A 53,763-nucleotide genomic window follows, 5' to 3' on the forward strand; every position below is an offset into this window, starting at 1 on the left:
GCAATGGTGATTTTAGTGTTGAACTTGAAGAACCGTTAACCAATGGTGAAACCATTGAAGCGACAGTAACGGATCCAGCTGGTAATGAATCTGAACCAACAGAAGCAACTGCGCCAGATACAACAGCCCCTGTTGTAAGTGATGTTGTCGCGACGCCAAATCAAGATGGCACAGCGATTGTAACAGGTAAAACTGAACCAGGTGCAACAGTAGTCATTAAAGATCCAGCGGGTAATCCAGTTCCAGTGACGGTTAATCCAGACGGCACCTTCACAGCGACTGTCCCAGCACCAGCCCCAGAGGGTGCATATACCGTAGAAGCAACGGACCCTGCTGGAAACACAGGCACAGGCACAGCTACGCTTGATGACAATATTGCACCAGAAGCACCAGAAGCAACAGTCAGCGAAGATGGCACAAGCGTGATCGGTCGAACTGAACCTGGAGCAACAGTCGAAGTAAAAGATGCAGATGGTAATGTGATTGGTACTGGTACTGCAGATTCGAATGGTGATTTTAATGTTCTAGTCAGTCCGTCAATTGATAATGGCGAAATTGCAGAAGTCACAGCAAAAGATGCAGCAGGAAACACATCTCAGCCAACAGAAGTAACAGGTGGATTAGATACACTTGCACCAGAAGCACCAACAGATGTAGCGGTATCAGAAGACGGTACAACAGTTACAGGTAAAGGTGAGCCAGGCTCCACAGTAGAAATCAAAGACCAAGACGGCAACGTGATTGGTACAGGCTCAGTGGATAGCATTGGTGATTTCAGTGTTGAGCTTGAAGAACCGTTAACCAATGGTGAAACCATTGAAGCGACAGTAACGGATCCTGCTGGCAACGAATCTGAACCAACAGAAGCAACTGCGCCAGATACAACAGCACCAGAAGCACCAACCGATCTAGCATTCAACGATACAGGTAGTCAAATTACGGGTAAAGGTGAGCCCGGCTCCACGGTAGAAATCAAAGACCAAGGCGGTAACGTGATTGGTACAGGAACTGTGGATAGCAATGGTGATTTTAGTGTTGAACTTGAAGAACCGTTAACCAATGGTGAAACCATTGAAGCGGCAGTAACGGATCCAGCTGGCAACGAATCTGAACCAACAGAAGCAACTGCGCCAGATACAACAGCACCAGAAGCACCAACCGATCTAGCATTCAACGATACAGGTAGTCAAATTACGGGTAAAGGTGAAGCTGGAACAATTGTAGAAGTAAAAGATGCAGATGGTAATGTGATTGGTACTGGTACTGTAGATTCTACGGGTCATTTTGTTGTTGAACTTGAAGAGCCATTGGTTGATGGAGAAACAGTTTCTGTAACACTGACAGATAGTTCAAATAACACATCGCCATCAAGTAATGTTGTTGCTCCAGATTTAATAGAAGCCGATGCGGATGCGGATACTGATGCGGATGCGGATGCCGATGCTGACGCCGATGCCGATGCCGACGCTGACGCCGATGCTGATGCCGATGCGGATGCGGATGCTGATGCTGATGCGGATGCCGATGCTGATGCTGATGCCGATGCGGATGCAGATGCCGATGCCGATGCGGATGCTGATGCGGATGCCGACGCAGATGCTGATGCCGACGCTGATGCCGATGCTGACGCCGATGCCGATGCCGATGCGGATGCCGATGCCGATGCGGATGCGGATGCCGACGCAGATGCTGATGCCGACGCAGATGCTGATGCCGACGCGGATGCTGATGCGGATGCCGACGCTGATGCCGATGCGGATGCGGATGCCGACGCGGATGCCGATGCGGATGCCGATGCCGATGCGGATGCAGATGCGGATGCAGATGCCGATGCGGATGCCGATGCAGATGCCGACGCGGATGCCGATGCAGATGCCGATGCGGATGCCGATGCCGATGCGGATGCTGACGCCGATGCCGATGCCGATGCAGATGCGGATGCCGATGCAGATGCAGATGCAGATGCTGATGCCGATGCGGATGCGGATGCAGATGCCGATGCGGATGCGGATGCTGATGCGGATGCGGATGCCGATGCTGACGCGGATGCAGATGCCGATGCCGACGCAGATGCGGATGCGGATGCAGATGCCGATGCGGATGCAGATGCCGACGCGGATGCCGACGCTGACGCGGATGCAGATGCCGATGCCGACGCAGATGCGGATGCGGATGCGGATGCAGATGCTGATGCGGATGCGGATGCCGACGCAGATGCTGATGCCGACGCAGATGCTGATGCCGACGCGGATGCTGATGCGGATGCCGACGCAGATGCTGATGCCGACGCAGATGCTGATGCCGACGCGGATGCTGATGCTGATGCCGACGCGGATGCTGATGCGGATGCCGACGCTGATGCCGATGCTGATGCCGACGCGGATGCGGATGCAGATGCCGATGCAGATGCCGATGCTGATGCTGATGCTGATGCTGATGCCGATGCCGATGCCGATGCCGATGCGGATGCCGATGCCGATGCCGATGCGGATGCCGATGCTGATGCTGATGCCGATGCCGATGCGGATGCTGATGCCGACGCGGATGCCGACGCGGATGCCGATGCAGATGCCGATGCAGATGCCGATGCTGATGCGGATGCGGATGCTGATGCTGATGCTGATGCTGACGCGGATGCAGATGCCGATGCCGACGCAGATGCGGATGCGGATGCTGATGCTGATGCGGATGCCGATGCCGATGCCGATGCCGATGCCGATGCCGATGCGGATGCCGACGCAGATGCGGATGCCGACGCAGATGCTGATGCTGATGCCGATGCGGATGCCGACGCGGATGCGGATGCCGATGCGGATGCCGATGCGGATGCCGACGCGGATGCGGATGCCGATGCGGATGCCGATGCGGATGCCGACGCTGATGCGGATGCCGATGCCGATGCAGATGCAGATGCTGACGCCGATGCTGATGCTGATGCCGATGCCGATGCAGATGCCGATGCTGATGCCGATGCCGATGCGGATGCCGATGCTGACGCCGATGCCGATGCCGATGCCGATGCGGATGCGGATGCCGATGCGGATGCAGATGCAGATGCCGATGCCGATGCGGATGCCGATGCGGATGCCGATGCGGATGCGGATGCCGATGCAGATGCAGATGCTGACGCCGATGCTGATGCTGATGCTGATGCCGATGCCGATGCGGATGCAGATGCCGATGCTGATGCCGATGCCGATGCCGATGCGGATGCGGATGCGGATGCGGATGCGGATGCCGATGCGGATGCGGATGCCGATGCGGATGCAGATGCAGATGCCGATGCGGATGCCGATGCGGATGCGGATGCGGATGCGGATGCCGATGCGGATGCGGATGCCGACGCGGATGCTGATGCCGATGCGGATGCCGATGCCGATGCTGATGCCGACGCGGATGCGGATGCTGATGCGGATGCTGATGCCGATGCTGATGCGGATGCCGATGCTGATGCGGATGTATCAGCGGTGGATGATGTTCGAGATGCTGATATTAATGTCAACCCAGTTACAACAACGGGAATTGCACAGGGAAGTGGAACTTCGGTTTTAACAGTTGGATTGCTTAATTTGGATCTTAATCTTTTAGGTACACCACTCTTTACATTTAATATTCAAGAGGGACATGAGCAGGATGTAACTTTCAATGTTGGGCAGTTAGTTGGTGTGGGTGTAATTAGCCAGCCAACAATTATTCTGCAAAAATTTGAAAATGGAGCTTGGACGGATGTTAATTCGGGCACAGAAGGCGCGACGTTGCTTAATCTGCAAATTCTAGGCAGTGGTTTCCAAACTACAGCTGAAGGGCTTGAAGCTGGTCAATACCGTGTTTACTTTGCTACAGAAAGCGCATTATCTGTCGGCCTAGGAACAACAGTCACTGCAACAGCTGTTGATTATGATTACACTCAAGTTGGTACAGTTGAGGGTCAAGAAATTACTGGAAATGTACTAACTGATGCAGATCATCCTGCGGGTAACGATACGGTAACTACAGATACGGTAGTTTCTAAAGTCTCGGTGGATGGGCAATCTGTAGAAACAAATGTTGACTCTGCAGGTGTAACAATAGTTGGTAAATATGGAACATTGGTAATTGATTCAACAGGTGAATACACTTACACGCCAAATAACGATATATCGAATATTGGTAAGCAAGAAGTATTTAACTATACGATCACTGATCCTAATGATACAAATGCGGCTAACAATTCGGCGCAATTGATTATCAATATAGGTAGTCCAGATGTGACTGGTGTTGTAGATGCAAATGATGATGCTGAAACTGTAGTGATTAATACAGCTAAAGCGATTACACATATCGATCATGCCGATACACAAACAGCACAAGCTACTAGTGGTACGGGTGTGACAACACAAAGTGGCAGTTTGGATTTTGATATTGGTCATTTGAACAATGGTCAAATTACCATTTCAACAGGGGCGGTATTAACACGTGGTGCAGATACCACCGTGACTTATACGTTGTATAAAGATGGTCAAGCAGTTGCTGGCTATACAAATATTAGTGCAACGGCAGCTGATACGGCAGGTGTGATGCTAGCAGAAACGCTACACACCATTAACTTGAGTGCGTTAAATGACCAACCTGGTGAATACCGACTAGAATATACAGTTACTAAAGACGCGCAGAACTGGGGTACAAATATAATCCCAGTGTCCTCTGTTGCACCTCTGGTTACTGTGGCGATAGATGGTTCATCTTTTGTGATTGCAGATACCAATACAAGTTCTTCACAAAACATCGTGCAGGGCAACTTGTATGCTGACAATGGTGCAGGAGTTGATACAGTTGATGGCTATGCAACCAAAATTGTGATTGGTACGACTGAAATTATGTTCGGTGAAACCAAAACTATTGCTACTACTCATGGTGTACTGACAATTTCAGGAAATGGTGATTATATTTATCAAGCAGATGCTGTGGGTAATGTAGTAAATGCGGCAACGGATACGATTCAGTATACATTGGTTGGTCCGACGGGCGCATCTGATACGGCAACATTAACTGTTACGCCTCAGATCAATAGCAGTGGTATCGTTGAAATGAGTACAGCGGGGAATGATACATTCAACACAGGAACTGGTGCAGATACAGTCATCTTTGACTTGTTAAATGCAGCTGGAACTGCGGGTGGAAATACAACCCTGACTGGAAATGATGTATGGACTGACTATAATGTAAATGAAGGCGATACGCTGGATCTACAAGGTTTGTTCAAAGACATTACTACGCCGTTAACAGCACAGAATATTGGTCAATATATCAAACTTGAACAAGATGGTGAAAATGTTAAAGTCAGTGTAGATGTCGATGGACCTACACTTGGTATAAGCAACTATACAGGTCTTGTGATCTTGAACAATACTGATGTAACTCTTCAGGAATTGATCAATAAAAATCAAATCATTTGGTAATTATTAAATGAATAAAAAAGAGCCTCCTCGGAGGCTCTTTTTTATGGCTCCCAGAAACCCTCTATATCCAAATAAAATGTGAAACTCATCAAATTAAAATGAACAACATATGTATACATCTCAAACGTATGCGATTTTAGTGATTAAATTTATAAAAATAATAAATAAAATCAAGATTATAAAATTGTGAAAGGCATTAAATTACGCTATTTTTTAGAAGTGAAATTTTTGAGATTTTTGCTGTGAATTTAAAGGCAATTTTATGGGTGGGGAGTATTGGATTTGCATTACATGGTTGTACAACCATGCAGAGTTTAAACCCAAATTCATTTAATCATTATGCATCACCACAAGAAGTGATCAATCAAAAAGGGCTAAATAGCTCAAATGGTAAGGCGAAAGAATACGTCTATGATTGGGGACCACAAAACAAAAATATGGAAGCAGAATCGCTCATACCCAAGCAAAATATGAGCAGTTACTGCCAAGCCAAAAATGGCAAATTTATTCAACTGAATAAAAGCAATTTGAACCAAGTCAAAAATGCATGGAGTCGTAAATTATTAGCGACCTATAGCAGTATAAAACAGAGCACAGGTGTGTTTCAGTGTAGTCAGGCAGATGGACAGCGCTGGATGGTTGCTATTGAACCCGTTTCAGAGCGTAAATCGAATGACCGTTCTGAAACCCGCTTAGTGAGTTTGTATACAGCAATTATTGGACCCGAAGAACGTCGCAAAAACTATAATAAACAAGAAGAAACTGTAGCTAAAAAAGCCACACCAAGCAAAGCAAAAGCAACGACAACAAAAAGCAATGCGAAAGAGGAAGCAAAAAAAGAAGTAGAGACTAAAAAAGAAACCAAAGCCAAAGAGCCTGAAAAAAAACCTGTAGTGAAACCAGTTGCAGAAACATCGCAGCAGATACAAATGCGCTTATATGTGAATGCACGACGTGACCTGAATGCCGGAAAAAATCAAGTCACCGCTTGTAATAATGCACAGCGCGCTTATAGCTATGGCAAATTAAATGGTGCAAATGCCAATAGAGCCTATGCTGAATCAGGTATGCTCGTTGCAAAATGCTTAACGTCAGTGCCTGCATATAGCAAAAGTTATCCAAACGCCAATGCAAGAGCAAAAGGCATCCTACAAAACTTAGCGACCAACTATAACCACGCAGGGGCAAAAAATATGTTGAATCGTATGAAATAAACTTCAACAGGATAAAAGCCATTTGGGGAAATAAGCTTTTATCCTGATCCAATGATGTACTCAGATAAAATTTTAAAAAATAATAAGGAAAAACCATGAGTTCAGTAAATGAAACTTATTTTAATGCACCATTATTTGACCGAGAATTAACAGAAATTACAATCAATATCGAGCAAACACCCTTCTTTTTGAATGATCGTGGGCATCCAACATATTTAGCATCACTTGGGGCAGGAATTCATTTAATTACCGAGTCACCAACCAATGCGAAAATGACGATGGGAAATCCCTACGATGTACCTTCCGAAATTTCGACGATAACTACCGATTGGGGCGAGCAAACTGAGCTTGATTTTGAAGAGCAACACTTCGAGTTTATGCCATTGGTGGCAACCAAAGAAACCGCGGCAGCTTTTGGTATCACCCTAATCCATGCAGGTGAAGCGATTCAGATTCATTCAAATCAAAAACTACTGTCAGAAATTCATTATGAATACGGCATGATGGCAGGGCATTACTTGCCTTATGAAAATGCAAAATCAAAATTAAATGGCGGTAAAACTTTAACGCCATTTGTCATTACTGATTTAGAACATCATGACTTTCCGCATATTTTTAGCGCGACCGATCAGGATCATTTGCCTCTGGTCATCTCAGTGGGACGCTATTTTCCAAATCTAGGCAAGATTTACTTGGCAGATTTATGGGTCAATCCGGGAGATGCTTTATACATTCCTGCGAAACCCAAATATTCGAATCCCGAGTTTATTGACCTACATAACAACCGTAATGCAGCACTTGCCTGTTGGCGAGGTGACAGCAATAAATCGACATTGACTACCCATAGTTTGCTCGATACCCATGGACATTTTTACTGGTATTGGAATAGAAGACCGACGATTCATCCTCTCATCTATGCACCGACTAGCAAAAATGAATAGTTGAGTTACATAGACCAAACAGCAAACACAGCACTTCATGATACAAAGGTGACTCAAGTTTTGGGAGTTTGGTCTATGGCTTACGGTTTATCTAAAAAATTACATCTACGTTTTTCACGACCTGCAGGTTTGGCTTTATTGACGCTCATCATGTTCGGGTCGACTCAGGTGAGTTTAGCGAGTCCGACGGTCGATCAGCTCAGTCAATGTTTAGTGAAATCGACCACTGCTGCGGATAAAACAGCGGTGCTGCAATGGACCTTTTCTGCCTTGGCAGCGCATCCAGATTTAAAACAATACAGTAATGTCAGTGATGCGCAAAAAACGCAACTCGATAAAAATCTGGCTCAAGTGATGCAGCGAATTTTGGTGGAGCAATGTTCTACGCAAACGCAGGCTGTAATTAAAGCCGACGGTCTACAGGCTGTAGGCGAAAGTTTTCAAGAGCTTGGTAGTATCACGGGGGATGAAATATTAAAGACGCCTGAAATTAAACAACAATTACAAGGCGTACTGCGTTATGTCGATTTGAATAAATTGGTGACCAAATTTTTAACCCCAGAAATTTGGAATAAGTTAGGTGTGGTTCGTTAATTTTATTTTGAGTAAATAAAAAATGCTCCTTTTATACAAGGAGCATTTTTTATGGATTCACCCTAAATGGATGATGATCCAATGCGTTTTAGTTTCGTGACTCAAGCATTAAATGGTAATCGTCGCGCCTAATGCTTTAACAAATTGCGCCATCCACGCAGGGTGAGCAGGCCAAGCAGGAGCAGTAACTAAATGACCGTCGGTCACTGCATCCGTGACTGCAATATCTGCATACTGACCGCCAGCCAGTTTAACTTCGGCGGCACATGCAGGATAAGCGGAACATGTACGGCCTTTCAGTACATTGGCTGCTGCCAAAATTTGCGCACCATGACAAACCGCTGCAATCGGTTTTTTCGCTGCGTCAAATTCGTGTACGATTTCAATCACACGTGCATTCATACGTAAATATTCAGGTGCACGACCACCCGGAATCACTAAGCCGACATAGTTATCTGAGTTAACTGCATCAAAGTCATAGTTAATGGCAAAGTTATGACCGCGTTTTTCGCTATAGGTTTGTTCACCTTCAAAATCATGAATCGCTGTGGCAATGTTGTCACCGGCTTTTTTGTCAGGGCAAACGGCATGAACGGTATAACCAAGACCAACTAAAAACTGAAAAGGTACCATGGTTTCGTAGTCTTCAGCATAGTCACCTACAAGCATAAGAATTTGTTTTGACATAATGTAACCCTCTGTTGAAATATGATTTATATCAATTTTTCATTTACCTTAGCATATTGAAATGACAGTTTTAAGCAGGCTGTAAATTCTTTAGTTGTATATTTTTATTTAGATTTATAAAAAGTTATGGATGGTTATAGTTCAAATTATGATGAGTCTAGTAGGCTAGCTGTTATCAATTATTAATGACTTTAGTGTTTTTCACAAAGTTTTAAAAAGTTAAATATTTACCTCTCCCTTGCGCAGCACTGCCGCTTATCTCCTAAAAGGAGAGGGGGGATATCCAAAAAATCGTTTAAGTATTTATTCACTTTGAAAGCTCCCTCTCCCATTGGGAGAGAGATAAATCACAGCAAATCAGGATAAAATTTTTCATAGTCTAGATTTGGTTCATGCGTTACTTTCAGCTTGCCTTTAGATCCTGTTACATAGCTATTGATCTCTTTAAGTGGTTTCTCATGCCAACCGATATTGAATGCACAAAACGTATTTTCTTTTTTTAAAAATTCTAGATGACTGTATGGCAAGTGATTATGAATCCAATAAGCCAATTGTTGCCAATTACTTTGGTCTTTTTCATAAAGTTCTAAAAATGATGGAATGACAACACACGCCGTTGCACCGTAGCCTTTTGCGTCAGGATAGTCCCAAATATGGCTTGCAAAGTTTTTCTCATTGCTCGCGCAGTTGTGTCCTTTTTCATTGCCGATTTGGTTCACGCTTGGTGAACGGTACGCGGAACGAATGGCAATACGTCCAAACTTTTCTTGCAGTGGTTCAAGTAGTTCTTCGCAGAGTTTTGAGCCCATACGAATCGCAATGTCAGGATTGTCGGGGAAGTTAGGTACACCGTACCAATTTGCGATTTCGCTATAGAGGAAATCGCGCATAAAAAATGACCTTGAAAGTTGGATACGTCCTAAGTCTTCGAGTTTGGCGATGGATGAAACTCTTTTCATTTTAATATATGATTGATTAATATTGATATTAATAAATTATAGTTGAATTTTTGTAATGGATGTTTCTAAAAACTATCTTAAATTGTTTTATTTTTTAGGGGGATTTCTACTGCTTGGAGTAGGATTTCTTGGTTGGGTTTATTATTCTTTTTATAAGAATGTTAAGAAATCGAAGGACTCTATTGTTCGCTATACATTTGAACATGGTCCTTTAGCTAATCCTATTGGAAACAATGATTATGTTTCTACTTGGGGTGCATTTGGAGACTTAGTCGGAGGAACTTTTAATCCTTTTGTGGGATTATTGAGTATCATTTTATTATTCGCAACATGGTGGTTGACTAAGGAAACTTTAGAAATAACACGGACAGAGCTTGCTCAAAGTACTGAAGCTTTTAAAAAATCAGCAGAAGCTCAAAATGAAATTCAAAAAACACAGTCTATACAGCAATTTGATACAATTTTCTTTTCAATGATTCAAAATTTAAATCATGTCTTTAATGATCTAAAAGCACCTAATAAAGATACTGGCGAATCAGAGTTAGATAAATGTTATAGACTTTGTTTTGGAGAAAAATCTTACACCTTATTAGAGCGTCAACATTTTATTGATGATAGTCATGAAATGAGAAAATATTTTATAATTTTATATCAAATTATAAAAAATATAAAATATCATATTTACAACAACAAAAATTTTACTCAGAAAGAGAGAGAAAAACTAGCAAGATTATATTCAAATATGTTGCGCTCAAATTTGGATAATAAAGTTTTACAACTATTATTAATTAATATCTATAAAAGATTTTCGAATTATTCCATGCTTATTCGTGAATTTAGAATATTTGAGCATATGGATTTTCGAGATGCTTTAAGTCTTGAAAGGTACTGGAATTTTGTGGTTTTACAGGTTACTGTTGAGCTGGGTAGTCAATATTTTTTTAGTTCAGATTGGTATAAAGATTTATCTAAAAATATTGTTATTGGAAAGGTATTTCAATGGTATGGAAGTGATTTTTACACACAAAATTTATTTGCAAAAAAATATTTGCAGGACTATCAAAATAAGCGAATAAGAATATATTTTGAAAAATCTCAGGTTGTTATAAATATTCATACTGACTCAATTGATAGAAGTAAGTTGAGATTTGGGTTCAAACAAGATGAGAATAGATACTTAAGTAGTGATATTAATATTTACAGAGATAAATTTTTATTAAAGAAAGATGATTTATATTATCAACTTATAGTAGATAAAAATGAAATAAAAGTTCTCACAAGTGAAGATAAATTAAAAAACTACTGTCCTATTGATCAACATAAAATATCGATAGAATAAAAAAACCCGCTCTAGAGCGGGTTTTTTTGTTGAAACTAATCAGATCAACCAATCAATTTCTTCATCAATTCATTCACTTGTGCAGGGTTGGCTTTACCTTTCGCTGCTTTCATTACTTGACCCACAAGACCGTTAAAGGCTTTCTCTTTACCAGATTTATACTCTTCAACCATCTTTTCGTTGGCAGCAAGCACATCCTTAATAATCGCTTCAATTGCGCCTGTATCAGTTTCCTGTTTCAAGCCTTTTTCTGCAATCACTTCGTCCGCAGTTTTGCCTTCTTCCCACATAAAGCTGAACACTTGCTTCGCAATCTTACCGTTAATTGTGTTGTCCACAATACGTGCAATCATGCCGCCAAGTTTCTCAGCTGTTACAGGAGGGTCAGCAAGTTCTAGGCTCGCTTTGTTTAGCGCCCCAGAGAATTCGCCCATCACCCAGTTCGCAGCAACTTTGCCTTGAGCAGCACCGCCAGCAGCTTTCACCACGTCTTCATAAAACTCTGACATTTCACGAGTAAGCGTAAGCACGTGAGCATCGTACTCAGTCACGCCAAAGTCAGCTACAAAACGCGCACGGCGTGCAGTAGGCAACTCAGGCAATGCAGCACGTGCCGCTTCAATTTGCGCATCTGCAATGATCACAGGCAACAAGTCAGGGTCTGGGAAGTAGCGGTAATCGTTCGCTTCTTCCTTCGAACGCATAGAACGCGTTTCCATCTTCACAGGATCGAACAAACGTGTTTCTTGGTCGATGGTGCCATCCCATTCCAAGATTTCCATTTGACGTTCAATTTCAACATTGATTGCTTGTTCAATGAAACGGAAAGAGTTCAAGTTTTTCAACTCACAACGCGTACCAAACGGTTGACCCGGACGACGTAAAGACACGTTACAGTCTGCACGGAACGAACCTTCTGCCATGTTACCGTCAGAAATGCCTAACCAACGAACAAGCGTGTGAATCGCTTTAATGTAGGCAACCGCCTCTTCAACCGAACGCATATCGGGTTCAGATACGATTTCAAGCAGCGGTGTACCAGCACGGTTTAAATCGATACCAGATTGACCTTCAAATTGGTCATGGATCGATTTACCTGCATCTTCCTCAAGGTGAGCACGGGTTACGCCAATGCGCTTAACCGTACCATCTTCAAGTTGAATGTCGATATGACCCAAGCCCACAATCGGGTTGTCCATTTGGCTGATTTGGTAGCCTTTTGGAGAGTCAGGGTAGAAATAGTTTTTACGTGCAAATACAGAAGCTTGGTCGATGTAAGCATCGATACCCAAACCAAAGCGAATCGCAAGATCAACTACTTCTTTGTTGAGTACTGGCAATACGCCCGGCATTGCCAAGTCAACAAGGCTCGCTTGCGTATTTGGGTCTTGACCAAACGTAGTCGATGAACCTGAGAAAATTTTGGTATTGGTCGCAAGCTGAGTGTGAATCTCGATACCAATCACCACTTCCCAACCATCAATCAGGTTAGATTTTGGTTTCGCAGCGTTCTTAGCCATTATGCGTTCTCCTCAGCAATTGCAGCGCGTTGTGTATGCCAATCGGTTGCTTGTTGGTACTGATGCACCACAGACAACAATTGAGATTCTGACCAGTAGTTACCAATGAGCTGCAAGCCAACAGGCAAGTTTTCTTTGTCAAAACCAACAGGCGCGTTAATTGCAGGTAAGCCCGCCAAGTTCACCGCGATGGTGTAGATGTCGCCTAAGTACATTTCTACAGGAGACAGGTTTGCACCAATCTTATACGCTGTTGTAGGCGCAGCAGGAGCAGCAATCACGTCTACAGATTCAAATGCTTTTAAAAAGTCTTGTTGAATTAAACGACGTACTTTTTGTGCTTTCACATAATAAGCATCGTAGTAACCCGCAGAAAGCGCGTATGTACCAATCAAGATACGTTGCTGAACTTCTTTACCAAAACCTTCCGAACGTGAACGCTTGTAAAGATCCATCAAATCCACAGGATTTTCTGCACGGTAGCCATAACGTACACCGTCGAAACGAGATAAGTTAGACGATGCTTCAGCAGGTGCGATCAAGTAATACGTTGGTACGTAGCTTTCAGTCATGTTTAGGTCAATCTCAACCAAGATTGCGCCCATTTCCTCTAACTTTTTCAACGCTTCTTCAACACGTGCTTTCACGTCAGCATCTAAGCCGGCAACGTTAAAGTATTGTTTAGGAATACCAATGCGTAAGCCTTTTACCGATGTACCGTTCAGGTTCGCCACGTAGTTATCGACGTCTTTTTCAACAGAAGTTGAATCTTTCGCGTCATGACCTGCCATCACGTTCATGAGGTAAGCACAATCTTCAGCAGAACGTGCCATTGGGCCACCTTGATCGAGTGATGATGCATAAGCAATCATACCGAAACGTGACACACGACCATACGTCGGTTTAAGGCCTGTTAGACCGCAGAATGATGCAGGCTGACGGATTGAACCGCCTGTATCTGTACCTGTTGCGAAAGGCGCAAGATCAGCCGCTACTGCAGCCGCAGAACCGCCTGAAGAACCACCGGGAACATGGTTTAAGTTCCAAGGGTTAGTCGTTGCGCCATAAAATGAATTTTCAGAGGTTGAACCCATGGCGAATTCATCCATGTTCACTTTACCTAAAGTGACAAGGCCCGCAGCTTTACCTTTCGCTACAACGGTCGCGTCGTAAGGAGAGATAAAATTGTCCAGCATTTTAGAACCAGCAGTGGTTTTAATGCCTTGGGTACAGAAAATATCTTTATGCGCAATTGGTACACCGGTCAACGCAGTTGCATTGCCTGATTTAATTGCAGCATCAGCCGCATCTGCTTGCGCAAGTGCTTGTTCAGCCGTCACGGTCACGTATGACTTGACTTGAGCATCGATTTTTTCAATGCGTTTTAAATAGTGTTCAGTCAATTCGCGTGAAGAAAATTTAGCGTCCGCCAAACCTTCAGACAATTCACGAATTGATAAGCGATGTAAATCTGTCATGAGAAATATTTCTTTACGTTTAATTTGAAAAAATGTTGATCTGAATAAAAATTATTCAATCACACGCGGAACAAGGTACAAGCCATCCTGTACTGCAGGAGCAACTGCTTGATATGCTTCGCGATGATTGGTCTCAGATACCACGTCTTCACGTAAGGGCTGTGGATTGTCGAATGGACTTTTTAGTGGTTCAACACCGTCAGTATCGATGCCTTTCAGGGTTTCCATCATGCCTAAAATTTTATTTAAACTTTGAGCATAGTCAGCAGATTGCGCTTCATCTAGCGACAATCGAGCCAGATGGGCAATCGCTGAAACTGTTTGTGCATTTAGATCTGCAGAATGCTGTGCATCCGATGTAGACATAACATTACCTAATCAGTATTAAAAAAATTCAAAATATCGTGGCTTATAATAAGCGATTGACTTGTTCAAATCATCACATTTAGTTAAAGTTGCCACCTTGCGTCCATATAAAAGTTTAACTGAGAACGTCCCCGTGATTCTAAAACGACTAATTGGCTTGTTTTCGCCGGATCTTGCCATTGATTTAGGCACTGCAAATACACTTATCTATGCGCCAGGACGAGGCATTATATTAAATGAACCGACGGTGGTGGCAATTCGCCACAGTGGTTCACAAAAAATCGTTGCCGCAGTAGGTCTTGACGCGAAGCAAATGCTAGGTCGTACACCTGCAAATATTTCTGCGATTCGCCCAATGAAAGATGGTGTGATTGCAGATTTTGAAGTCACTGAAACGATGTTGAATCAATTCATTGGCAAAGTGCACGAAAAACGTTTGTTCCCACCTGCACCGCGTGTCGTGGTGTGTGTGCCATGTAAATCGACGTTGGTGGAACGCCGTGCAATCCGTGAAGCTGTATACAATGCAGGTGCACGTGAAGTTCGCTTAATTGAAGAGCCAATGGCTGCTGCAATTGGTGCAGGTATGCCTGTTGAGCAAGCCTGTGGTTCGATGGTTGTCGATGTTGGCGGTGGTACAACTGAAATCGCGATCATTTCACTTCAAGGTTGTGTCTATGCAGACTCACTACGTATCGGTGGTGATGTATTTGATGAACAAATCATTAACTACGTGCGTAAAGCACATGGTTGTGTGATTGGTGAAACCACTGCAGAAAACATCAAAAAAGAAGTTGGTATGGCGCTTCCAGAAGAAGGTGCAAAACCTTTGGAAATCGAAGTCCGTGGTCGTAACTTGGCTGAAGGTGTACCTCGTGCGATTACTGTCACTTCTGATGAAGTGACTCAAGCGATTTCTGATCCACTACAAAACATTGTGGCGGCGGTTAAATCTGCACTAGAGCAAACGCCACCTGAGTTGTCTTCAGACATCGCAGAGCGCGGTATTGTGTTGACTGGTGGTGGTGCATTACTTCGTAATCTTGATAAGCTTCTTGCAAAAGAAACAGGTCTTCCTGTCGTAGTTGCAGAAGATCCACTATCATGTGTTACACGTGGTGGCGGTAAGGTTCTCGAATTCTTCGATAACCCAAATCATGACATGTTATTTGTAGGCTAAGAAAAGGACTCGGCGGGTGCAAACGCAACTGTTTTCAAGACAACCGCCATCTTTTCGCTCATTTATCATTGCGGTGATTACATGCTTGGTGGTGCTTTTCTTTGATTGGCGCATGCCGCATGTAATCCAACCGGCCAGAGACGTCTTGTATGCGGCATATAATCCAATTTATGCACTTGCAAGCTATCCAGTGTTATCGCGAGAATGGCTGAATCAACAAACCAAGTCTGAAGCTCAATTACGTCGTGAAAATACCGCGATGCAAGCAGAGTTAATTCAGGCTCAAGTCCGTTTACAGAAACTTTCTGAACTTTCTGCTGAAAATACTCGACTGCGTGGACTGCTCGATACACCACTCATCATTGATGGTCGTATGGAGATTGCCGAAGTCATTGGTACTGATGCTGATCCCTTACGTCATATTATTGTGATTAACCGTGGAGCCAGCAGTCAGCTTAAAGTGGGACAAACTGTACTCGATGACAAGGGTATTATGGGGCAAATTATCAATGTTTACCCGCATAGTAGCCGTGTCATGTTGCTCTCAGACAAAGAGCACTCTTTATCCGTGCGGATGGAGCATACCGGTATGCGCGCAATCGTTACGGGTACAGGTGACTTAGGTCGACTTAAGATGGAATACGTGCCAACCAGTGCGAATATCAAAGTCGGTGAAAAAGTCTATAGCTCAGGGCTAGGGGCACATTTCCCAGCGGGTTATTTGGTGGGTACAGTGTCGAAAGTCAGTCGTCACAATAGCGGTGAATTTGCCCAAATTGATATCAATCCTGCTGCCCAATTGGCAGGTGGTCATCATGTGGTTGTGCTATTTTCCGATTCTTTAGCGATGGAGCAACCGCATGTCACTCGCTAAGCTTAGTCGTCATACAGAGCGCGACCCATTATTTCCGATTATCTTTTCCATCATTTTGGCATCCGTGCTGATGGTGTATCCGCTTTCTTATGACCTATCGGGTTGGCGCCCATTATTCATGATGATGATCATGTTATTTTGGGTACTCTGTCAGCCGACATGGTGCGGTGTTTGGTTTGCATTTGCCACAGGTCTATTTACCGACTTATTGACTGATGCGCCTTTTGGTATGAACGCACTGAGTTTTGTGGTCATTGCATTTGTGACACGCTTTTTAACCCGTGAACGTCGTATCCTCACATTTGGTAATTTATGGATTATTGCTGCAATGGCAATTTTCGCGCATTTACTGTTTGTGTGGATTGTTCAAGTGATGGGTGGGGCACAGTTTTCGTTTGCTCGCCATTGGCAGCCAATTGTAACTAGCTTACTCATTTGGCCAATCATGTATTACTTCCTGAGAAAATGGCGCATATAATTTTAGCTTCGAGTTCTCCTCGACGACGCGAACTATTGCAACAATTGGGACTGGAATTTGACATTTTCAGTCCAGATATTGATGAGTCCGTGTTGGAAGGAGAACCTGTGGCGGATTATGTAGAGCGTTTAGCACGTGCTAAAGCTTGCGCAGTACAACAACAATTCCCTGATGCTATCGTTATTGCCGCCGATACCAGTTTAGGCGTAGATGAGCACATTTTAGGAAAACCAGCGTCGAAAGCACATGCTTTTTCTATGTGGGAAATGATCTCTGGACGAAAACATGATGTGTTTTCAGGTGTTTGTGTCAGTACAAAAGATCAAATATACAGTATAGTAGTGCGTACACAGGTTGAATTTCAAACGCTGAGTTTAGCTGACATGGAAAGCTATTGGGCAACAGGTGAACCAATCGGCAAGGCGGGAGCCTACGCCATTCAAGGAATTGCTGCGCGCTATATTCCTTGTATTGAAGGGAGCTACAGCAATATCGTTGGGCTGCCTTTGCATGAAACCGTACAGTTATTACAGACAGTTAAGGCATTAAATTAACTGCTGCAACACAAGAATTTTTATAATGTTTTGAGTTTTGATATGTCTGACGAGTTGTTGATTAACGTCACACCGATGGAATGTCGTGTGGCGTTGATTCAAAACGGTACGGTCAATGAATTATTTGTTGAACGCACCGTGAAGCGTGGGTTAGTGGGCAATATTTATAAAGGGAAAGTTGTTCGTGTGCTTCCGGGTATGCAGGCTGCTTTTATTGATATTGGATTGTCGAGAACGGCTTTTTTACATATCAATGATATGGTCTGGCAGCGCAATCAACCGACCCCGAACGTTTTTGAGCTGTTACAACCGGGACAAGTACTCACCGTACAAGTCATGAAAGATATGTTGGGTACCAAAGGTGCACGACTATCAACTGATCTTTCTATTCCTTCCCGTTACCTGGTTTTAATGCCATATGGCAGTCATACCGGTGTTTCACAGCGCATTGAGTCTGAAGAAGAACGTGATCGCTTGCGTAGCATGATTGAACGCATTCAAAAGGAACACAACTTACCGGGTTCAGTCATCGTTCGTACTGCCGCCGAAGGTATTCCTGAATGTGAAATTGCGCAGGACATGGCTTATTTAGCCAAACTGTGGGAATATATTCAACGTAAACAACGCAGTATTGTCGTACCTTCTCTGATTTTTGAAGAGCTGCCTTTACCGCAACGCGTCATCCGTGATTTGGCTAATGAAGAGACGTCTAAAATTCAGGTCGACTCACGAGAAGTACATGGCAAATTGCAAGAGTTTGTTCAAGAATTTGTACCGAGTATGCAAAATCGCTTACTGCATTATCCGGGTGAGCGTCCAATTTTTGACTTGTACAATGTTGAAGAAGATATTCAGAAAGCCTTACAGACACGTGTCGCACTTAAGTCTGGCGGCTATCTGATGATCGATCAAACTGAAGCGATGACCACGATTGATGTCAATACTGGCTCCTATGTCGGTGGCCGTTCGCTTGAAGACACTGTGTTTAAAACCAATATGGAAGCCACACAAGTTATTGCACGTCAGCTCCGTCTACGTAATTTGGGCGGGATTATCATTATTGACTTCATTGATATGCAAGAAGCATATCATCGAGAAGAAGTGATGAGCCAGTTTGAGAAAATGCTTGAGCGCGATCATGCTAAAACCAAGATCACTCAAGTATCTGAGCTGGGTTTGGTGGAAATGACGCGTAAACGCACCCGTGAATCTCTGGAGCATCTGCTTTGTGATTCTTGCCCGACCTGTCAGGGGCGTGGTTATGTGAAAACAGCTGAAACAGTTTGCTATGAAATTTTCCGTGAAATCTTGAGATATGCACGTGCTTATGAATCACAAAGTGGTTTCACTGTGGTGGCACATCCGTCGGTGATTGACCGATTGTTAACTGCTGAAGCACCTGCGGTAGCTGATTTAGAGCACTTTATTAGTCGTGTGATCAAGTTCCAAGTGGAAAATTTATATACGCAAGAGCAATACGATATCATTCTGAGTTGAAATTGTAACAGAATATCGTTAAACACTTGTTACAACTGAGATTTTACTTTTGAACTGTTATTTTGAATACTAGACACATCAAATAGCCAAAGCCGTTTTTCCGTAATGAACGTGAAAATGGCTTAGCAAAAAGAGGTGTATTATGGGTGTTAGTAAAACAGTAATGAAAAGTGGTCTTAAAACTGTCGTTGAAGCAAAAGCGATCCATTCAGGTTATATCGTGGATGAGCGTGGTAAGGAAGTTCAAATTACAGCGTCTATGATTCGCTCTGCTTGTCATCAGTTACTTAAACAGTGCCGAGCAATTAAAGCTTAAATATTGAAATATAAATAATGTAATCCAGAGGGTTAAAGCGCTAACGCGCAATTCTAAAATATTTAATGCGCTAAAATTTTATAAATAATGGAAAATAAATTTAATTATCAGTGTGTATCTACAAGTCATAATTAAACAATAACAACGGATTTGTTCACCTAAATTTTAGCTTATACACATAAATTGCTCCAAAAAATCAATCAAAGTTCAAATACTAAAAACCCGTCTAGATTTTGCAATGTAGACGGGTTTTTATCTTTTTGGATGGTTCAATCTGCTGATGAACTGATACTAAGTTGTGAAGCAGGCGGTTAGCTAACCGCCTGTAACTTTGGGGAATCTTGATTCACAATAGCTTCAAATCGTTGAATTTCTTCTTCCAAATGCGACAGTAAATTTTGCATTTTTGGCAGTGCATTACGACATGCAGTTAGACCCACTTCAAGCTTATCTAAATAGCTAGTCATAGTGATATTAAGCGCTTGACCATCTAACACTATGGACGCAGGGTAGAGCGCTTCTAAGCGTGCGCCATTCCAATATAACGGCTCTTGTGGGCCGGGAACATTTGAAATCACCAAGTTAAAGGCCTGACGTTTTGGCATAAAGCCTGATGCAATATTTAAACCTGCTGCACTGTAGACAAAAGCACTGTAGTTTAAAATTTGATTCGAGTTCATCCGCTTAAAGCGTTCTTTGGCATTGAGCACACTACGACGCACAATCTTCAAGCGCTCTAGCGGATCTTCTTTATGGGTACCAAGGTTTGCCAAAATCATGGTAATACGGTTTGACATATCTGAATCGTCTGTACGAACCGATGCAGGCACCATGGCAATCAATGGCTTTTTAGGTAAAGCATTTTGTGTAATTAAATACTCACGTAATGCACCTGAACAAATTGCGAGCACAATATCGTTAATTGTTACACCAAGTGACTTGGCAATATGTGACAAACGTGAAAATTCAAAAGACTGAGCAGCGAAACGACGTGAAGAACTGACCCGTTGGTTTAATATTGAACTCGGCGCTTGGAAACTAGATACATAATCTGGGTTACGCCCCATATCTTTCATTACAGTTTGTGACAGTTCATATAAAACTCGTGGTGTTGAGTCAAGTTGTCCCTTAATGGTCGATAGGAGACCTTTCATACGACTGACTTTAGGCTGTTTGAGGCGTTTTGCACGAGGGCCTTCCACACACCATGGCGGTACAATACTTTTAGCATCTGGGTCATGCGAAAGTGATTTTTCAACTAAACGCATACCTGCAATGCCATCGACCATCGCGTGGTGGATTTTGAAGTACATGGCAAAACGATTGCCTTCAATGCCTTCAATAATATGGCAAGTCCAAAGCGGTTTTGCACGGTCAATCAGCGCACTGTGTTCTTGTGAAATATAAGTCAGAAGTTCACGGATACGACCGGGATGCGGCAGTGCGATATGGCGAAAGTGATGATCTAAATCAAACTCTTCGTCTTCATCCCAAAAGAAGCCGTTGAGTTTATTGTTAAAAGGAGGAATAGGAATGGATTTTGAATTACGAATATCTGCGACTAAATCTTGAATAAAAGTATCAGGTGCATTGTCAGGGATCTGAAATAAAAATAGACCACCTACGTGCATCGGTTGTTGCCGTTTCTCTAAATTTAAGAATATGAAATCAATAGGATGTAATGGACGCATAGCGTTGATTGCCTCACTGCAATTTCTACAGCTGCTCATGTATGAGTAGCATTGTTAGAATTATTAAATTGTCATTTGCAGTATAGCGTTTTTACGTTGAAATGATACGGAATTATGTGTATCGATGCGTTGAAAAAACCACTGCTGTGCAGTGGTTTTGTGATCTTTACTTTTTCATGTTGCCTGCGTGTAAGCCGCATTCTTTATGGGTTGCATCTTCCCACCACCAGCGACCTTCACGTTCGTGTTGATTCGGTAAAACAGGTCGAGTACATGGTTCACAGCCTATCGAAATAAAGCCACGTTCGTGTAGTGGATTATATGGAATTTCCATTAGACGGATATAGTTCCATACATCAGCACTAGACCAGTTTGCCAAAGGATTGTATTTAATTAATTGCTTGCCCGGACCTGAAAAACCTGGGTCAGCTTGTACTACTGGAATTTCATTACGTGTGCCTGGGCTTTGGTCCTTACGTTGACCAGTGATCCAGCCATCTAAAGTGGCTAGTTTTTTACGCAAAGGTTGTACTTTGCGGATACCACAGCATTCTTTATGTTCATCTTGATAGAAGCTAAAAAAGCCCTTTTCTGTTACTAGTTTTTGTACCGCATCACTTTCTGGGAAACAGATTTCGATATCAATTTTATAATGTTTACGGACAGTATCTAAAAATTGGTAAGTTTCAGGGTGTAAGCGACCGGTATCTAAACTAAATACACGAAATGGAATCCCTAAGTTCGATGCAAGATCTATCAGTACAACATCTTCTGCACCAGAAAAGGAAATCGCAACTTCACCTTGCTGGCTTAGCGCAAGTTTCATAATCTCAGAAGGTGATTTATCTGCATATTCGGATGCAAGTGCATCGACAAGGTCAATAGTAGGGATGGTAGTCATGAATGTCCTGGCTATAGGCTTGGAACGTTAAAACCTATATTAATTTATTTCAGAACTATTTTAATGGAAATGCTAAAACACACTTATCACTAAAAAATAGATACTTATGAAAAAAATAGATTTAAAAAAGAACAATGCATTTTTTTATTCTTCCGCTATGATATTGAAAAAATTTTTTCACTTAACAGAGGGTAGAGTGCATGGAAGTCGTTTGTTTAGATCTAGAAGGGGTTTTAGTACCTGAAATTTGGATTAATTTTGCGAAAAAAACAGGCATTAAAGAACTTGAAGCAACGACTCGTGACATTCCAGATTACGATGTGTTGATGACTCAGCGTTTAAATATCCTAAAACAACACGGTTTGGGTTTAAACGATATTCAAGACGTAATTGCAGATATGGGGCCATTTGAAGGTGCAAAAGAGTTTGTAGAGTGGGTACGTACTCATTTTCAATTAATTATTCTTTCAGATACTTTCTATGAGTTTGCACATCCATTAATGCAGCAACTTGGTTGGCCAACGATTTTCTGTCACAAATTAGAAACTGATGAAAATGGTATGATCTCAGCTTATAAGCTTCGTCAACCTGATCAAAAGCGTAAAGCCGTTCAAGCATTACATGGGTTAAACTTCCGTGTAATTGCAGCAGGTGATTCTTATAATGATACGACGATGCTTGGTGAAGCAGATGCGGGTTTCTTATTTGATGCGCCTGACAATGTGATTGCTGAATTTCCACAGTTTCCACCAATTCATGGCTATGCTGCACTGAAAGAAGCGATTCGTAATGCTTCTATTCGGGATATTCCAGCTTAATTCTGAATAGTAAGTTATAGAAAAGGGCGCTTATAGCGCCCTTTCTTGTTTAATCCAAAGTTTTTAAAGCAACTTAGAAACGGTAACCGATTTTTAAGCTGTAACCGATTGCATCGTTGTCTTTAAAGTTAGCAACATTTGCAGCTGTTTCATTACCAGGGACAGAGTGTGAACCAGATTGTGCAGTCGCATCACCCAACCAGAAGTATTTAACACCAGCTTGAATAAACGATTGAGGTGTTGGACTAAATTGTCCACCTAAGCCAGCGCTCCAGTAACCTTCGGTTGGGCCTAAAGTTGACACTGGGTTACCTGCACCAGAGTCCCAACCGACCATGACTGTACCAGCCCATTGATCATTAAATTTACGGCCAACGCCTGCATTTACAGACCATTGATCCTTAGAATAGTCGACTAAGTTAAAACCATCTGTGTAGCCAACGATACCGTTAGAACCAGCAACTAAAGAACCTAAAATATCTGCTTTAATACCAAACTCATGAGGTTTAATTGCAAATTTAGACCAATCTACCCAACGTACATTTGCGAAGGCAACAGTGTTTTCCATGATGCCAGATTGCAAATCTAAATTTACCGATTGTGGCGTGGTAACTTTTGTTTTACCTTCTGGAAGTGAATTAGATGCAACTAATGCATTTCTTACTGCAATTACAGCATCACGTTGCTCTTTCGGTAATTTGGCACCCAATGGACCAAGCATAATGTTTAAGATTGGTGCACTTAAGCCAGTGAAGTTATCAATTGATTGGAATGACTCAGTTGCATTTACTTCATGTTCGATTTCAGATCGATATGTTAGGGATGCCTTTAAGGCAATTTCAGGAATTTGATATGCAAAACCCGCTAGCCATCCAAGATCACCTTCTTCTTTGATATTTGCATCATATCCAGACATCATGCTGTAAGCTTCACCACGCAGACTTACTTTACCTTCAACAGTTTGGTATACCGGTCCTGCGTAAAAATTCCAATTCTCATTAGGTTGAAAACCAAATAAAAGAGAAAGGTTTTGTGTTTTTACATCCACTTCAGTTTGACCAGTAACTTCAGTGGCCTTACTGTTAAATTGAGCGACTGTTTTGTGGTCTAGTGCACCTAGGACAGAATCAGTAGATTTTGCTGAAAAGACGCTATTTGAATTATATTTAGCCTCTGCACCAAAAGGCTGATCATAAATTAAACCAAATGAGAAATGCTCATTCAGTTGAATTTTTAATGCAGCAGCTGGGAAATAATAGTCCTCAGCCATATCACCTGTAGCTTGGCCTTTAATATCTACACCTGAGACGTTTGGATCTAAAACTGAAATCCCTGCTTCAAAATAATTACCCGGTTGTAAAAATGCAGAAATTGACTGCCCAGAGCGATCCATTGCTGCGGCAAATACCCCGGTCGTAGGTACGCTGGCAAATAAAATGGCACTTGTTAATGCTTTTAAGTTCATTTTTCTACTTTCCTAGTATAAAAAACGCGTCAATGCGTTAATAAAATTTAAAGATATGTAATTTTTTTAATCATATCTTGCACCAAAAAATAGCATAATAAAAAAAAGAGTAAAGACTCTAAATTTGAACTTAGGGTAAAAAAAAGCTGTTGATTTTAAATAATTAGAATAAATACTTTAATAATTTTTAGATAAACTATTGTTATTAAATATATAAAATAAATATCCATTAAATTATTGATATAAAATCAATTGTTCGAAAAATAAGCAAAATAAATAAAATTCTAAATATTTTATGTGAAATGGGTCACATGCAAAAAAAGCCCCATATAGGGGCTTTTGGTATTTTTAATTCTTAGAAGCGATAGCCAATTTTCATGCCATAACCTAGTGCAGTATTGTCTTTGAATTCGCCAACAACTGTACCGCCAGTTTGCGCTTTCGCGTCCCCTAACCAGAAGTATTTCACACCAGCTTGAATGAAATAGTTCTCAGCAGGGCTGTATTGACCGCCTAAACCAACACTCCAGTAGCCTTCAGTTGGGCCAAGTGTTGTTACAGGGTTACCTGCACCAGAGTCATAACCGACAGCTGCAGTACCCGCCCATTTATCATTGAACTTACGAGAAATACCTGTAGTGATTGAGTACTGATCGTCAGAATAATCAATTAAATTGTTGCCGCCTGAACGTTGGAATAATGCTTGCGGTGTTACTGCAAATTGATCCCAATGAACCCAACGAAGGTTAGCAAAAGCTAAAGTGTTTGCAGCAATACCAGTTTGTAAATCTACGTTTACAGATTGCGGTGTAATTGCATCAACACGAGCGTCAGCTAAACCGATCGTAGTACCTGTAGGTAGAGTAACACCAGGAGCAACAGGCATAGGAGATGAAAGCGTATAAGTTTCTTCACCAGTTGCTTTGTGCTTGATTTCTGAACGATACGTTACAGAAGCTTTTAAAGCAATTTCTGGAATAGAGTAGGCGAAACCTGCTAACCAACCATATGCTTCTTCTTCAGCAATCTTGATGTTATAACCAGAAAGGCCTTGGTAAGCTAAACCACGGAGTTTGATATCTGCTTCAACAGTTTGCCATACTGGACCTGCATAGAAGTTCCAGTTCTCTGTTGGTTGGTAACCAATTAACGCTGTTAGGTTTTGTGTATCAACTTCAACACTTGTACCCGTGTCGTTTGAACTGAAGAAAAGTGAATTGCTGTCGTATGCTGCATCTGCACCATACGGTTGATCATAGATCAAACCTAAAGAAATTTTATCAGTCGCTTGTACTTTAATTGCTGCTGAAGGGAAGTAGTAGTCTTCACCCATGTCATCAACTTTATTTTTCAGTAAATCTTGACCTTCTACTTTTGGGTCTAAAATAGAAATGCCAGCTTCTGCGTAGTTACCAGGTTGTAAGAATGCTGAAATAGACTGACCTGAACGATCTAGACCCGCTGCAAATAATGATGCTGTTGGTAAAGCGGTAAGTAAAATTGCGTAGCTAAGGTGATTTAAGCGCATACTTTTCCCTGTTTGTAACTTTTGATGTTATTTCAATGTGTGGAAAGTAACATAAATAGAAAAACAGTAAATAAGAGTTGCTACTCTAAAAATGAACTGTATAAGTTAAAAAATAAGCAATGCTAGAGTAATTATTCTAGAAGGTGTTATTTATGTTTATGATTTATAAATAAAAAAATAGAGTATTTAACTTAATGTTTATCTTTGAACTTAAAAAATTCAAATGCTCAATCTATGAACATTTGAATTAAATTATTTTTACAATAGTAGATTGGATATATTTCCAATCTACTAATACCGAGAATTAGAAGCGGTAACCGATTTTTAAACCGTATGCCCATGCATCGTTATCTTCAAATGATGCAATTGAGTTGTTAGTGCCAAACATTGACGCAGGTTGTGCATCAGCATCACCTAGCATTAAGTATTTCACACCACCAGCAATGAAGTAGTTCGGTGCAGGGCTAAATTGTAAACCTAAACCGACGTTCCAATAACCTTCAGTTGGGCCAAGGGTAGAAACTGGGTTGCCTGCACCTGTGTCGTAACCTACAGAGACATTACCAGCCCACTTTTCACTTAACTTACGACCAACACCTACAGTTGCTGAAATTTGATCATCAGTATAAGACACTAAATCAAAACCATTCGGGTTATCTGGTGTTTGACCTACTGCGCCTAAAGTGCGGCCAATTTGATCAAATTTTTCTGGGCGGATGCTAAAATCTTTCCAATTTACCCAACGCACATTTGCAAATGCAACTGTATCCGCCATGATACCTGTTTGGAAATCAAGGTTTACGGATTGAGGTGTAGTAATGTTTGTTGTTGTATTTTCATCGAAAATGGCGTTTGCTGGATTGCTTGTAACTAACGCCATTATGTTACTTTGGCCAAATTCACGAGTTGATGCTTCATGTTCAATTTCAGAACGGTATGTAACCGATGCTTTTAAAGCAATTTCAGGAATTTGATAAGCAAAACCAGCTAACCAACCTACAGCTGAATCTTCCTTCATTGTTGCATTATATTTACCCAAACCATTTGCTGAACCATAAGCTGCACCACGAAGTTGCACATCACCTTTCACAGTTTGATAAACTGCACCACCATAAATATTGATACTTTCAACAGGCTGATAGCCAACAACGAAAGAAAGGTTTTGAGTAGTTACTTCAACTTCAGTATTTTCACCATTTAAATGAAATAAGCCCGTTCCAGCAGCTACTAATGGGTCATTTGCTGAATATGCTGCGTCAGCTCCAAAAGGTTGGTCATAAAGCAAACCGAATGAGAAGTTTTTTGTAGGTTGAACTTTAATTGCTGCTGTTGGGAAATAATAATCACCCGCCATATCGGATAGATTCCCACCACCATATGCAGCTTTAGCTTTACCTTCTACTGTTGGATCTAAAACCGAAATACCTGCTTCAAAATAGTTCCCTGGTTGTAAAAATGCAGACATAGATTGTCCTGAACGATCTAGTGCAGCTGCAAAAGCCCCTGTCATTGGAACTGAAGCAAGAATCATGGCTGTAGTTAAAGTTTTTAATTTCATTCTTCGTCATTCCTTGAGATACGAATTTGATTTTTATGGTTACTGCAAATATTCGTTATGGAAAACTTTTTAATACTCTTGGGCTTAATTGTTACTCCATGTGACAAAAATAGCACAATTAAAATAAGAGTAAATGCTCTAGATTAAAAAATATGATTGAAAAACGAACTATTTAGAGTAAATGTACTAATTAATACATATAACATTTTGATTATTATTTAATATTTTTAGTTACTGCATTATTTTCTAAACCTAAAAATAATTGAAAAATATTTTCATATGGGCAGTCATAAATTGATTTTTTGGCCTTATAGACCACGCCATGTGTCGTTTTTTGCATTGACAAATAGATGGTTAGGGAATCTAAAGGTGCTATTCAATTCTTCTTAAAAACAAAATCTCAAGAGTAATATCAGTAAAAACAAAGATTAAGTTAAAAAAATTAGATATGAATTTTGAATTTAGATTTAAGAATTCTGAATTTAGTTTTATTGATAAATGTGAGTTGAAAAAATCAGAGAGGTGAGGTGTCCAAAAAATTGTGCGCTCTGCGGGACTCGAACCCACGTCGGTCGCTTAGGAGGCAACTGCTCTATCCAGTTAAGCTAAGAGCGCAAGACGGAGGCTAATGTACTCCTATTTTAGCTAAAAAAAAAGTTATTGCCGAAACAATAACTTTTTAAATTACTTAGTCTTTATGAACTTCATTGGGGTCAATGTCGCTCAAATCTTTAGGATTAAGATAGTTAAACATTAATAACATGACTGTAATCCAAACAGGGATCATCAGAACTGATTCCATAAAGCCCTGAGTCCACATAATAAATAGAACTAAAGCAATAAAGATCAGAACGATGTAGTTGCTGACTGGTGCCCAAAGTGCAGGATATGAGGTTTTAAAATTCAAAATACGTTTTGCACGACGGAACTGTAAGTGAGTCATGGTAATCATCGCCCAGTTCAGGACAAGCGCACCAACAACAACATACATTAAGTGACCAAGTGCATCTTCAGGTACGAAGTAGTTTAAGAGTACACAGCCGAAAATCAATACTGCAGAAAGTAATACTGCTGGAATTGGCACGCCACTTTTGTTAGTTTTTGCGAAAACTTTTGGTGCATTACCTTGCTTCGCCAAGCTGTAAAGCATACGGCTATTGGCATACATACCGCTGTTATAAACAGACAGTGCTGCAGTTAGGATAATGAAGTTCAGTAAATGTGCAGCCCAATCAATACCCAGTTGGCTAAAGATCATCACAAATGGACTTTTGTCTAGACCACCTAGTTCAAGCTGATTCCATGGCACAAGTGACAATAGAATAGTCAAAGAACCCACGTAGAAAATCAAAATACGAAATACAACTTGGTTAATTGCTTTTGGAATAGTTTCTTTTGGATTTTCAGCTTCCGCTGCCGCCATACCAATCAGTTCAATACCACCGAAGGCGAACATCAAGAATGCCAGCATGAAGAATAAGCCTTCAAAACCATTTGGGAAAAAGCCGCCCTGACTCCATAAGTTGGTAAATGATGCTGTTGAGTTAGCATCTGCAGTCAGTAGCAAATACAAACCGAATACGATCATCGAAATAACTGCAGTGACTTTAATAATCGACAGCCAAAACTCAGATTCACCATAAAACTTCACATTACCTAAGTTTACTAAGGTAATAATCACGAAGAAGAACAATACAGATGCCCACGCTGGAATATGAGGCCACCAATAGTTAATATATTTCGCAACAGCAGTGAGTTCTGTCATTGCCACTAAAATATAGAGAATCCAGTAGTTCCAACCTGTTAAGAAACCTGGAAATTTCCCCCAATATTTATATGCAAAATGGCTAAATGAACCTGCTACAGGTTCATGGACGATCATTTCACCCAACTGACGCATAATTAGAAAGGCGATCAGACCGCCAATGGCGTAGCCGAGAATAATGGATGGTCCAGCAGATTGAATCACATGCGCTGAGCCCAAGAATAAGCCTGTACCAATTGCACCACCCATGGCAATCAATTGAATATGACGATTCTTTAAGCCACGCTTGAGTTCGGAGGAATTGGTAGTCAAGTTACTCTTCCCGAGAATGGTTTAATTTTGGTAATTGTAATGTATAGAGAATGAATAGCCTAGTAGCTCAAAATTTATGAAAAATATTTATATATTTAATAACCTATTTTTCGTTTTAAATGCTGAATTAAAAATTTATGAATCAATAGATTAATTTTATTTTAATTGAAATTCTTATACTTGCCTTTATATGGAAAAGGTATCGAATGTTGTTTTTTTATACTTAAGTCATGTGATTGTTAAAACTTCAATTAAACATTGTATGATGCAAAAGCGCAGAAAAGAACGCTCTGCCAAAACACAATGATAAAGATTAAGGATTCAATAAAAATGAGTTTTGCTCCCCAAATTAAGATTCCAGCGACTTATATGCGTGGTGGTACTAGTAAAGGTGTATTTTTCAAGCTAGATGATTTGCCGCTTGCAGCACAACAAGCTGGAAAAGTTCGCGACCAACTTTTATTACGTGTGATTGGCAGTCCAGATCCTTATGGTAAACAAATTGATGGGATGGGTGGAGCGACATCAAGTACCAGTAAAACCGTGATTTTGGCAAAAAGTTCACAGCCTGAGCATGATGTAGACTATCTATTTGGACAAGTGTCGATTGATAAAGCATTTGTCGACTGGAGTGGTAACTGCGGAAACCTAACAGCAGCAGTTGGTGCATTTGCCATTTCAAATGGTTTGGTTGAGGCATCACGTATTCCTGAAAATGGTTTATGTACGGTTCGTATTTGGCAAGCCAATATTCAAAAAACCATTATTGCGCATGTACCTATTACTGATGGTGCAGTACAAGAAACTGGTGATTTTGAACTAGATGGTGTGACCTTCCCAGCAGCCGAAGTTCAAATTGAATTTTTAGACCCCGCAGATGATGGTGAAGATGGCGGCGCTATGTTCCCTACAGGGAATTTGGTCGATACCTTAACTGTACCCGATGAAGGCAGTTTCCCTGCAACATTTATTAATGCAGGCATTCCAACCATTTTCTTAAATGCAGAAGATATTGGTTATGTCGGCACTGAACTGCAAGATGCGATCAATGGTGATGCCAAGGCATTGGCCCGTTTTGAAAAAATCCGTGCTTATGGTGCGCAGCAAATGGGTTTGATTTCAGATATTGCTGAAGCAGAACAGCGTCAACATACCCCAAAGATTGCATTTGTTTCAAAGCCGAAAGCCTATACATCTTCGAGTTCTAAACATATTTCAGAACAAGATACGGACTTATTGGTTCGTGCCTTATCAATGGGGAAACTGCATCATGCCATGATGGGCACAGCGGCAGTTGCCATTGGTACAGCTGCGGCGATACCGGGGACGCTTGTGAACTTAGCCGCGGGTGGTGGGGAGCGAGAAGCCGTGCGTTTTGGACATCCATCTGGGACGCTACGTGTAGGTGCGCAAGCAATTTATGAAAATGGTCAGTGGGTCGTTAAAAAAGCCGTGATGAGCCGAAGTGCGCGTGTCTTAATGGAAGGCTGGGTGCGTATTCCTGCGGATAGTTTAGATTAAGTATTTAACATCTCATTTGAAATCAGCCTCTGCTTTGCAGGGGCTTTTTTTTGCCTTTATCTTTTATATGAATAAGCAAATCATGAATTGGTATATATTTTTATATAATATGAACTGCATTTAATATTAGAAAGTTTCTGTGATTTATGTCAGATTAATTTTGTTAGCATTTTGCGTAGCTTTACCCTGAAAAAAGTAGCGAAACCATGCTTAAAAAAGACTTAATAAAATCGGATCTACCTACTGAACAATTGGCTGTATTAGAAGCGTTGCCAATGCCTGCTGCGTTATTTTCTGCGACAGCTGAGCTGATATGCGCCAATCAAATATTTAAACATCGATTTCAGTCAGACTTACAAGAGATTGTATTGAATCATGTGTCCGTGATGCAGCAAAAAACCAAAGCCACAAGTTCTGAGTTTGATTTACGCTGTTTAGAGAACGATAGCATTGAACCCTTTATGTATAGTGAAAATGAACGGCATTATTGGTTCACGCTCAAACCAAAGTTTCAACAAAGTGGGGATTTGGAACATGTACTGTTGTGCTGTGCGGACATTACAAATTTAAAGCAAGTCGAATTATCACTGTTGAAACATAACCAACAACTCGAACAACAAGTTTATTTTGATTATCTGACAGGGATAAAAAATCGACGTGGATTTGATTTAGATCTTTCTCAGTGGCAAAAAAGCTTCGCGGTTGAACAAGCCAATGAAATTTGTTTGATGATGCTCGACTTAGACAATTTTAAGCAAATCAATGATATCTACGGTCATGCGTTTGGCGATGAAGTTTTAAGAAAAAGTGCGCAGCTTTTAAGGATGCAAATTAGTCAACATGCAGATGCACAAATATATCGCATGGGTGGGGAAGAGTTTGCAATGATTTTGCCACGCACGGCTATATCGACTGCATGTTCGATTGCACAACAATGTTGTGAGCAAATCTATGCTTCTTCGATGAATTATGCAGATAAAGCTCTACAACTGAGTATCTCATGCGGAGTGGCCTTGTGGGATGGAACAGAGTCATTTTTTGAAACATTGGCACGTGCCGATCATGCTTTATATCAAGCCAAGAAAGGCTCGAAAAATTGTACCTGTTTTAATGATGGACAAAATGTGGCGCTATTTGAGGAAACAACATTTAAAAAACCATCAGACTGTGGGAAAAATACATAGATTTAGGCCGTAACATAGAGAAAGATTTGAGAAAGCAGTATGATGCAACAGGTCAAAATTGACAGAAAACATTGGCAGTCGATTTGCTAATGAACGAAGCAGTTAAATATTTAAAGTATTTGAGGTGAATGTGTCTTCTTTAACAGACGTTTCCACACATGCCCTGACAGAAGCGCAGCAGCGTATTCAGCAGGATTTACTGACAGCGCTAGATGCATTTTCAATTCCAGAACCCTTAAAAGGGGCGGTGTATCATGCTGTGATGTTGGGTGGAAAACGCGTTCGACCGGCACTTTGTTATGCAACAGCAGCGTTAAAACCCAATACCAATTTTGCAGCCGTACGCCGTGCTGCTGTGGCGATTGAATTTATTCATTGTTATTCATTGGCACACGATGATTTGCCGTGTATGGATAATGATTTACTTCGTCGCGGTCAACCAACCTGTCATGTGGCTTTTGGTGAAGATACGGCCTTACTTGCTGGCGATATTTTACAATCGATGGCTTTTGAAGTTTTAGGCAGCCGTCTCTTTGATCAAGGCCCAGCCGTTGAAGCGCCGATCATCTTAAAGCAAATGCAAATTTTAGCGACTGCAACTTCCAAAATGGTCAATGGCCAAGTTCTAGACTTACAAGCGGAAGGCAAGCATGTCAGTCAGGATGAACTGGAAAATATTCATCGAAATAAAACTGGTGCTTTAATTTCTGCTGCAATCATGATGGCTGCAGTGACAATATTTAATGGCACAGATCAAGCCATTCCTAAACTCCGTGAATTTGGTCTCGCGATTGGTTTAGCGTTCCAAGTTCAAGATGATATTTTAGATATTATTGCTGACACTGAAGCATTGGGTAAAACAGCGGGTAAAGATCAACAAGTGGATAAATCCACATATCCTGCGTTAATGGGTCTCGAGCAAGCCCAAGCTTATGCAGAAGAATTACATGCACAAGCACTTCAAGCTTTGGATTATTTTGCAGAAGATGCGGCAGAATTACACAAGATCACGCAGTTTTTATTAAAACGTCAAAGTTAATATGACGTAGTAAAGACATTAGCCCACACATTTAACATGTTGTGGGCTTTTTTTATATCAAGTACATTTGGAACAGAAGTCAAGAAACCTCTAAGTAATATCTAAATGGATGACATGATAAAAAACAAAAAAGGACGCTAGGCGTCCTTTTTTGCAGATATTAAAATTTAGAACTTAAATTTAAGTGCTATTGGTCTTAAATACTTTCTTTATAGATACGATCTGCTTCTTCAAATTTTTCAGTGACTTCAGCAGATGGTGCTTTGCCCATTAAGCTTACAATGATGATTGCAATGAGTGAGCAGATGAAGCCTGGTATAATTTCATAAACGCCTGTATCGCCCCAGAGGTTTTTCCATAGAATAACCATAACAGCACCAACCACCATACCTGCTAAAGCACCATTGAGTGTCATGCGTTTCCAGAACAATGACATGATAATCAGTGGGCCAAATGCAGCACCAAAGCCTGCCCATGCATATGCGACGAGACCAAGGACTTTAGAGTCAGGATTACCCGCCATATAGATCGCAAGCAACGCAATCATTAACACCATAATACGGCCGACCCAAACCAATTCTTTTTGTGAAGCATTTTTGCGTAAGAATGATTTATAAAAGTCTTCAGTTAATGTACTTGAGCAGACTAAAAGCTGACAGCTGAGGGTACTCATGATCGCAGCTAAAATCGCAGCCAATACGATACCTGCAACCCATGGGTTAAATAGAATTTTAGTCAATTCCATAAAGACCGTTTCAGGGTTTGCTGTAACGACAGCTGCCAGTTCTGGATGCTGTTGGAAATAAGCAATACCGAAGAAGCCTGCTGCAACTGCGCCACCGAGGCAGAGCGTCATCCATGTCATACCAATACGACGTGCATTGGGAATCGATTTAACAGAATCTGCTGCCATGAAGCGGACTAAGATATGCGGTTGACCAAAATAGCCTAAGCCCCATGCCAATAAAGACATGATTGCGACAAAACTTAAGTCAGCAAATACATTCATCGCTTGAGGGCGTGCCGCTTCTAGTGCCAGAGTGAACTGGCTTAAATCAGAGAATGACAACATGACCACGATAGGGGTAAGTAGCAAGGCAAAAATCATAAAGCCCGCTTGAATGGTATCGGTCCAACTGACAGCAAGGAAGCCACCAATAAACACATAGCTCACCGTTGCAATGGCACTGATCCAAAGCGCAGTGCTATACGACATACCAAACATACTTTCAAATAATCGAGCGCCTGCAACCATGCCTGAAGCACAGTAAATTGCGAAGAAAATCAAAATAATCACAGCTGACACGATACGTAAGATTTTCTTTTGATCGTTAAAACGATTTGAGAAATAGTCAGGTAGGGTCAAAGCATTATTTTGAACTTCGGTATGTACACGAAGACGACCTGCCACAAGTAACCAGTTGAGCCAAGCACCAATGATCAGACCAATTGCAATCCACATTTCAGATAAACCTGAAAGGTAAATCGCCCCCGGAAGACCCATGAGCAACCAACCACTCATATCTGATGCACCTGCAGAAAGGGCAGTGACAAAGCTCCCTAATCGGCGGCCACCTAAAATGTAGTCAGAAAAGTTACTGGTCGCACGGTATGCAAGTAAACCGATCACGACCATGGCGACAATATAAAAGAGAAAGGTAATTAGGGTGGGATTCAGGGAGCTCATACGGTATCCGCTTTGGCGTTGGACAATTGCGTTTAATTAGGGGACTCAATGGGATTTGCCTAAGCCAAGTAGGTGAAATCGAACGATAAGTCCTAAAACGTCAAAAAAATAACGTGAAATTTAAACATAAATTGACAAACTTTGCCTTCTTTTTTGTTTTGGGCATAAAAATGGGCCGTATATCACGACCCATTTTAATTAATGCGAAGATTTAGTTATTACGTCCCATCACACCACGAATCGTATTCAGTACATCCGCAGGTAAAACCACAGTTTTGGCATTATTAGATTTAGCCATATCTTGCATGGCTTTAACGTATTGTTCACCCAGTAAGTAAGCAACTGGAATTTCTTTATCGCCGACGGCTGAACTCACCATTTCAATTGCACGCTGTGAAGATTCTGCCAGTACCACTTGAGCTTCTGCATCACGACGAGAGGCTTCTAAACGACCATCCGCTTCTAAAATAGCCGCTTGTTTTTCACCGTCTGCCTTGGTCACAGTTGCACGACGTTGACGTTCCGCTGCTGCTTGCTCTTCCATTGCCGCTTGCATGGTATGAGAAGGTTTAATATCTTGAATTTCTACAGTTTTAAGCGTAATACCCCAGTCAGAGATATCATCAGAAATAGCAGCTTTAAGTTTAGCCTTAATATGATCACGCGATGATAGTGCATCATCGAGGTCCATTTCACCAACAATAGACCGCAAAGAGGTTTGAACTAAGTTTTGAATCGCCCATGTGTAGTTTTCAATACCATAAACTGCTTTTTCAGGTGTGGTTAAATTGATATAAGCCACAGCATTCATCAGCAGTACCGCGTTGTCACGAGTGATCACTTCCTGAGAGGGAATATCTAACACGATATCTTTGGTTGTCACTTTATAAGCCACTTCATCGACATACGGAATCACAAAGTTCAGCCCCGGATTGAGCGTGGTATGGTATTTACCTAAACGCTGAACAATCCATTTATAACCTTGGGGAACAATACGGACACCTTTAAAAATGGTGACGGCTACAAAAACTAAGAGCGCTAAAAAAACAATAGAAACACCAGACATGTCATTTCTCACTTATTTATGGATTGTCAGTGGGGTGGTTGCTGCTGTGCAGTTGGACGACTAAATCATTGCCTAAAATATCGGTCACGCGAACACGGTCGCCGACTTGAAGTGCATCTTGGGTACGGCAATGCCATTCGTCTGAACCTAAAACAGGTATCGGGAAGCGAACTTTAACGCTGCCATGATTGAGCTGGGTTTGAATCACCATACCCACTTGGCCAATCGTCGCTTCACGCGACAGACCTGCTTTGGTTTTATCGATGGATAAAGGTTTAATAAATTTGAACCACAAAAATGTGCAGAGCACGGCAAAAATAATCCAAACCACAATTTGGACATTAAAGTCCATGGATGGAAAGATCCAATATAAGATCCCAACCAAAATTGCGGAAACGCCAAACCATAGCGCAGCAAAAGACGGCAAAATCAGTTCAAAAAGCATCAAAGCGACGCCCAATACAAACCAGTGCCAAGGTTCTAAAATAAACTCCATACATCTACTCTTATATAAGGGTGAATTGATATAGATGAACCAGTATCTATATCAATGTAGCAGATGTATAACTCAATGAATATAAAAAAAATCGTTGAATTATATTTTCGCTTTTGGTGCTGGTTTAAAGGCCGCAGGGGACTGTTTAAAGTTATCGATCGCCTTAATAATGCTATTCACTTTGAGCTGTGCGGCTTTTTCACCTTCTAAAATCGTCGCATTGCTCGACTTCAAATCGAGTGTGCCGATATGTCCCACTTTAGGTTGAATCACGAAATTAGCATTTTTCAGTTCTTCATTAATACTTTGTTGTCCCATGATATTAATGGTTTGATCGAGTAAACCAAACATGCTTACGGCTTTGCTACCATCAGGACGCGCAGAAATATCCACCGCAATCACGATATCTGCACCCATATCACGTGCGGTTTTCACTGGAATTGGGCTGACTAAGCCACCATCGACATATTTCACCCCTGCAATAGTCGCAGGTACAAATACATTCGGAATGCTGCACGATGCACGTACCGCTTGGCCTGCATTACCACGGTTAAATTCAGTTTTACTGCCATTATCCAAACGGGTGGCTACAGCAGCAAAGCGTTTTGGAAATTGTTCAATCGATTTATTGCCGACGTTTTTATTAACAAAGTCTTGCAGTTTTTGCCCTTGAATAATGCCTTGGCTATTTAAGGTTAAATCACGAATATCAGACTCTTTAAAGTTCAGGGCCAATTGCTGCATTTGATAAGGCGTTTTACCGCTGGCATATAAGCTGCCAACAAAACTACCCGCACTGGTCCCAGTCACAATTTTAGGTTTAATACCGTGCGATTCGAGCACTTTAAGCACACCAATATGTGCAAAACCTTTGGCACCGCCGCCACCGAGCGCAATCGCGATCACCGGTTCACGTGCTTTGGCTGGTGTAGGTGTCGTGGTCGCAGGTGTTTTGGTTGCAGAATCACAGCCAGTGAGTGCCAATACAAAGAGGCTAGGAATCAGGTATTGCAAAAGTTTCATGGGTGAAATCTGATGGTTAAATATACAAAGTGCACATCACATCAAAAAAATAGCCATTTGACTAGGGCTTTTTCCAGTGCTTTTGTAACGGCAAGGCCAACCATTCGGGATTTTTCGGGGAAAATTTGCCATCATAAATCTTCAAAATTTTTTCGAGATCAGTTTCAAAATCTCCACTGGGTTCAAAAACACCCAAGCAATGAATGGTTTTCTTTGCATAATCAAAGCTAAACATCACAATAGGTATCTGTGCTTCATAGGCAATATAGTAAAAACCACTGCGGATTTTATCGGCTTTTTTTCGTGTTCCCTCAGGTGCCATTCCAATCCAAATTTGATCTGTCGCTTGGACAATCTCAGCAATTTCACGTGTCAGTCCATGTGGATTTTCACGCTGCACAGGGATCACGCCGACCCAATCCAAAAGTGGTTTTAAGGGAGTATCAAAAAGGGTGTTTTTACCAAAAATGGTGATTTTTATCCCGATTCCAAGCATGGCAAGAAAACCATGCCATGCATCTATATTAGAAGTATGCGGAGAAATGATCGCTACAGCTTTGGCAAGGTTGGGAAATTCGCCGTCAAATTTCCATCCTTGTGCCAAAAAAAGTGTTTTAAATATTGCGCGGCTCAGGGGGGAGCCGCGTGATGGAACTTGATCGGGCAAAACTGGAAATAATTGAGTCTTTTGATTCATTGCATATTCTTATATAGGTGAAATCCATTTTTGATGTGATGCACATTTAAAAGTATGGCATCAGCATTGACCTTATCTTAGGTCGATGATTTTTTTAGATCATTGGCAAAATAGCCGTATTTTGACTACTCTAAATGTAACTTCAGCGCATTCAACATTTAGGAACTTATGATCCAGCTTCGTCAGCTCTATCTTTTACTGTTTTCCTTATATTGGGCGCAAGGGTTACCTGTCGGTTTTATGACGCATGCTTTACCAGTGATTTTAAGAGCGCAAGGTGTGTCTTTGGCACATATAGGTGGCTTTGGATTACTCATGCTGCCATGGTCGATCAAAGTTTTCTGGGCACCGTGGATTGATCGGCATGGTTCAAGGTCCAAAGGGCACTATCGGAGTTGGATTATTCCAATGCAGTTGTTGTCCGTGTTGGTCTTGGTCTTCCTGTCCTTTTTGCCGATCCAAAGCTTGAATGAACCAATGTATTTGCTGCTGTTTTTTGTGGCTTTACTCAGTATGAATTTGGTCGGTGCAACTCAAGATGTTGCAACGGATGGATTGGCTGTCAATATTTTAAAAACTGACCAACAGCACTGGGGCAATACCTTTCAGGTGATTGGTTCCAGACTCGGCTTTATTGTCGGTGGTGGCGCTGTACTTTGGGCTTTAGATTGGTTGGATTGGCAAGCCACCTTTCTGTTTTTAGCGGTATTGGTGTTCATCAATACCATTCCTATTTTTATGTATCGAGAACCTTTAAAGCTACCACTCAACATTAAATCTAGTCCAGAGAATGATAATAATCATAAGCATACTTCAGGCTTGTTCTACGCTATTCGCCAGTATTTGGCTTATTTTACCCAAACCAAAACCCTCACACTATGGCTGATGATCTTATTGAGTTTTAAGCTTGCAGATGGTCTAGCAGGTCCTTTACTCAAGCCGCTGATGGTGGATTTAGGATTGAGTTTTAGTCAAATTGGTCTGTATGTCACCATGCTGGGTGCTGTGGCTGCTTTAATTGGGGCGGGGGTTGCTGGTCTAAGCTTGAAGTATATTTCTCGGGCGCAAGCCTTGGTTTTCTATTCGGTATTGAAAATATTCAGTTTATTGGCCTATGCATGGCTGGCTTTGCAGTTCGAGGCAAAACGGAAAGTTCATGAATGGCTGATCTATGGGATCAATGCTGCCGAAGACATGATTTCAGCCATGCTGCTCGTGATCATGCTGACTTTGGTGATGCAATATAGTCGTAAAGCATTTGCAGCAACGGACTTTACATTTCAGGTTGCCATTATGGCTACGGTGAGTGGGGGGCTGTATAGCATCAGTGGCATAGTGGCCGATCAGTTGGGTTATAGCACTTATTTATTTTGGATCACAGGTTTGGCTGCATTGAGCTTAGTCCCGATTCTATTTTGGGGAAAAGCATCAAAAAATGACCAAAATCACTTCTAAATCATGATTTTGGTTGTTTTTTATCAGCTAAAGCACTAAAAGAGCAATGCAAATATTATTTTAATAATTTTGTAATATGTTTCGCGTGTGTAATATCTGTTACAAAATAATTTAAGGAAAATTTTTGATGAAAACTAAGTTAGCAGCGGCTATCGCATTGAGCCTTTTGGCTGGCTCAACCTTTGCAGCACCAACCTTCTACGGTGAAATTGATGCGTCTGTTGATTATTTACCTGAAGATAATAAAACGGGTGTTTCAGACAAAGATGTCGTTGAAATCAGTTCAAACAGTTCTTTCTTGGGTTTAAAGGGCGATGAAAAACTGACTGACCGTTTAAGCGCAGTTTATGCAATTGAATGGGCATTTAACTCAGACGGCGAAGGCGATGACTGGTCTAAGCGTAACCGCTTCGTTGGTTTGAAAGATGCGAAACTTGGTACATTGAAAGTCGGTGCACACGATACACCATTAAAACAATTGTCTAGTCCGGTTGATACATTCAACAACTACGTGGGTAACCGTGCTGATGTTACAGGCATCATGACGGGTGAAAACCGTGTAGATAACGTTGTTGTCTATGAATCACCAGCATTTAAAATTGCTGAAGGTGCAATTAAAGTTAATGCATTGCTTGCAACAGGCGAATCTTCAGGAATCAAGAGCGACAAAGGTGTAGTAAAAACTGCAGGTCGTGGTCTTGGCGATGCTTGGTCGGCTTCTGTTGTTTATGACAGCCCCGTTGTTGTCGCAGGTTTAGCCTATGACAAAGCCATTCCATCAAATTTTGGTGGCATAGGGATCCTAAATGCTCAACTTCCTGAAGTTACAGGTACGAAAGTTTTTGCGGCAGCCAATACCGTTCGTGCGATCGGTCGTGTAAATCTTGAAGGTGGTTTAGCACTGAAAGCTTTATATCAAACGTCTGAAGTTGAAGAATCATCATATTCTAGCGAAGAGGATGCGATTAAGAATTCATCAAAAGCAGCAAATATTGATGATGCTCAAGGTTGGTTAGTCGGCGCAGAATACAATTTACCATCTGCAAAAGCTTGGACAGTAAAAGCACAATATAGTCAAAATACTACGACCTATATGAAAGAGTATGGTGATTTCGAAGCTCAGCAATTCATTGCAGGTGCAGATTATGCATTTAGCAAACAAGTGAAAGCTTATGGTTATGCAGGTTACTTAGCACTTGAACAAGGTTCGAATGAAAGCGAACAACCTGTTTTAGGTACAGGTCTAGAATTTAAATTCTAAGACCTTGATTTAAGTTGTTCAAAAGGCGATGTTTTACATCGCCTTTTTTGATTTTTCTTGCTTTGTTTTGATCAGTTTTAAGTGATTTTTAAGTTTGAATTTTTAGATTAGGGCATCAAAGATCAATAATTGATGCCAATATGCTTCAGGTCATAGCTAAAATACAGCAAAAAATTCCAAGACTTAGTTTAAGTCAATTTAACCTCGTGCTTGCCTTATGGCTTGGGGTGGTTTTGAACCTTACGTTTTATCAGCAAATCCAGCAGCTCACGCCTTATACGGGGCTGAAGGCCGGACTATTTTTAGCGGCAACCGTACTGGTGGTGGTGGCACTTTATAATGTGCTGATGCAACTCCTGCAATGGCGATGGAATTCAAAACTTTTGGCGAGTGTTTTGCTGATCATTGGTGGCTTGAGTGCTTATTTCGTCAATAGTTTAGGCGTGACCATTACATCTGACCAAGTGCAGAACATGATGCAAACAGATGTAAAGGAAGTGCAGGATTTAATCTCGCCACAATTTTTTATCTGGGTCTTTGGACTGGTTATTTTGCCAGTGCTATTGATCTGGCTTTTGCCACTGCATAAAGAAGCCCTAAGCACGGTGGTAGCCAAAAAGGGTTTACATATAGTGCTTTCGCTCATCCTCATGGGTGCTTTGCTGTTTGTTTATTTTGTCGATTATGCTGCGATCTTTCGTGAGCATCGTGACTTAAAAGGCATGCTCTCACCACAAAACAGTATCGCTTCGACATTTTCCTATTATCACAAAAAAGCACCGAAACAGAATTTGCCATTGCTGAGCTATGGTGAAGATGCACATATAGTTGAAAACGTAAGCGCCAAAAGCTTACCAAAATTGATGGTCTTAGTGGTTGGTGAAACTGCGCGCGCGGAAAGTTTTTCACTCAATGGCTATGCTAAAAATACAAATCCTGAACTCAGTCAGCAAAATATTATCAATTTTAGCCAAGTCAGCTCATGTGGCACCGCAACCGCTGTGTCTGTTCCTTGTATGTTCTCGGGCATGCCGAGAACCGAATATGACGAACAGCTTGCAAGTCATCGTGAAGGTTTACTCGATATAGCACAGCGTGCAGGTTATAAGGTGACGTGGCTAGATAATAATTCAGGCTGTAAGGGCACATGCACACGTGTTGAAAAATATGAATTTCCTGAAGCGCTGAAGAAAAAGTGGTGTGATGCCGATGGCGAATGTCATGATGAAATCTTAGTGGATGGTTTGAAGGCATATTTGGCTTCGATCCCCAAAGCAGATCCAACTCCCCGTTTAGTTGTGTTACACCAAATGGGCAGTCATGGCCCTGCTTATTTCAAACGAAGTACCGCAGCGTTTCAAAAATTTAAGCCAACCTGTAATAGCAATGCCATACAGGGATGTAGCTCTACAGAATTAATAAATAGTTATGACAACAGTATTATCTATACCGACCATGTGCTGAGTGAATTGATTAACACCTTAAAAGTGACTGACCACTATCAAACAGGACTGTGGTATTTGTCCGATCATGGCGAGTCGACAGGTGAGCATGGCTTATATTTACACGGTTCTCCATACGCAATTGCACCGTCACAGCAAACCCATGTACCGATGTTGATGTGGTTTTCACCGGCGTGGCAAAAAAATAATTCAGCGCAATATACTTGTTTAATGGCACAAAAAAGCCAAAAATTAAGTCAGGATAATCTATTTCCATCGCTATTGAGTTTGCTCGATGTGCAGACTCAAGTGATTGATGAAAAAAACAATATGTTGCAACAATGTACTTCAGTACAGCGCAGGACTTAAGCCATGCACAAAATACTTATTATTGAAGATGATTTCATGATTGCCGAATCGACTAAAACCTTGTTGAACTATCAACAGTTTGAAGTCGAGTGGGTGAATAATGGTATCGATGGCTTAAAGCTCATAATGCAAGGGGGGATTGATATCGTCTTACTAGATCTGGGTTTGCCGATGATGGATGGTATGCAAGTCCTGAAACAAATTCGTCAAATGCAGCCTAAATTGCCAGTGTTAATCATCTCGGCACGTGATCAATTACAAAATCGTGTAGATGGTTTAAACCATGGGGCAGATGACTATCTGATTAAGCCTTATGAGTTTGATGAATTACTTGCACGGGTTCATGCGCTCCTTCGACGCACAGGGCTGAGTTCAGTCGAAGCACCACAGAAAATTTTAAAACATGGTGAATTGATTTTAGATATTGAGCAGCATCTTGCACGCTATAAGGGGCAATATGTTGATTTATCTAACCGTGAATGGGCCATATTGATTCCACTGGTGACGCATCCGAATAAGATTTTTTCGAAAGCCAATTTAGAAGATAAGCTTTATGATTTTGATAGTGATATCAGTAGTAATACCATAGAAGTGTATGTGCATCATCTCAGAACAAAATTAGACAAAGATTTTATTCGCACCATTCGTGGTTTAGGTTATCGACTCGGTTAAGGCAAAGGAATTATCAACCATGCAGCAGCCTTATTCTCTGAAAAAGAGACTAATTATTTATGTGTCTGTTTTCAGTATGTTTTTGGGCTGTCTTTTGGTGTTTTCAGCTTATCGAATTGCACTTGAAGAAATTAATGAAATTTTAGATGCGCAAATGCAAAATTTGGCGGAACGTGTTGCAGAGCATGATCCGCAGCCTATTCGCGGCGAATTTGATCAACATAAGCGTTATCACGAAGAAGATTTATTTGTTGATGTGTGGACTTATCAGTCCAATGCGCATCAAACCCATCAATTAAAATTATTGGTCGCGCCTCAGCCCAAAGCCGGTTTTTATACCCACAATACCCAACAAGATGAGTGGCATACCTATATTTTGCCACTTGCAGATCGGCAAATTCAGGTCAGTCAGCAAGAATCGGTACGACAGCATCTTGCAGCAGAATTGGCCAGTAGCATGTTTATTCCCTATTTGGTTTTTATACCTTTTGCATTAATCGCTTTGGGATGGTTGATTCAACGCAGTTTAAACCCACTGGAAAAATTTAAAAAAGAACTGGCAAAACGGGATGCCTTTGAACTTTCTCCAATCTCTCAAATGCCGTATCCAGAGGAAATTGCACCGACTATTATTGAAATGAACCAGTTGTTTGAACGAATTTCATTGTCACAGCAGGAACAGCGCCAGTTTATTGCTGACGCAGCGCATGAGTTACGGACCCCGATTACCGCACTGAATTTGCAAATGCAGATTTTGCTACAAAAATTTCCACAAGATGACGCTCTACAAAATTTGAGTAAAGGTTTAATTCGTATTCAGCATTTGGTCAGTCAATTATTGAGTTTGGCAAAACAAGATGCCTCGGTCTTTGAACTTGAGCGCAAACAACATTTTGATCTTAAGCAAGTCGCAACCAATTGCGTGGAGCAACTGGTACATTTGGCGATGCAAAAAGATATTGACCTTGGCATGGAGCAACAACAAAGCATTGCCTTATATAGTCTTGAGCCAACGGTACATTCAATCATTTTTAATTTGATTGATAATGCCATTAAATATACCCCTGCACAGGGCATGATTAATGTCTCCGTCTTTGAACATGCGGGGCAGGCGGTTGTACAGGTTGAAGATAGTGGGCCTGGCATCGACCCAGCTTTATATGAGCAAATTCGAAAACGCTTTTATCGAATTTATAATCATGAAGAAATTGGAAGTGGTTTAGGGCTGGCAATCGTGGATAAAGCCGCAAAACATATCGGTGCACGTTTAGATTTTGCGAAAAGTGAAACGCTGGGTGGGTTGAAAGTAACGATTCAGATTCCGCTAAGACCTTTAAACTCCTAATTATTTTAATTTACTCCTTGCGAATAAAGCCTATATCCATTCAAAGTGTTTATAGGCAGTTTTGATTTTTTCTGTGGGTAGATAACGACAGCCAAATGTATAAATGACTGTGTTAAAGGCCCAAATAAACCATGCTGTCCATAGATTATGACTGAGAAAATGTGCACCCCGCATCATTTGCGCCCAGCCAAAAGCAAAGCCTAAAATCAGCCCAGCAGATAAAAAGAAATATGCACGGGCAGGTCGATGTATTCGATAAACAAAATATCCCGTAATTAAGGCAAAACCAGTCGCAGCATGGCCACCGGGGAAGCAGTGTCCTTGGCGTGCTGAAAAATCCCAAGAAAAGCCTTGGGCTGTGGCGACGGTCATATTCCAAGGGCAGGCATGTGCAGATTGTGATTTGAGCAAACCAATCATTGCCGTGCTGAGTAGAGCCACTACGATAAAATAACCGAATTCAAACTTACGTGCTTTCAGATGAGGATATTTAAAACTGCATATCCACGCTGCGATATAGAGAACATAAACGCCTATAACGATATTCTTGATATAGCGATGGTTCAGCACCGCAAGTGCCCAATCATTACGATGAGGAAAACCACCATGTAGGTCGACCCAAGGCTGAATAAAAGCTTGGTCGAGCGAACCGCCGACGGGAAAAACATAAAGGAGGCCAACCAAACTGAGTGTGAGCAGCAGGGCTTGTCGCAATAAAAAGGTACGGTTCGAGAGCATAAGTCGTGTGATGTGCTGAAATTATTTTGTTTGAATGCTGCTATTTGAAACCACAAAACTTAAATCAGACTTAATCGGCTATTTGAACTGTATTGATATCGATAGCGAAGAAGGTGCATAAAGCAGAACGGGCATTGTGTTAAAGTTTTTGAAAACTCAGTAATGAAGATTTATGAGCATACGTGCAGTCCTTTTTGATTTAGATAATACCTTGACTCACCGAGATCACAGCGTTCAGGCCTATACGCAGTATTTAGCCGAGTCTTATCAGTCGACGTTGGCGGAGGTAGACCTTGTACAGATTAAACGTATTATTAACCGTATAGATAATGGGGGATATCCGAAAAAAGAACTCCTTACACATCCGAGTATTGGGGCATCTGTCGCTTATGCTCTACAAACGGAGCTGGATTGGATACAACGCCCTGATTTTGATGAACTCACACAATTTTGGTTTCAGCACTTTGGTCAGTTTGCTGTGGCGATGCCAGGAGCATTGAGCTTGCTGCAGCAACTAAAACAACAGCAGTATAAATTGGCGGTGGTGTCGAATGGTGGACATGCCACACGCCTGAATATTTTAAATGGACTGGGTTTTGCATCGTATTTTGATCAGATCATCAGCTCGGAAAGTGCACGCATCAGTAAGCCCAAAGTTGAAATATTTCAGTACAGTTGTCGTGAGTTGGGCGTGACGGAAACCGAGTGTTTATTTATTGGTGATCATCCTGTCAATGATATTTATGGTGCGAGCCAAGCAGGGATGTCTGCCGTATTGCTTGAAGGCTTTCATACTTTAAGTGCAGAACAACAGCACAGCATTCCGAATAAAATTCAGCATTTGGATCAGGTCTTAGATTTTCTAAAATAAGGTGATTTAAACTCAAGCTTTAAGCGAAGTCCAGGGTAAAAAAAAGCGGCATAAATGCCGCTTTAGATTGTGTTGTTTAGAACATGTTTTCATCCGAGTTGGCTGAAATACGGTGAATACTTAAGTCTGCACCACGGAATTCTTCTTCTTGATCTAGGCGAATGCCCATCGTTACTTTGAGTAGACCATAAACGATGAATCCACCTGCCAATGCAATCACGATCGCGAGTAGCGTGCCGATACATTGAGAGATCATTGAAATACCGCCTAAACCGCCCAACCATTTTTGTCCAAATACACCCACTGCAATACCACCGAAAGCACCACATACACCATGTAGTGGCCATACGCCAAGTACATCATCGACTTTGAGTTTGTTTTGAGTATATGTAAATAGTTTGACAAAGATCAGACCTGCGATAGCGCCGATAATTAACGCACCGACAGGATGAACTACATCTGAGCCTGCACAGATTGCAACCAAACCTGCTAAGGGACCGTTATGTAAGAAACCGGGGTCATTTTTACCCATAAAGTTTGCTGCAAGCGTGCCGCCCACCATTGCCATGAGAGAGTTAATTGCAACCAGTCCTGAAATGGCATCCAAACGTTGCGCACTCATCACGTTAAAGCCAAACCAGCCGACGATTAAAATCCAAGAACCTAAGGCAAGGAATGGAATACTTGAAGGGGGGTGAGCGCTGATACGACCGTCTTTTTTATAGCGTCCATGACGTGCGCCAAGTAAAAGCACCGCAGCCAAAGCGATCCAACCGCCCATGGCATGTACCACGACCGAACCTGCAAAATCATGAAATGCTGCGCCAAATGTGCGTTCTAACCATACTTGTAGCCCAAAATTACCATTCCATGCCATGCCTTCAAAGAATGGATAGACCAAAGCGACCAATAATAATGTGGCAATCGCTTGAGTCCGCATTTTTGCACGTTCAGCAATACCACCTGAAATAATCGCTGGAATGGCTGCGGCAAAAGTTAGCAGGAAGAAACAACGCATTAAGTTGTAGCCATGATCGGCTGCTAAAGTGTCCCCAATATGAAAAAAGTGCTGACCATAAGAGATGTAATAACCCACAAAAAAGTATGCAATTGCGGAAATAGAAAAGTCAGTCAAAATTTTACTCAGCGCATTGACCTGATTTTTATGTCGTACTGTACCTAATTCTAAAAATGCAAAGCCAGCATGCATGGCAAGAACCAAGACTGCACCAAGAAGGAGAAAGAGGAGATCTATATTTTGCATAAGGTGTTCCAGTTTAGTGCGCTAGTTCACGAAAAGAAGTTCAGTATATCGAGCGGAATAATTTCGAAAAGAGGAGTGAGAGAGGGAAATTTTGATTAAAAAAACTAAAAAATGTAGAAGACTCGATATAAAGCAAAGACTTGCTTGAGTATGACAATAGTGCACTAAAATAATGCAATGGTGATTTGCAATGACAAAATTAAATGAATGATTATTAAGTGAAAAACTATGTTTTTTGAATCTGTTTAAAAAATGAAAAACAAATAGCGCCATTTCTGAGTTAATTCAGGGCAGTCCATTATTTTGTATTTTTATCTGATTGATAGATGTTAGTGCGAGAATGAAACTGAAAATTGACGAATGATACATTTTTGGGAGTCTTTCTGAGCGTCTTGTGGTCATTAAATGTTGAAAGCTGGATGTCTTGCCTGAACTGAAATAATGCCCAGATATTAACCAATGAAATCTCTGCTGCTGCACTTTTAGATGGCGAAAAACATTCAGGGGTGGGTCTGAGGTGATGGTCGTTGGATCTGACTGTATTTTGATGACGTGTTTAATTGAAGCGGCAAAGAATTTTAAAGTTTTAGCCTTGAATGCTTAAGCTAAACGCTGTGTATTAATCGCTTCAGCCCAGTCACAACATCCGCAGCGCGGGCAGACATCCTGAGCACCGTGAATGTACATGGTTTTGCCACAGTGTGTGCAGGCATACAGATGATGCATTTTGATATCGCGAACCGCTTTATAGGGTTTCGGAAATAGTGGCAGTCCATAACGCACTTGTTCAGGTGGATAAAACAAAATACTAAATTTGCCATCACTTTCTAATAAGCCAACTCGAACTTGTCCAAGATGCTCAACATTTTGCTGACGCATTTCAGAGAAGAATTCATCATGTGACATTTTACCTTGCTTAATCTTTTCTAAGACCAATTCACCATCTTCCACAATGTAGAGGGCTTTGCCTTCAATTAAATCTTCAAAAGGTTGGTATTTCATCATGAGCCAAGTGATTATTCGGTATAAACCAATTACCACCGTCATCACAATGAGAGCTTGCAGGAGGGGGAGCTCCTCTTCAAACATTGGGTCGCCTGCAATAGAACCCAAAGCAAGGAGTATCGCAACTTCAAATATGGATAACTGTCGCACGCCGCGTTTGCCTGTTAGGCGTAAGAATACGATGATTAAAACGAACATAATGACGCTACGCAAAATCACTTCGGCAGCAAAAGTCCATGTAGTGTCATGGATGAAAATTTGAGTGAAATCCATGTCTCATCCTTTTTTATCGTTATATGTTTTAACTTAGCAAAGCGCTGGGCGATAAAGCAGCTCAATTGTGTTAATTTTTAAGCACTATTCGAAAATGAATTTCATGCTAACGGTATTGTATGCATGAGATATTTGATGAAAAAAGTGCTTTAAAATAGCCATAAAAAAAGCACCGACGAATCGATGCTTTTGATGTGGTCTGGCAATTTTTAAAGATGCTCAGTTATTTAATATGTTCTGCAATATCCGTAAAGATTACGCCTAAACCATGTGCGCCTGCATCTGGATAGCCAAGACTGCGGTCGCCCACAGTTCCCGCACGCCCCATACGCGCCACGATTTCTTTGGTCTTTTCAGCACCTTGAACAGCCGCTTTTGCACCAAGGACAAAGTTTTCTTTAAACGATTTGTCGGTATGGGCAGACCATGAATCTGCGCATGGTACTAGGGTATCAATTAGGGTTTTATCACCCACCACTGCGCCACGTCCAAATGAACGTTCACCTGTAGTTTGAATGCCTTTGACCGCTGCTTGCAGCATCTCGGCAAAATCAGCGACAGTTAAAACTGATTTGCCTTGAATTGATTTCGCTGCCGCACGGAATGCTGAACCCCAGATTGGGCCAGACGCGCCACCACAATGTTCCATAATGATCATTGAGCAGTTCAGCATGAATTCATCCATCTGCTGCGCTTGAATCAGACTTTGCCATTCACGTTTTAATTGCTTAAAGCCTTTCGCCACGCTCATACCGAAGTCGCCGTCACCAGCATGCGCGTCCAGCTCACAGAATGGCACTTCATTTCTAATGATACAGGCAGACATCACATCCACCACATAACGCATGTTTTCGATGGTGAATTGCTCATTGCTAATCACCGCATGTTCAGGCTGTGTTTCAACTTGGGTGTTTACTACAGCTTCGGCTGAAGCATCTTTGGATACAAAAGTTAAAGGCTGTGCTGCTGAACCATCCATTTTAAATGCAGGGGTATTGGCTGCTGCATCGAGGTAGGTTTTCAATTCATCATCGACAGCAAGCAAGGACACAGATGCACCATTCATGTCGATACTGGTCATATAGTTGCCGACAAATGTGCGGTAAATTTTGATGCCTTTACGTGCAAGGTGTTCGCATACATCATGGTTAAAGACATACAACTCTTGCAGCGGTGTGCTACCAAAGCCATTGACCAAGACTGCAACTTCTTTCATGTCTGGGCGGTCAAGGAACAGGTCATCCACGATGCGCTGTGCCATTTTTTTGGATGGCAAGATTTTTTCACGACGGATGCCGGGTTCACCATGAATACCAACACCGTACTCCATTTCATCTTCAGCTAAAGAGAAGGTTGGTGTACCTTTGGCAGGTACGGTGCATGAGCTGTAGGCAAAACCAAGGCTAATGACATTGTCCGCAGCTTTTTGAGCAATCGCTTTTACGTCTGCAAGTTCTAAACCTTTTGATGCTGCTGCACCTGCAATCTTATGTACAAACACTGTACCTGCAACACCACGACGACCGACTGTATATAGGCTGTCTTTAACCGCAATGTCATCTGCCACTTTTACATAGTCAACTTTAATGCCGTCTTCAGTTGCAAGGGCTGCGCCATTCTGGAAATTCATCATATCGCCAGAATAGTTTTTGATGATCATCAGCACGCCTTTGTCAGTCGCAACTTGCTGTAAGGCTTTATAGACCTGAATTTGCGATGGAGATGCAAACACATCACCACATACGGCAGCATCGAGCATGCCTGTACCGACAAAACCTGCATGGGCAGGTTCGTGACCGCTACCACCGCCACTGATCAATGCCACGTTGTTGTGTTTTTCTTTGCGTGAAATGATTTTGTGCGACTCGTTAAATGCGAGTTCAGAATGCGCAAGAACAAAGCCTTTGCACATTTCAATTACGATGTTTTCTGCACCGTTCATGAGTTTTTTCATGGATGTACCAATCTGTATTTATAGGGGAGAATGTAAAAAGTTTATTATTATCGAAAAACATAATGTTTGCTGACATAAAAGTGTAAAAAAGCAATTTTTTGATTAAAGGTTGAGTTTTTATATTGAATGACATTCTAAAAAATGAAGATTACTCATTTTAGATAGGAAAAAATTGCAACGTTAAAAGGGGCTTAAATAATTTGTTAAAAAGAGGCCTAAAGTTTTGCAGATCAACATTGCTAATGGTGCTATAAAGAAAAAGAATCCTTAACTCTGAATAAAAGGATGTCAGTTGTGAAAACCATTTAATTTTTTGATTTATAAATATATATGGGCAAAATGCTAAGAATAAAAAATAAAATAAGTGAAAATTTTAAGTCTTTGAAATTTCATTTATTTGAGACAGACGATGTATTCATTTATTGGCCAGACTTTAATAAGGGCATACTTTTACTTGTATTTGCGCTGCTGATTTTGCTTGGGCATTTGGGTTGGTATGTGGTGAATTACGAGTCTGCAAACCAAATTTGGTTTAGTCAGAGCTATCATGATGAGCGTATTTTTACTACGTGGTGTCAGATATTTTTAACCGCCTTTGTACTTTTGCTTGCTTTAGCATTTAAGGGAAATGCGAAGTTCCGTCATGTTATGGGCTGGTTTATTCCGCTATTTTTTGGGCTACTGCTGCTGTATTCAGCCAAAAGCGTTGGCCTTTATAGCCCTGCATCTATGGGCGGAATTTTGAATATTTTGCTGATTGGTTTTGTATTTTATAAACCCAAAGTCATTTATAGCATTATGGTGATTGTGACTTTGGTTTTTGGGGCGATGTGTTATTTCACCGCCATTGGTACATTGCCTTATGCGCCTTTATTTAGTGATCAGCTAAATCAAAGTGATTTGTACAGCAATAGTTTTTGGCTTAAAAGTATGTTGATCCTTTACTCACCGATATTAATTACTTCGGCATTATTTTTTGAAATATTGCTGCGTCAGTGGCGTAATCGAGATCAGAAGATTGAAATTTTGAGCCGAATTGATGGTTTAACGGGAGTATATAACCGTCGTTATTTATCTGAATTTGTGAATAAAAGACATCAAAAGAATTTCCAAAAATATTCGATGATTCTTTTGGATTTAGATCATTTTAAAAAAATTAATGATAGTTATGGACATGAAGCAGGTGACTTAGTATTGCGCCAAGTTGCTCATGTGCTCAGACATGCGGTTCGTGAGCAGGATCGAGTTGGTCGTTTTGGTGGAGAAGAGTTTTCTCTAGTTCTAGCCGATCAGGACTTGCCAAAGGCTTTAGAAATTGCGGAACGCTGTCGTCAGGCTATTGAAGCATTGGAGATCACTCTGCCAGATCAAAGTGTTTTGAAAGTGACGGCGAGTTTTGGTGTTGCTACTGCGCATGAAGGTATGATTATGGATGAAGTGACGCGTTTGGCAGATCAAGCTCTATATAAATCAAAAGAAAATGGGCGGAATCAGGTGCAGTTTGCTGTATTAGCATGATTGATTTATCTCGCTAGCCCATGCACGTCATCTTAAAGCAATTGTTGAGGATTCGCTCAGGAGAGCGAGCTTCCATTAAATCTTTAAAATAGACTTAACAACTAGATTGACCTCTCCCTAACCCTCTCCTAAAAGGAGAGGGAACATCCATTATTGAATTTATGCGGATATCTAATTCGTACTGAAAGCTCCCTCTCCCATTGGGAGAGGGCTGGGGTGAGGGAGTATTGTGCGATGGTATACAGCACTTTACGGATGATGGGTTAGAAGCAGATCGAGTTCGAGATGAGGCTTTGGCTCAACTTGGTACGAAAGTATTGAGATTTGATAATGGGCAGGTTTGGGGACAGATTAATTGTGTTGTAGAACAAATATGTAAAAAATTAAAGTTGTGATAAATTTGTGTAAATTTTAACTTGATAATTATTATGGATATTTTTGATTTTGTGGGTAGTTATAAAAACCATCCAGTATTGTTTGTCGGTAGTGGTTTTAGTCTGCGTTATCTGAAAAATTCTTACAATTGGCCAGACTTACTAAGAACTATTGCGATTGAGTTGACGGGCTCTGATGAATATTATTTGGATCTTAGGCAATCAAGCTTTGATGAAAAGAAAGATGAATGTAATTTAATGCAATTAGCAAGTGCTTTAGAAGAAAAATTCAATGAGGTTTTAAAAAATGATAGAAATGGGAAATTTAAAGAAATAAATGACAAGTTTTATGAATTGAGTCGAAATAATAAAACTGTAAGTCGTTTTAAGCTTTATGTATGTGATTTACTTAATCATATGGATTTCAAAAATGGAGTGAATGGAGAAGTTGATTTATTTAGAGAAATGTCGAAGAATATATCTTCAATTATTACAACAAATTATGATTTGCTTTTAGAGGAATTAGTTGATTTTATTCCGTTAATTGGTAATGAGATTTTACTAAGTAATCCATACGGAACAATTTATAAAATTCATGGTTGTATAAATAATCCTAGTTCAATTATTTTGACTAAAGATGACTATATTCAATTTAATCAAAGATATGATCTAATTAGAGCCCAATTAATATCTCTATTTGTACATAATCCAATTATATTTTTAGGCTATAGTGTTCAAGATGAAAATATACAAAGTATTCTAAATACTATTTTTAAGTATGTTCCTCCAAATTCAGAACAAGCAAAAAAGATTAAAAGAAATTTTTTATTAGTTGAATATGAGCCAGATCTTAAAAGTACGGAAATTTCTGATCATGATATTTTGGTTGATGGTAATTTAATTAGTATCGGCTTTGTTGCACAAACCTATCTGTAAAGGCTTTTTCAGCGATATAATTTTCAAATGAAGAAGCCTACACACAAAATCTACCGCACAACCAATTGGCCCGCATATAACCGAGCACTCATGAGTCGCG

General features: G+C 41.2%; 43 protein-coding genes, 1 tRNA gene and 1 pseudogene. 24 read left to right on the forward strand and 21 right to left on the reverse strand.

Annotation, left to right across the window (positions count from 1 at the left end):
- The 4 genes from FTT92_RS15080 to FTT92_RS15095 all read left to right on the forward strand — a co-directional run.
- Nucleotides 1-5,438: BapA/Bap/LapF family large adhesin (locus FTT92_RS15080; RefSeq protein WP_257231757.1), on the forward strand; the 5,438-nt coding region annotated here is incomplete at its 5' end.
- 242 nt (nucleotides 5,439-5,680) lie between these two features.
- A complete protein-coding gene (locus FTT92_RS15085) occupies nucleotides 5,681-6,652 on the forward strand; it encodes a hypothetical protein (RefSeq protein ID WP_180108041.1) in 972 nt (323 codons plus the stop codon).
- 95 nt (nucleotides 6,653-6,747) lie between these two features.
- Nucleotides 6,748-7,593, forward strand: a complete 846-nt coding sequence (locus tag FTT92_RS15090) for a hypothetical protein (protein ID WP_180172517.1) — start codon at nucleotides 6,748-6,750, stop codon at nucleotides 7,591-7,593.
- Nucleotides 7,594-7,743: 150 nt separating this feature from the next.
- Nucleotides 7,744-8,187 (forward strand): hypothetical protein, encoded by a 444-nt coding sequence (locus FTT92_RS15095; protein ID WP_257223879.1) that lies wholly within the window; start codon nucleotides 7,744-7,746, stop codon nucleotides 8,185-8,187.
- A 108-nt stretch (nucleotides 8,188-8,295) separates the two neighbouring features.
- On the opposite strand, the gene FTT92_RS15100 is transcribed toward FTT92_RS15095, so the two are convergent.
- Nucleotides 8,296-8,874 carry a DJ-1/PfpI family protein gene (locus FTT92_RS15100; RefSeq protein WP_180172518.1) on the reverse strand — a complete coding sequence of 193 codons (579 nt, stop codon included), beginning with the start codon at nucleotides 8,872-8,874 and terminating at the stop codon, nucleotides 8,296-8,298.
- Nucleotides 8,875-9,221: 347 nt separating this feature from the next.
- Complete coding sequence (locus FTT92_RS15105; protein WP_180172541.1) at nucleotides 9,222-9,839, reverse strand: hypothetical protein; 618 nt, start codon at nucleotides 9,837-9,839, stop codon at nucleotides 9,222-9,224.
- Between the two features lie 49 nt (nucleotides 9,840-9,888).
- On the opposite strand from FTT92_RS15105, the gene FTT92_RS15110 reads away from it, so the two are divergent.
- Nucleotides 9,889-11,172, forward strand: a complete 1,284-nt coding sequence (locus FTT92_RS15110) for a putative phage abortive infection protein (RefSeq protein WP_180172519.1) — start codon at nucleotides 9,889-9,891, stop codon at nucleotides 11,170-11,172.
- 44 nt (nucleotides 11,173-11,216) lie between these two features.
- On the opposite strand, the gene gatB is transcribed toward FTT92_RS15110, so the two are convergent.
- From gatB to gatC, 3 genes are read right to left on the reverse strand one after another with little or no spacing between them, the layout of a single operon-like run.
- Complete coding sequence (gatB, locus tag FTT92_RS15115) at nucleotides 11,217-12,692, reverse strand: Asp-tRNA(Asn)/Glu-tRNA(Gln) amidotransferase subunit GatB (protein ID WP_180172520.1); 1,476 nt, start codon at nucleotides 12,690-12,692, stop codon at nucleotides 11,217-11,219.
- A complete protein-coding gene (gene gatA / locus FTT92_RS15120) occupies nucleotides 12,692-14,170 on the reverse strand; it encodes an Asp-tRNA(Asn)/Glu-tRNA(Gln) amidotransferase subunit GatA (RefSeq protein WP_180172521.1) in 1,479 nt (492 codons plus the stop codon). The genes gatB and gatA overlap by 1 nt, the downstream gene beginning before the upstream one ends.
- 51 nt (nucleotides 14,171-14,221) lie before the next feature.
- Nucleotides 14,222-14,536 (reverse strand): Asp-tRNA(Asn)/Glu-tRNA(Gln) amidotransferase subunit GatC, encoded by a 315-nt coding sequence (gene gatC / locus FTT92_RS15125; protein WP_078189985.1) that lies wholly within the window; start codon nucleotides 14,534-14,536, stop codon nucleotides 14,222-14,224.
- A gap of 133 nt (nucleotides 14,537-14,669) precedes the next feature.
- Here gatC and FTT92_RS15130 point away from each other — a divergent pair, with 133 nt between their 5' ends.
- The 6 genes from FTT92_RS15130 (at nucleotide 14,670) to FTT92_RS15155 (ending at nucleotide 19,435) form a co-directional block, all read left to right on the forward strand.
- Nucleotides 14,670-15,716: a rod shape-determining protein gene (locus tag FTT92_RS15130; protein WP_086178633.1), complete on the forward strand. Its 1,047-nt coding sequence runs from the start codon at nucleotides 14,670-14,672 to the stop codon at nucleotides 15,714-15,716.
- Nucleotides 15,717-15,732: 16 nt separating this feature from the next.
- Entirely contained in the window at nucleotides 15,733-16,590 is an 858-nt protein-coding gene (gene mreC / locus FTT92_RS15135; protein WP_078189984.1) for a rod shape-determining protein MreC, read from the forward strand.
- Nucleotides 16,577-17,068 (forward strand): rod shape-determining protein MreD, encoded by a 492-nt coding sequence (gene mreD, locus FTT92_RS15140; protein ID WP_168379038.1) that lies wholly within the window; start codon nucleotides 16,577-16,579, stop codon nucleotides 17,066-17,068. Before mreC ends, mreD begins: the two co-directional genes overlap by 14 nt.
- A complete protein-coding gene (locus tag FTT92_RS15145; RefSeq protein WP_180172522.1) occupies nucleotides 17,056-17,622 on the forward strand; it encodes a Maf-like protein in 567 nt (188 codons plus the stop codon). The genes mreD and FTT92_RS15145 overlap by 13 nt, the downstream gene beginning before the upstream one ends.
- Nucleotides 17,623-17,664: 42 nt before the next feature.
- On the forward strand, nucleotides 17,665-19,119 hold the full coding sequence (gene rng / locus FTT92_RS15150) for a ribonuclease G (RefSeq protein ID WP_180172523.1): 1,455 nt from the start codon (nucleotides 17,665-17,667) through the stop codon (nucleotides 19,117-19,119).
- 142 nt (nucleotides 19,120-19,261) lie between these two features.
- Nucleotides 19,262-19,435 carry a PA1571 family protein gene (locus FTT92_RS15155; RefSeq protein WP_180172524.1) on the forward strand — a complete coding sequence of 58 codons (174 nt, stop codon included), beginning with the start codon at nucleotides 19,262-19,264 and terminating at the stop codon, nucleotides 19,433-19,435.
- Between the two features lie 311 nt (nucleotides 19,436-19,746).
- Here FTT92_RS15155 and FTT92_RS15160 read toward each other — a convergent pair whose 3' ends face one another.
- Nucleotides 19,747-21,126: a wax ester/triacylglycerol synthase family O-acyltransferase gene (locus tag FTT92_RS15160; protein ID WP_180024052.1), complete on the reverse strand. Its 1,380-nt coding sequence runs from the start codon at nucleotides 21,124-21,126 to the stop codon at nucleotides 19,747-19,749.
- Between the two features lie 166 nt (nucleotides 21,127-21,292).
- Nucleotides 21,293-22,027: a phosphoadenylyl-sulfate reductase gene (locus tag FTT92_RS15165; RefSeq protein WP_168379034.1), complete on the reverse strand. Its 735-nt coding sequence runs from the start codon at nucleotides 22,025-22,027 to the stop codon at nucleotides 21,293-21,295.
- A 200-nt stretch (nucleotides 22,028-22,227) separates the two neighbouring features.
- Here FTT92_RS15165 and thrH point away from each other — a divergent pair, with 200 nt between their 5' ends.
- Nucleotides 22,228-22,845, forward strand: a complete 618-nt coding sequence (thrH, locus tag FTT92_RS15170; RefSeq protein WP_180085216.1) for a bifunctional phosphoserine phosphatase/homoserine phosphotransferase ThrH — start codon at nucleotides 22,228-22,230, stop codon at nucleotides 22,843-22,845.
- Nucleotides 22,846-22,918: 73 nt separating this feature from the next.
- Here the strand turns inward: thrH and FTT92_RS15175 are convergent, their stop codons facing one another.
- From FTT92_RS15175 to FTT92_RS15195, 5 genes are all read right to left on the reverse strand, one after another.
- Nucleotides 22,919-24,310, reverse strand: a complete 1,392-nt coding sequence (locus FTT92_RS15175) for an OmpP1/FadL family transporter (RefSeq protein WP_180172525.1) — start codon at nucleotides 24,308-24,310, stop codon at nucleotides 22,919-22,921.
- A 355-nt stretch (nucleotides 24,311-24,665) separates the two neighbouring features.
- The gene (locus FTT92_RS15180) at nucleotides 24,666-25,838 is read right to left on the reverse strand and encodes an OmpP1/FadL family transporter (RefSeq protein ID WP_180172526.1); all 1,173 of its coding nucleotides are present in this window, start codon (nucleotides 25,836-25,838) and stop codon (nucleotides 24,666-24,668) included.
- A gap of 304 nt (nucleotides 25,839-26,142) precedes the next feature.
- Nucleotides 26,143-27,396: an OmpP1/FadL family transporter gene (locus tag FTT92_RS15185; protein WP_180035515.1), complete on the reverse strand. Its 1,254-nt coding sequence runs from the start codon at nucleotides 27,394-27,396 to the stop codon at nucleotides 26,143-26,145.
- Nucleotides 27,397-27,938: 542 nt separating this feature from the next.
- Nucleotides 27,939-28,011 (reverse strand) — tRNA-Arg (locus tag FTT92_RS15190).
- Nucleotides 28,012-28,084: 73 nt separating this feature from the next.
- Nucleotides 28,085-29,473 (reverse strand): amino acid permease, encoded by a 1,389-nt coding sequence (locus tag FTT92_RS15195; RefSeq protein ID WP_111885597.1) that lies wholly within the window; start codon nucleotides 29,471-29,473, stop codon nucleotides 28,085-28,087.
- A gap of 330 nt (nucleotides 29,474-29,803) precedes the next feature.
- Between FTT92_RS15195 and prpF the strand changes: the two genes are divergently transcribed.
- The 3 genes from prpF to FTT92_RS15210 all read left to right on the forward strand — a co-directional run bounded on the left by prpF (nucleotide 29,804) and on the right by FTT92_RS15210 (nucleotide 33,217).
- A complete protein-coding gene (prpF, locus tag FTT92_RS15200; RefSeq protein WP_180035516.1) occupies nucleotides 29,804-30,994 on the forward strand; it encodes a 2-methylaconitate cis-trans isomerase PrpF in 1,191 nt (396 codons plus the stop codon).
- Nucleotides 30,995-31,200: 206 nt separating this feature from the next.
- Nucleotides 31,201-32,178, forward strand: a complete 978-nt coding sequence (locus FTT92_RS15205; RefSeq protein ID WP_180172527.1) for a GGDEF domain-containing protein — start codon at nucleotides 31,201-31,203, stop codon at nucleotides 32,176-32,178.
- A gap of 130 nt (nucleotides 32,179-32,308) precedes the next feature.
- Nucleotides 32,309-33,217 carry a polyprenyl synthetase family protein gene (locus FTT92_RS15210; protein ID WP_078193048.1) on the forward strand — a complete coding sequence of 303 codons (909 nt, stop codon included), beginning with the start codon at nucleotides 32,309-32,311 and terminating at the stop codon, nucleotides 33,215-33,217.
- Nucleotides 33,218-33,413: 196 nt separating this feature from the next.
- On the opposite strand, the gene putP is transcribed toward FTT92_RS15210, so the two are convergent.
- The 5 genes from putP to FTT92_RS15235 form a co-directional block, all read right to left on the reverse strand.
- Nucleotides 33,414-34,904: a sodium/proline symporter PutP gene (putP, locus tag FTT92_RS15215; protein ID WP_180172528.1), complete on the reverse strand. Its 1,491-nt coding sequence runs from the start codon at nucleotides 34,902-34,904 to the stop codon at nucleotides 33,414-33,416.
- 211 nt (nucleotides 34,905-35,115) lie between these two features.
- Nucleotides 35,116-35,970, reverse strand: a complete 855-nt coding sequence (locus tag FTT92_RS15220) for an SPFH domain-containing protein (RefSeq protein WP_078189969.1) — start codon at nucleotides 35,968-35,970, stop codon at nucleotides 35,116-35,118.
- A gap of 16 nt (nucleotides 35,971-35,986) precedes the next feature.
- Complete coding sequence (locus FTT92_RS15225; protein WP_180172529.1) at nucleotides 35,987-36,466, reverse strand: NfeD family protein; 480 nt, start codon at nucleotides 36,464-36,466, stop codon at nucleotides 35,987-35,989.
- A gap of 99 nt (nucleotides 36,467-36,565) precedes the next feature.
- Nucleotides 36,566-37,489, reverse strand: coding sequence for a patatin-like phospholipase family protein (locus FTT92_RS15230; protein WP_180024072.1), 924 nt, complete (start codon nucleotides 37,487-37,489; stop codon nucleotides 36,566-36,568).
- Nucleotides 37,490-37,550: 61 nt separating this feature from the next.
- On the reverse strand, nucleotides 37,551-38,186 hold the full coding sequence (locus FTT92_RS15235) for a 1-acyl-sn-glycerol-3-phosphate acyltransferase (protein ID WP_180172530.1): 636 nt from the start codon (nucleotides 38,184-38,186) through the stop codon (nucleotides 37,551-37,553).
- A gap of 168 nt (nucleotides 38,187-38,354) precedes the next feature.
- On the opposite strand from FTT92_RS15235, the gene FTT92_RS15240 reads away from it, so the two are divergent.
- From FTT92_RS15240 to FTT92_RS15260, 5 genes are all read left to right on the forward strand, one after another.
- Nucleotides 38,355-39,641 (forward strand): MFS transporter, encoded by a 1,287-nt coding sequence (locus FTT92_RS15240; RefSeq protein WP_180172531.1) that lies wholly within the window; start codon nucleotides 38,355-38,357, stop codon nucleotides 39,639-39,641.
- Nucleotides 39,642-39,768: 127 nt separating this feature from the next.
- A complete protein-coding gene (locus FTT92_RS15245) occupies nucleotides 39,769-40,902 on the forward strand; it encodes a porin (protein WP_180172532.1) in 1,134 nt (377 codons plus the stop codon).
- A 140-nt stretch (nucleotides 40,903-41,042) separates the two neighbouring features.
- Nucleotides 41,043-42,713 carry a phosphoethanolamine transferase gene (locus tag FTT92_RS15250; RefSeq protein WP_180172533.1) on the forward strand — a complete coding sequence of 557 codons (1,671 nt, stop codon included), beginning with the start codon at nucleotides 41,043-41,045 and terminating at the stop codon, nucleotides 42,711-42,713.
- A gap of 3 nt (nucleotides 42,714-42,716) precedes the next feature.
- The gene (locus FTT92_RS15255; protein WP_180089255.1) at nucleotides 42,717-43,385 is read left to right on the forward strand and encodes a response regulator transcription factor; all 669 of its coding nucleotides are present in this window, start codon (nucleotides 42,717-42,719) and stop codon (nucleotides 43,383-43,385) included.
- A gap of 19 nt (nucleotides 43,386-43,404) precedes the next feature.
- On the forward strand, nucleotides 43,405-44,730 hold the full coding sequence (locus FTT92_RS15260) for an ATP-binding protein (RefSeq protein ID WP_180172534.1): 1,326 nt from the start codon (nucleotides 43,405-43,407) through the stop codon (nucleotides 44,728-44,730).
- Between the two features lie 30 nt (nucleotides 44,731-44,760).
- On the opposite strand, the gene FTT92_RS15265 is transcribed toward FTT92_RS15260, so the two are convergent.
- Entirely contained in the window at nucleotides 44,761-45,468 is a 708-nt protein-coding gene (locus FTT92_RS15265) for a phosphatase PAP2 family protein (RefSeq protein ID WP_180172535.1), read from the reverse strand.
- A gap of 172 nt (nucleotides 45,469-45,640) precedes the next feature.
- Between FTT92_RS15265 and FTT92_RS15270 the strand changes: the two genes are divergently transcribed.
- Complete coding sequence (locus tag FTT92_RS15270; RefSeq protein WP_180026488.1) at nucleotides 45,641-46,339, forward strand: HAD family hydrolase; 699 nt, start codon at nucleotides 45,641-45,643, stop codon at nucleotides 46,337-46,339.
- A gap of 76 nt (nucleotides 46,340-46,415) precedes the next feature.
- Here the strand turns inward: FTT92_RS15270 and FTT92_RS15275 are convergent, their stop codons facing one another.
- The 3 genes from FTT92_RS15275 to dhaK form a co-directional block, all read right to left on the reverse strand.
- The gene (locus FTT92_RS15275) at nucleotides 46,416-47,603 is read right to left on the reverse strand and encodes an ammonium transporter (protein WP_180172536.1); all 1,188 of its coding nucleotides are present in this window, start codon (nucleotides 47,601-47,603) and stop codon (nucleotides 46,416-46,418) included.
- 600 nt (nucleotides 47,604-48,203) lie between these two features.
- Nucleotides 48,204-48,881, reverse strand: coding sequence for a DUF421 domain-containing protein (locus FTT92_RS15280; RefSeq protein ID WP_180172537.1), 678 nt, complete (start codon nucleotides 48,879-48,881; stop codon nucleotides 48,204-48,206).
- A 223-nt stretch (nucleotides 48,882-49,104) separates the two neighbouring features.
- A complete protein-coding gene (gene dhaK, locus FTT92_RS15285; RefSeq protein ID WP_180172538.1) occupies nucleotides 49,105-50,835 on the reverse strand; it encodes a dihydroxyacetone kinase subunit DhaK in 1,731 nt (576 codons plus the stop codon).
- 381 nt (nucleotides 50,836-51,216) lie between these two features.
- On the opposite strand from dhaK, the gene FTT92_RS15290 reads away from it, so the two are divergent.
- From FTT92_RS15290 to FTT92_RS15300, 3 genes and pseudogenes are all read left to right on the forward strand, one after another.
- Entirely contained in the window at nucleotides 51,217-52,353 is a 1,137-nt protein-coding gene (locus FTT92_RS15290; RefSeq protein WP_180172539.1) for a GGDEF domain-containing protein, read from the forward strand.
- Between the two features lie 230 nt (nucleotides 52,354-52,583).
- Nucleotides 52,584-52,748 (forward strand): annotated as a pseudogene (locus tag FTT92_RS15295) (endonuclease domain-containing protein); the annotation flags it as partial.
- A gap of 33 nt (nucleotides 52,749-52,781) precedes the next feature.
- Nucleotides 52,782-53,663 carry an SIR2 family protein gene (locus FTT92_RS15300; protein ID WP_257231759.1) on the forward strand — a complete coding sequence of 294 codons (882 nt, stop codon included), beginning with the start codon at nucleotides 52,782-52,784 and terminating at the stop codon, nucleotides 53,661-53,663.
- Nucleotides 53,664-53,763 lie beyond the last annotated feature (100 nt).

The organism is Acinetobacter sp. YH12023 (assembly GCF_013420135.1).
Classification (GTDB): domain Bacteria; phylum Pseudomonadota; class Gammaproteobacteria; order Pseudomonadales; family Moraxellaceae; genus Acinetobacter; species Acinetobacter amyesii.

Coding starts and splice junctions, on each gene's coding strand:
- FTT92_RS15090 (WP_180172517.1), top strand. CDS start 6,748: ATGAGTTCAGTAAATGAAACTTATTTTAATGCACCATTATTTGACCGA.
- FTT92_RS15095 (WP_257223879.1), top strand. CDS start 7,744: ATGTTCGGGTCGACTCAGGTGAGTTTAGCGAGTCCGACGGTCGATCAG.
- FTT92_RS15100 (WP_180172518.1), bottom strand. CDS start 8,874: ATGTCAAAACAAATTCTTATGCTTGTAGGTGACTATGCTGAAGACTAC.
- FTT92_RS15110 (WP_180172519.1), top strand. CDS start 9,889: ATGGATGTTTCTAAAAACTATCTTAAATTGTTTTATTTTTTAGGGGGA.
- gatB (WP_180172520.1), bottom strand. CDS start 12,692: ATGGCTAAGAACGCTGCGAAACCAAAATCTAACCTGATTGATGGTTGG.
- gatA (WP_180172521.1), bottom strand. CDS start 14,170: ATGACAGATTTACATCGCTTATCAATTCGTGAATTGTCTGAAGGTTTG.
- gatC (WP_078189985.1), bottom strand. CDS start 14,536: ATGTCTACATCGGATGCACAGCATTCTGCAGATCTAAATGCACAAACA.
- mreD (WP_168379038.1), top strand. CDS start 16,577: ATGTCACTCGCTAAGCTTAGTCGTCATACAGAGCGCGACCCATTATTT.
- FTT92_RS15145 (WP_180172522.1), top strand. CDS start 17,056: ATGGCGCATATAATTTTAGCTTCGAGTTCTCCTCGACGACGCGAACTA.
- rng (WP_180172523.1), top strand. CDS start 17,665: ATGTCTGACGAGTTGTTGATTAACGTCACACCGATGGAATGTCGTGTG.
- FTT92_RS15155 (WP_180172524.1), top strand. CDS start 19,262: ATGGGTGTTAGTAAAACAGTAATGAAAAGTGGTCTTAAAACTGTCGTT.
- FTT92_RS15160 (WP_180024052.1), bottom strand. CDS start 21,126: ATGCGTCCATTACATCCTATTGATTTCATATTCTTAAATTTAGAGAAA.
- FTT92_RS15165 (WP_168379034.1), bottom strand. CDS start 22,027: ATGACTACCATCCCTACTATTGACCTTGTCGATGCACTTGCATCCGAA.
- thrH (WP_180085216.1), top strand. CDS start 22,228: ATGGAAGTCGTTTGTTTAGATCTAGAAGGGGTTTTAGTACCTGAAATT.
- FTT92_RS15175 (WP_180172525.1), bottom strand. CDS start 24,310: ATGAACTTAAAAGCATTAACAAGTGCCATTTTATTTGCCAGCGTACCT.
- FTT92_RS15180 (WP_180172526.1), bottom strand. CDS start 25,838: ATGCGCTTAAATCACCTTAGCTACGCAATTTTACTTACCGCTTTACCA.
- FTT92_RS15185 (WP_180035515.1), bottom strand. CDS start 27,396: ATGAAATTAAAAACTTTAACTACAGCCATGATTCTTGCTTCAGTTCCA.
- prpF (WP_180035516.1), top strand. CDS start 29,804: ATGAGTTTTGCTCCCCAAATTAAGATTCCAGCGACTTATATGCGTGGT.
- FTT92_RS15205 (WP_180172527.1), top strand. CDS start 31,201: ATGCTTAAAAAAGACTTAATAAAATCGGATCTACCTACTGAACAATTG.
- putP (WP_180172528.1), bottom strand. CDS start 34,904: ATGAGCTCCCTGAATCCCACCCTAATTACCTTTCTCTTTTATATTGTC.
- FTT92_RS15220 (WP_078189969.1), bottom strand. CDS start 35,970: ATGTCTGGTGTTTCTATTGTTTTTTTAGCGCTCTTAGTTTTTGTAGCC.
- FTT92_RS15225 (WP_180172529.1), bottom strand. CDS start 36,466: ATGGAGTTTATTTTAGAACCTTGGCACTGGTTTGTATTGGGCGTCGCT.
- FTT92_RS15230 (WP_180024072.1), bottom strand. CDS start 37,489: ATGAAACTTTTGCAATACCTGATTCCTAGCCTCTTTGTATTGGCACTC.
- FTT92_RS15235 (WP_180172530.1), bottom strand. CDS start 38,186: ATGAATCAAAAGACTCAATTATTTCCAGTTTTGCCCGATCAAGTTCCA.
- FTT92_RS15240 (WP_180172531.1), top strand. CDS start 38,355: ATGATCCAGCTTCGTCAGCTCTATCTTTTACTGTTTTCCTTATATTGG.
- FTT92_RS15245 (WP_180172532.1), top strand. CDS start 39,769: ATGAAAACTAAGTTAGCAGCGGCTATCGCATTGAGCCTTTTGGCTGGC.
- FTT92_RS15250 (WP_180172533.1), top strand. CDS start 41,043: ATGCTTCAGGTCATAGCTAAAATACAGCAAAAAATTCCAAGACTTAGT.
- FTT92_RS15255 (WP_180089255.1), top strand. CDS start 42,717: ATGCACAAAATACTTATTATTGAAGATGATTTCATGATTGCCGAATCG.
- FTT92_RS15260 (WP_180172534.1), top strand. CDS start 43,405: ATGCAGCAGCCTTATTCTCTGAAAAAGAGACTAATTATTTATGTGTCT.
- FTT92_RS15265 (WP_180172535.1), bottom strand. CDS start 45,468: ATGCTCTCGAACCGTACCTTTTTATTGCGACAAGCCCTGCTGCTCACA.
- FTT92_RS15270 (WP_180026488.1), top strand. CDS start 45,641: ATGAGCATACGTGCAGTCCTTTTTGATTTAGATAATACCTTGACTCAC.
- FTT92_RS15275 (WP_180172536.1), bottom strand. CDS start 47,603: ATGCAAAATATAGATCTCCTCTTTCTCCTTCTTGGTGCAGTCTTGGTT.
- FTT92_RS15280 (WP_180172537.1), bottom strand. CDS start 48,881: ATGGATTTCACTCAAATTTTCATCCATGACACTACATGGACTTTTGCT.
- dhaK (WP_180172538.1), bottom strand. CDS start 50,835: ATGAAAAAACTCATGAACGGTGCAGAAAACATCGTAATTGAAATGTGC.
- FTT92_RS15300 (WP_257231759.1), top strand. CDS start 52,782: ATGGATATTTTTGATTTTGTGGGTAGTTATAAAAACCATCCAGTATTG.